This window comes from Haloarcula amylolytica JCM 13557 (assembly GCF_000336615.1).
Lineage (GTDB): Archaea > Halobacteriota > Halobacteria > Halobacteriales > Haloarculaceae > Haloarcula > Haloarcula amylolytica.
Window position 1 is genome coordinate 54,841 of sequence record NZ_AOLW01000018.1, and the last position, 54,737, is coordinate 109,577.

The 54,737-nt window shown below is 64.3% G+C and carries 63 protein-coding genes (2 of these 63 only partly in view); 38 read left to right on the forward strand and 25 right to left on the reverse strand.

What is annotated here, in order from left to right:
- Together priS and C442_RS09890 are read right to left on the reverse strand one after the other, a co-directional pair.
- A protein-coding gene (gene priS / locus C442_RS09885; RefSeq protein ID WP_008310036.1) for a DNA primase small subunit PriS crosses the window boundary here: on the reverse strand, positions 1-618 show its 5' portion. 561 nt of this gene lie to the left of the window's left edge; the window shows 618 of its 1,179 coding nt (coding positions 1-618); its start codon is at positions 616-618; its stop codon lies off the left edge, out of view.
- 39 nt (positions 619-657) lie between these two features.
- Entirely contained in the window at positions 658-1,137 is a 480-nt protein-coding gene (locus C442_RS09890; protein WP_008310038.1) for a GNAT family N-acetyltransferase, read from the reverse strand.
- 112 nt (positions 1,138-1,249) lie between these two features.
- Between C442_RS09890 and C442_RS09895 the strand changes: the two genes are divergently transcribed.
- Positions 1,250-2,344, forward strand: coding sequence for a DoxX family protein (locus C442_RS09895; protein ID WP_008310039.1), 1,095 nt, complete (start codon positions 1,250-1,252; stop codon positions 2,342-2,344).
- 22 nt (positions 2,345-2,366) lie between these two features.
- On the opposite strand, the gene C442_RS09900 is transcribed toward C442_RS09895, so the two are convergent.
- Entirely contained in the window at positions 2,367-2,798 is a 432-nt protein-coding gene (locus C442_RS09900) for a type IV pilin (RefSeq protein WP_008310041.1), read from the reverse strand.
- Positions 2,799-2,888: 90 nt separating this feature from the next.
- On the opposite strand from C442_RS09900, the gene C442_RS09905 reads away from it, so the two are divergent.
- Both C442_RS09905 and C442_RS09910 read left to right on the forward strand, forming a co-directional pair.
- Positions 2,889-3,740 (forward strand): translation initiation factor eIF-2B, encoded by an 852-nt coding sequence (locus tag C442_RS09905; RefSeq protein WP_008310043.1) that lies wholly within the window; start codon positions 2,889-2,891, stop codon positions 3,738-3,740.
- Between the two features lie 175 nt (positions 3,741-3,915).
- Positions 3,916-4,137, forward strand: a complete 222-nt coding sequence (locus C442_RS09910) for a hypothetical protein (protein WP_008310044.1) — start codon at positions 3,916-3,918, stop codon at positions 4,135-4,137.
- A 9-nt stretch (positions 4,138-4,146) separates the two neighbouring features.
- Here C442_RS09910 and C442_RS09915 read toward each other — a convergent pair whose 3' ends face one another.
- Together C442_RS09915 and C442_RS09920 are read right to left on the reverse strand one after the other, a co-directional pair.
- Positions 4,147-4,341 (reverse strand): hypothetical protein, encoded by a 195-nt coding sequence (locus C442_RS09915; protein WP_008310046.1) that lies wholly within the window; start codon positions 4,339-4,341, stop codon positions 4,147-4,149.
- A gap of 125 nt (positions 4,342-4,466) precedes the next feature.
- Positions 4,467-5,201, reverse strand: a complete 735-nt coding sequence (locus C442_RS09920) for a proteasome assembly chaperone family protein (RefSeq protein WP_008310048.1) — start codon at positions 5,199-5,201, stop codon at positions 4,467-4,469.
- Between the two features lie 158 nt (positions 5,202-5,359).
- On the opposite strand from C442_RS09920, the gene C442_RS09925 reads away from it, so the two are divergent.
- A complete protein-coding gene (locus tag C442_RS09925; protein WP_049942927.1) occupies positions 5,360-6,421 on the forward strand; it encodes a mechanosensitive ion channel family protein in 1,062 nt (353 codons plus the stop codon).
- Here C442_RS09925 and C442_RS09930 read toward each other — a convergent pair.
- Both C442_RS09930 and C442_RS09935 read right to left on the reverse strand, forming a co-directional pair.
- The gene (locus C442_RS09930; RefSeq protein ID WP_008310051.1) at positions 6,391-6,837 is read right to left on the reverse strand and encodes a universal stress protein; all 447 of its coding nucleotides are present in this window, start codon (positions 6,835-6,837) and stop codon (positions 6,391-6,393) included. The two genes, C442_RS09925 and C442_RS09930, sit on opposite strands and share 31 nt — an antisense overlap.
- A 32-nt stretch (positions 6,838-6,869) precedes the next feature.
- A complete protein-coding gene (locus tag C442_RS09935) occupies positions 6,870-8,228 on the reverse strand; it encodes a bifunctional metallophosphatase/5'-nucleotidase (RefSeq protein ID WP_008310053.1) in 1,359 nt (452 codons plus the stop codon).
- A 72-nt stretch (positions 8,229-8,300) separates the two neighbouring features.
- Between C442_RS09935 and C442_RS09940 the strand changes: the two genes are divergently transcribed.
- From C442_RS09940 to C442_RS09970, 7 genes are all read left to right on the forward strand, one after another.
- On the forward strand, positions 8,301-8,540 hold the full coding sequence (locus tag C442_RS09940; RefSeq protein ID WP_008310055.1) for a DUF5816 domain-containing protein: 240 nt from the start codon (positions 8,301-8,303) through the stop codon (positions 8,538-8,540).
- A 124-nt stretch (positions 8,541-8,664) separates the two neighbouring features.
- Entirely contained in the window at positions 8,665-8,997 is a 333-nt protein-coding gene (locus tag C442_RS09945; protein WP_008310056.1) for a DUF7116 family protein, read from the forward strand.
- A 24-nt stretch (positions 8,998-9,021) separates the two neighbouring features.
- Positions 9,022-9,555, forward strand: a complete 534-nt coding sequence (locus C442_RS09950) for a mechanosensitive ion channel domain-containing protein (RefSeq protein WP_008310057.1) — start codon at positions 9,022-9,024, stop codon at positions 9,553-9,555.
- 66 nt (positions 9,556-9,621) lie between these two features.
- Entirely contained in the window at positions 9,622-10,536 is a 915-nt protein-coding gene (locus C442_RS09955) for a metal-dependent hydrolase (protein ID WP_008310058.1), read from the forward strand.
- 60 nt (positions 10,537-10,596) lie between these two features.
- The gene (locus tag C442_RS09960) at positions 10,597-11,217 is read left to right on the forward strand and encodes a hypothetical protein (protein ID WP_049942928.1); all 621 of its coding nucleotides are present in this window, start codon (positions 10,597-10,599) and stop codon (positions 11,215-11,217) included.
- Positions 11,214-11,873, forward strand: coding sequence for a hypothetical protein (locus tag C442_RS09965; RefSeq protein ID WP_008310060.1), 660 nt, complete (start codon positions 11,214-11,216; stop codon positions 11,871-11,873). Before C442_RS09960 ends, C442_RS09965 begins: the two co-directional genes overlap by 4 nt.
- A gap of 47 nt (positions 11,874-11,920) precedes the next feature.
- Complete coding sequence (locus C442_RS09970) at positions 11,921-12,121, forward strand: dodecin (RefSeq protein WP_004593332.1); 201 nt, start codon at positions 11,921-11,923, stop codon at positions 12,119-12,121.
- Here C442_RS09970 and C442_RS09975 read toward each other — a convergent pair whose 3' ends face one another.
- Positions 12,122-12,496, reverse strand: a complete 375-nt coding sequence (locus tag C442_RS09975) for a HesB/IscA family protein (protein WP_008310062.1) — start codon at positions 12,494-12,496, stop codon at positions 12,122-12,124.
- Between the two features lie 97 nt (positions 12,497-12,593).
- Positions 12,594-13,865, reverse strand: a complete 1,272-nt coding sequence (gene hisD, locus C442_RS09980) for a histidinol dehydrogenase (protein WP_008310065.1) — start codon at positions 13,863-13,865, stop codon at positions 12,594-12,596.
- Positions 13,866-13,942: 77 nt separating this feature from the next.
- On the opposite strand from hisD, the gene C442_RS09985 reads away from it, so the two are divergent.
- Positions 13,943-14,869 (forward strand): hypothetical protein, encoded by a 927-nt coding sequence (locus tag C442_RS09985; protein WP_008310067.1) that lies wholly within the window; start codon positions 13,943-13,945, stop codon positions 14,867-14,869.
- 38 nt (positions 14,870-14,907) lie between these two features.
- Here the strand turns inward: C442_RS09985 and C442_RS09990 are convergent, their stop codons facing one another.
- The 3 genes from C442_RS09990 to C442_RS10000 are packed head-to-tail and all read right to left on the reverse strand — an operon-like array spanning position 14,908 to position 17,452.
- On the reverse strand, positions 14,908-16,089 hold the full coding sequence (locus tag C442_RS09990) for a redox-regulated ATPase YchF (RefSeq protein ID WP_008310069.1): 1,182 nt from the start codon (positions 16,087-16,089) through the stop codon (positions 14,908-14,910).
- A 47-nt stretch (positions 16,090-16,136) separates the two neighbouring features.
- Positions 16,137-17,246, reverse strand: a complete 1,110-nt coding sequence (locus C442_RS09995) for a Gfo/Idh/MocA family protein (protein ID WP_008310070.1) — start codon at positions 17,244-17,246, stop codon at positions 16,137-16,139.
- The gene (locus C442_RS10000; RefSeq protein WP_008310072.1) at positions 17,243-17,452 is read right to left on the reverse strand and encodes a hypothetical protein; all 210 of its coding nucleotides are present in this window, start codon (positions 17,450-17,452) and stop codon (positions 17,243-17,245) included. The genes C442_RS09995 and C442_RS10000 overlap by 4 nt, the downstream gene beginning before the upstream one ends.
- A 102-nt stretch (positions 17,453-17,554) precedes the next feature.
- On the opposite strand from C442_RS10000, the gene C442_RS10005 reads away from it, so the two are divergent.
- Positions 17,555-17,935 (forward strand): CBS domain-containing protein, encoded by a 381-nt coding sequence (locus C442_RS10005; protein WP_008310074.1) that lies wholly within the window; start codon positions 17,555-17,557, stop codon positions 17,933-17,935.
- 31 nt (positions 17,936-17,966) lie between these two features.
- Here C442_RS10005 and C442_RS10010 read toward each other — a convergent pair whose 3' ends face one another.
- Positions 17,967-18,680 (reverse strand): TIGR00266 family protein, encoded by a 714-nt coding sequence (locus tag C442_RS10010; RefSeq protein WP_008310076.1) that lies wholly within the window; start codon positions 18,678-18,680, stop codon positions 17,967-17,969.
- A gap of 95 nt (positions 18,681-18,775) precedes the next feature.
- Complete coding sequence (locus tag C442_RS10015) at positions 18,776-19,744, reverse strand: sugar phosphate isomerase/epimerase family protein (protein WP_008310077.1); 969 nt, start codon at positions 19,742-19,744, stop codon at positions 18,776-18,778.
- A gap of 144 nt (positions 19,745-19,888) precedes the next feature.
- Between C442_RS10015 and C442_RS10020 the strand changes: the two genes are divergently transcribed.
- The 12 genes from C442_RS10020 (at position 19,889) to C442_RS10075 (ending at position 28,250) form a co-directional block, all read left to right on the forward strand.
- Positions 19,889-20,761 (forward strand): 3-hydroxyacyl-CoA dehydrogenase family protein, encoded by an 873-nt coding sequence (locus C442_RS10020; protein ID WP_049942930.1) that lies wholly within the window; start codon positions 19,889-19,891, stop codon positions 20,759-20,761.
- Complete coding sequence (locus tag C442_RS10025; RefSeq protein ID WP_008310081.1) at positions 20,758-21,357, forward strand: hypothetical protein; 600 nt, start codon at positions 20,758-20,760, stop codon at positions 21,355-21,357. The genes C442_RS10020 and C442_RS10025 overlap by 4 nt, the downstream gene beginning before the upstream one ends.
- A 72-nt stretch (positions 21,358-21,429) precedes the next feature.
- A complete protein-coding gene (locus C442_RS10030; protein ID WP_004516620.1) occupies positions 21,430-21,609 on the forward strand; it encodes an HVO_2753 family zinc finger protein in 180 nt (59 codons plus the stop codon).
- A 2-nt stretch (positions 21,610-21,611) separates the two neighbouring features.
- A complete protein-coding gene (locus tag C442_RS10035) occupies positions 21,612-21,878 on the forward strand; it encodes an elongation factor 1-beta (RefSeq protein WP_004593354.1) in 267 nt (88 codons plus the stop codon).
- Positions 21,879-21,991: 113 nt separating this feature from the next.
- Positions 21,992-22,282: a 50S ribosomal protein L21e gene (locus C442_RS10040; RefSeq protein ID WP_004593356.1), complete on the forward strand. Its 291-nt coding sequence runs from the start codon at positions 21,992-21,994 to the stop codon at positions 22,280-22,282.
- Positions 22,279-22,635, forward strand: a complete 357-nt coding sequence (locus tag C442_RS10045; RefSeq protein ID WP_008310086.1) for an RNA polymerase Rpb4 family protein — start codon at positions 22,279-22,281, stop codon at positions 22,633-22,635. The genes C442_RS10040 and C442_RS10045 overlap by 4 nt, the downstream gene beginning before the upstream one ends.
- Positions 22,636-22,814: 179 nt before the next feature.
- Positions 22,815-23,387, forward strand: coding sequence for a DUF655 domain-containing protein (locus tag C442_RS10050; RefSeq protein WP_008310088.1), 573 nt, complete (start codon positions 22,815-22,817; stop codon positions 23,385-23,387).
- An 81-nt stretch (positions 23,388-23,468) separates the two neighbouring features.
- Positions 23,469-24,326 carry a 16S ribosomal RNA methyltransferase A gene (locus C442_RS10055; protein WP_008310091.1) on the forward strand — a complete coding sequence of 286 codons (858 nt, stop codon included), beginning with the start codon at positions 23,469-23,471 and terminating at the stop codon, positions 24,324-24,326.
- A gap of 1 nt (position 24,327) precedes the next feature.
- The gene (locus C442_RS10060) at positions 24,328-24,957 is read left to right on the forward strand and encodes a HemK2/MTQ2 family protein methyltransferase (protein WP_008310093.1); all 630 of its coding nucleotides are present in this window, start codon (positions 24,328-24,330) and stop codon (positions 24,955-24,957) included.
- Between the two features lie 62 nt (positions 24,958-25,019).
- Positions 25,020-26,018 (forward strand): methionine synthase vitamin-B12 independent, encoded by a 999-nt coding sequence (locus C442_RS10065; RefSeq protein ID WP_008310095.1) that lies wholly within the window; start codon positions 25,020-25,022, stop codon positions 26,016-26,018.
- A 4-nt stretch (positions 26,019-26,022) separates the two neighbouring features.
- Entirely contained in the window at positions 26,023-27,096 is a 1,074-nt protein-coding gene (locus C442_RS10070) for a methionine synthase (protein WP_008310097.1), read from the forward strand.
- 641 nt (positions 27,097-27,737) lie between these two features.
- Entirely contained in the window at positions 27,738-28,250 is a 513-nt protein-coding gene (locus C442_RS10075; protein ID WP_008310099.1) for an HTH domain-containing protein, read from the forward strand.
- On the opposite strand, the gene C442_RS10080 is transcribed toward C442_RS10075, so the two are convergent.
- The 3 genes from C442_RS10080 to C442_RS10090 are packed head-to-tail and all read right to left on the reverse strand — an operon-like array spanning position 28,247 to position 31,543.
- Positions 28,247-29,380 (reverse strand): ABC transporter permease, encoded by a 1,134-nt coding sequence (locus C442_RS10080; protein ID WP_008310101.1) that lies wholly within the window; start codon positions 29,378-29,380, stop codon positions 28,247-28,249. The two genes, C442_RS10075 and C442_RS10080, sit on opposite strands and share 4 nt — an antisense overlap.
- Entirely contained in the window at positions 29,370-30,053 is a 684-nt protein-coding gene (locus C442_RS10085) for an ABC transporter ATP-binding protein (RefSeq protein WP_008310103.1), read from the reverse strand. Before C442_RS10085 ends, C442_RS10080 begins: the two co-directional genes overlap by 11 nt.
- Entirely contained in the window at positions 30,050-31,543 is a 1,494-nt protein-coding gene (locus C442_RS10090; RefSeq protein ID WP_008310104.1) for a COG1361 family protein, read from the reverse strand. The genes C442_RS10085 and C442_RS10090 overlap by 4 nt, the downstream gene beginning before the upstream one ends.
- A 229-nt stretch (positions 31,544-31,772) precedes the next feature.
- On the opposite strand from C442_RS10090, the gene C442_RS10095 reads away from it, so the two are divergent.
- Entirely contained in the window at positions 31,773-32,651 is an 879-nt protein-coding gene (locus C442_RS10095; RefSeq protein ID WP_008310106.1) for a carbohydrate kinase family protein, read from the forward strand.
- On the opposite strand, the gene C442_RS10100 is transcribed toward C442_RS10095, so the two are convergent.
- Both C442_RS10100 and C442_RS10105 read right to left on the reverse strand, forming a co-directional pair.
- Positions 32,648-33,664, reverse strand: coding sequence for a phosphotransferase family protein (locus C442_RS10100; RefSeq protein WP_008310108.1), 1,017 nt, complete (start codon positions 33,662-33,664; stop codon positions 32,648-32,650). The genes C442_RS10095 and C442_RS10100 overlap by 4 nt on opposite strands.
- Positions 33,665-33,784: 120 nt before the next feature.
- On the reverse strand, positions 33,785-34,957 hold the full coding sequence (locus C442_RS10105) for a sensor histidine kinase (RefSeq protein ID WP_008310109.1): 1,173 nt from the start codon (positions 34,955-34,957) through the stop codon (positions 33,785-33,787).
- Positions 34,958-35,095: 138 nt separating this feature from the next.
- Here C442_RS10105 and C442_RS10110 point away from each other — a divergent pair, with 138 nt between their 5' ends.
- A complete protein-coding gene (locus C442_RS10110; RefSeq protein ID WP_008310110.1) occupies positions 35,096-36,253 on the forward strand; it encodes a dihydropteroate synthase in 1,158 nt (385 codons plus the stop codon).
- 20 nt (positions 36,254-36,273) lie between these two features.
- Here C442_RS10110 and C442_RS10115 read toward each other — a convergent pair whose 3' ends face one another.
- Entirely contained in the window at positions 36,274-36,954 is a 681-nt protein-coding gene (locus C442_RS10115) for a haloacid dehalogenase type II (RefSeq protein ID WP_008310111.1), read from the reverse strand.
- A gap of 377 nt (positions 36,955-37,331) precedes the next feature.
- Between C442_RS10115 and C442_RS10120 the strand changes: the two genes are divergently transcribed.
- Entirely contained in the window at positions 37,332-38,330 is a 999-nt protein-coding gene (locus C442_RS10120) for a TIGR04024 family LLM class F420-dependent oxidoreductase (protein WP_008310112.1), read from the forward strand.
- Between the two features lie 15 nt (positions 38,331-38,345).
- Here the strand turns inward: C442_RS10120 and C442_RS10125 are convergent, their stop codons facing one another.
- Positions 38,346-39,038, reverse strand: coding sequence for a 6-hydroxymethylpterin diphosphokinase MptE-like protein (locus C442_RS10125; protein WP_008310113.1), 693 nt, complete (start codon positions 39,036-39,038; stop codon positions 38,346-38,348).
- Positions 39,039-39,367: 329 nt separating this feature from the next.
- Between C442_RS10125 and C442_RS10130 the strand changes: the two genes are divergently transcribed.
- Positions 39,368-40,828, forward strand: a complete 1,461-nt coding sequence (locus tag C442_RS10130) for an alpha,alpha-trehalose-phosphate synthase (UDP-forming) (RefSeq protein ID WP_008310115.1) — start codon at positions 39,368-39,370, stop codon at positions 40,826-40,828.
- Between the two features lie 15 nt (positions 40,829-40,843).
- Here C442_RS10130 and C442_RS10135 read toward each other — a convergent pair whose 3' ends face one another.
- The gene (locus tag C442_RS10135; protein WP_008310116.1) at positions 40,844-41,695 is read right to left on the reverse strand and encodes a DUF7537 family lipoprotein; all 852 of its coding nucleotides are present in this window, start codon (positions 41,693-41,695) and stop codon (positions 40,844-40,846) included.
- A 194-nt stretch (positions 41,696-41,889) separates the two neighbouring features.
- Here C442_RS10135 and C442_RS10140 point away from each other — a divergent pair, with 194 nt between their 5' ends.
- Positions 41,890-42,996, forward strand: a complete 1,107-nt coding sequence (locus C442_RS10140; protein WP_008310119.1) for a polymer-forming cytoskeletal protein — start codon at positions 41,890-41,892, stop codon at positions 42,994-42,996.
- Positions 42,997-43,040: 44 nt separating this feature from the next.
- On the opposite strand, the gene C442_RS10145 is transcribed toward C442_RS10140, so the two are convergent.
- Positions 43,041-44,120: a dipeptide epimerase gene (locus tag C442_RS10145; RefSeq protein ID WP_008310121.1), complete on the reverse strand. Its 1,080-nt coding sequence runs from the start codon at positions 44,118-44,120 to the stop codon at positions 43,041-43,043.
- A complete protein-coding gene (locus C442_RS10150) occupies positions 44,117-45,160 on the reverse strand; it encodes a DUF1611 domain-containing protein (RefSeq protein ID WP_008310123.1) in 1,044 nt (347 codons plus the stop codon). Before C442_RS10150 ends, C442_RS10145 begins: the two co-directional genes overlap by 4 nt.
- Before the next feature lie 138 nt (positions 45,161-45,298).
- Here C442_RS10150 and C442_RS10155 point away from each other — a divergent pair, with 138 nt between their 5' ends.
- Positions 45,299-46,045, forward strand: a complete 747-nt coding sequence (locus tag C442_RS10155) for a helix-turn-helix domain-containing protein (protein WP_008310124.1) — start codon at positions 45,299-45,301, stop codon at positions 46,043-46,045.
- A gap of 133 nt (positions 46,046-46,178) precedes the next feature.
- On the opposite strand, the gene C442_RS10160 is transcribed toward C442_RS10155, so the two are convergent.
- Complete coding sequence (locus C442_RS10160; RefSeq protein ID WP_008310125.1) at positions 46,179-46,931, reverse strand: IclR family transcriptional regulator; 753 nt, start codon at positions 46,929-46,931, stop codon at positions 46,179-46,181.
- Positions 46,932-47,262: 331 nt separating this feature from the next.
- Between C442_RS10160 and C442_RS10165 the strand changes: the two genes are divergently transcribed.
- From C442_RS10165 to C442_RS10195, 7 genes are all read left to right on the forward strand, one after another.
- Positions 47,263-48,816: a Na+/H+ antiporter NhaC family protein gene (locus tag C442_RS10165; RefSeq protein WP_008310127.1), complete on the forward strand. Its 1,554-nt coding sequence runs from the start codon at positions 47,263-47,265 to the stop codon at positions 48,814-48,816.
- On the forward strand, positions 48,813-49,085 hold the full coding sequence (locus tag C442_RS10170; RefSeq protein WP_008310128.1) for a DUF7513 family protein: 273 nt from the start codon (positions 48,813-48,815) through the stop codon (positions 49,083-49,085). Before C442_RS10165 ends, C442_RS10170 begins: the two co-directional genes overlap by 4 nt.
- Positions 49,086-49,164: 79 nt before the next feature.
- Positions 49,165-50,178 carry an alanine dehydrogenase gene (locus C442_RS10175; protein WP_008310130.1) on the forward strand — a complete coding sequence of 338 codons (1,014 nt, stop codon included), beginning with the start codon at positions 49,165-49,167 and terminating at the stop codon, positions 50,176-50,178.
- 123 nt (positions 50,179-50,301) lie between these two features.
- Positions 50,302-51,261: a nucleoside hydrolase gene (locus C442_RS10180; protein ID WP_008310133.1), complete on the forward strand. Its 960-nt coding sequence runs from the start codon at positions 50,302-50,304 to the stop codon at positions 51,259-51,261.
- Between the two features lie 214 nt (positions 51,262-51,475).
- Complete coding sequence (locus C442_RS10185) at positions 51,476-52,558, forward strand: M24 family metallopeptidase (protein WP_008310135.1); 1,083 nt, start codon at positions 51,476-51,478, stop codon at positions 52,556-52,558.
- Positions 52,559-52,654: 96 nt separating this feature from the next.
- Positions 52,655-54,352 (forward strand): glycoside hydrolase family 13 protein, encoded by a 1,698-nt coding sequence (locus C442_RS10190; RefSeq protein ID WP_008310138.1) that lies wholly within the window; start codon positions 52,655-52,657, stop codon positions 54,350-54,352.
- 78 nt (positions 54,353-54,430) lie between these two features.
- Positions 54,431-54,737, forward strand: the beginning of a protein-coding gene (locus tag C442_RS10195) for a creatininase family protein (RefSeq protein ID WP_008310139.1). It continues 464 nt past the right edge of the window; only the first 307 of its 771 coding nucleotides appear in the window; it begins with the start codon at positions 54,431-54,433; its stop codon lies beyond the right edge, outside the window.

Consider the following 54,737-nt stretch of genomic DNA (forward strand, 5'->3'; position numbering starts at 1 on the left):
GAGCGTCCGCTTCTGTGCCGGACTGGACCGGCCGGCCGTGCCGGCGACGGACTCCTCGTCGACGAGTTCGTCGAACTCCAGGCCGATACCGCGGACGTAGTCGACGATTTCCCGGCGGGCGTCCCGTTCGAGGCCGCGGATGCGCTCGTCTCGGACGTGGACGTGGTACCCCCGACCGCCGGAGAAGACGACGGTCAGGTCCTCGAAGCCGAAGTCGTCTTCCAGGAAGTCAAGCAGTCGAAGCAGCGCGTCCTTGCACTTTTCGAGCATCTCGGCGTAGGTGTCCTCGCCAAGCACCACCGAGGGCAGGTGGTCGGCGTCGAGGTCGAACACGAGGTCCGAGGAGCGCCAGCCCTTGTCCGACATCGTCGAAGCGCTCGGTTCGTCGTAGCGGCCCGCGGAGAAGTAGACGTGGCGGGGCTTCCGGCGACCGAGGAAGTCCTCGATCTCGCCGAGGTCCAGCAGCGAGCGATGGCGGACCATCGTCTCGCCGGGGCCGTCGGTCCAGGGAATGAATCCCCATTCACGTTCGTTCGCGGCCGGCGGCGGCGTTACTGACGCCTGTCGGTAGTGATCGCCGAACCGGCCACGGAGGTACGCGCGGGTCCGCTCTTCCATCGGCTACCTCGTTGGGGAGGTCCCTTGAAAAGCGTTCGCTTAGCTACGCAGGAACTTCGACAGTTTGTCAGTGATAGAGTCTTCGCCGAGCTTGAGGTAGTAGGCGTCGCCGCCGTCCTCGTAGTAGTTGTCGATGCGCCGCCGGATCTCGAAGCCGATGTGTTTGTAGAAGCCGATCGCCTCCCGATTCGTCGCCCGGGCGTGGCAGGTCACGCTGCCGTAGTCCTCGGCGACGCGGGCGACGAGTCGCTTGCCGAAGCCGTGGCCCCTGTACTCGTCGTCGACTGCGAGAAAGAGAATGTAGCCGTCGCGTCGAACCGCGGCGAAGCCGATGAGGCGGTCCTTGGACCGGTCGATGTAGAGATAGGTGGTCGACCGTCGGTAGGCGTCGCGAAAGAACCCCCGCCGCTGTCGCAGGACCCCGTCGGATTCGCGGATGTTTTCCTTGAGCCGCCACGCCGCGTCGACGTGTTCGTCGTCCCCGCGTTCGACGATCTGTGTCTCGATGTTGACGCTCACTGCCGTATAAGTAGTGGAGGCGTAGATATAATTCCACCGCCTACAGAGGTGGGCTGTCGAACCGGCAGGGAACGAACGAAGGATTAGGTAGCTAGCCCACGAATTGTCAGGTATGAAGACGCGTATCCCGAGTCTCGCCGGAACTGTCGCGCTCGTTCTCACTCTCTTTTCGCGACCCGCGGCGGCACACGTCGACTACGTGACCGGGGGGCCGGGGGAGGCCCTCGACGCGGTGGCGTTTGCGATATCCGTGCTGTCGAACCCGGTTAACGCGGCCGTTTTCGGCGCCTCGGGGTTCGCCGTGACTGTCGGCCTCGCGGCATATCTCTGGGTCCGACCCACGATTACGGACATCGTCATCCTCCGGGACGTACTCGTCGGCTACGCGGACCTCGTCCCGTGGATGCTCCGACTCAGCGTGGGGCTGCCGCTCGTCGGCGCTGGCTTCCAGGGATACCTGTTCGCTCCCACAGTGACGTTTGACCCGACCACGAACCCGCTCGTCCGTGCCCTGTTTATCGGGCTGGGGTTCACGCTCCTGTTCGGGCTCGCGACCCGTATCGTCACGACTATCGGGCTATTGACTTACGGATGGGCACTGACCGTCGACCCGGGCGTCGTGCTCGCTATGGAGTACGTCCCGGCCTTTCTGGCACTGTTGATTCTGGGCGGTGGTCGCCCGAGCGCCGACCACATGCTCCAGCAGGTCGCCAGCACCGACGGGACTTACTACGGCCGCGTCGACCCGGTCCACTATCTCAAGGGCTTTCTCGACTCGGCGACGGCACCGTACCGCGAGTACGTCCCGGTCATCGTCCGGGTCGGCATGGGTGTGACGTTCATCTACCTCGGACTGTTCCAGAAACTCGCCGACCCCGGCCAGGCGCTGCTGGTCGTCGAAAAGTACGATCTCACCGCCGTCGTGCCCGTCGACCCCGGCATGTGGGTGCTCGGCGCCGGCCTGACCGAGGTGCTGGTCGGTCTGGTGTTGATCTTCGGCTTCATGACCCGCGGGGCCGCGGCCGTCTCCTTTATTCTGTTCACCACGACGCTGTTCGGCCTGCCGGACGACCCGGTGCTCGCGCACATCACGCTGTTCGGAATGGCCTCAGCGGTGTTCACGATGGGTGCCGGGCCGCTCTCCTTCGACGACTGGTTCGGTCGGCCGGCACAGAGCGACCGTGAGACCGTCGCTTCGGCGGACTGACTGGTCTACAGCAGTACCGCCGTCAGTTCGCGCCGTCCCACTGGTCTAGCTGGGTCCGGTTCCCGCTCGTGTTGTGGTATATCGTAATCGTGTCACGGGCGCTCACCCGCCGCTCGTAGGCGTTCCCGCTGCTCAACTGCGCGATGTCGCCCGGACCGATCATCGCGTCGGGCTCCCGGTTCGCCACCTGTGCCCAGGTGACCGTTCTGCTCGGTCCTTCGAATTCGACGTTCCCCGCTTCGAACTCGTCGCCGCGGGCGTGTGTAACGATGAGCAGTTCGTTGTCCTCGACGTAGTCGTAGCTGAAATTCGCCTGCGGGCCGCCGCCGTCGTCGTCCTCGATGACGAGGACGTTCAGCCCGACGATAGCCGTCACGAGTAGCGTCAGTCCGATGAGCACGGCAACGCCGATGCCCTCCGTCATCCCGACGGTCTCAGTCCTGAACTGTCCCATAGCCGTCTATCACCCCTAATGTGAGACGGCGTTAAATGCTGTTCGACGGCGAGGGGAAGACACATATCGGTCCAACTCACAGCCACCGGTATGATAGACGAGACTGTCGAGGAGATCTCGGAGATGCAGACCCACAGTTCCTCCGTGGTCGCAGTCAAAGCCGCCCAGGCGCTCCGGGACCTGACTGACAGGGAGTACCCGACGGTCGAGGACTACCTCCGCTCGCTCGACCGGAACAGCAGCGCACTCCGGCGAGCGAACCCCTCCCACGCCTCCCTCCATACGACCCAGCACCGAATCGTCAACGCCGTTTCGGACGCGGAGCCCGAGGACGTGGCGACCGCCAAGGAACTGACTACCGAGGCTATCGACGACGTGATTGACTCGGTGGAGTCGTCGAAAGACCGCGCCGCTGCGCGCGCCGTGTCGGAGATCGCTGACGACGACGTGCTGTTGACCCACGACTTCTCCTCGACGGTCCTTGCGGCCATCGACGACGCCATCGAGGCCGGCCACAGCTTCGAGGTGTACGTGACGGAGTCGCGACCACGCTTCCTCGGTCGAAAGATGACGCGCCACCTCTCGAAACGGGACGGGGTCGACGTGACGCTCATCGTCGACAGCGCCGCCGGCCACTTCATGTCACAGGTCGACCGCGTGCTCGTCGGCATGGACTGCATCGTCGACGACACGCTGTACAACCGCATCGGCACCTATCCGATTGCGACGGCGGCGGCGGACAACGACGTGCCGGTGACGGTCGTCGGGGCCGCCGCGAAGTACGTCGACGGGGCCTTCGCCTTCGAAAACGAGATCCGGTCACCATCTGAGGTACTCCGGGAACCCGCGGAGGGGTTCGAGGTCGCAAACCCGGCCTACGACGCCACGCCGACGCACCTGCTTGATACGGTCGTCACTGACGACGGAATCCACGAGTACTGATACTGTCGGCTGTACGTCTGTAAAGAATTTCGCCACCCGGGGTGGCGAATATCTTAAAATAGTCACAGCCAACAGTATGAGGCGGACTGCTGTCTTTTCCGCATCCAGCAGGACGGGTCCCGGCGACGGAAAGCGGGGTCGAAGGTTCTTGTTGCTGGCAGTGAAGAAGCCACGTATGGACGACACTGCCCTCCTCCGCCAGACGATCCGTCGGTGTACCGCCGTACTCGTTGCAACGCTTTCCACCCTTGGAGTGAGTCTGCAAAGTCCTGAAGAAGCGAGCTACTTGCTCATGCTGGCCATCGTCTCAATGGTGTATCTCGCCGTCGAGTTCATCAAAGTGAGTCCGCCCGCTGAGAACCCGGGAAATCCCTCGTCTACAGACGGCGAGAAGTAGTTACGCAGTCTATCGCTGTTGGACGACGGTGTCACAGTCCGGACACCGGAGCTGTAGACTGTGTTCCGTTGCTTCGGCGGTCCAGTCGCCCGTCACTGCGCTCTCGTGACCGCAGTGGGGGCAAAACAGCGATGTCTTGGACCGCGTCTGTGGCGGTGGGTCTGAGTCGACCGCGCTGGTCGTGTAGATTTCGGTGGAGGTCATCAAGGAAAGGAACGCGCTGTACGCTGAAAAAGGTGTCGGCGAAATGTTTTATTGTTCACGCACAATGTGGAATTGATATAGTTTTAATCCACGAAAACATGGATGAACATCCCAAATTTTAGCAATTACATATACATTCGGTCATCAGACATTCGGTCGGAATCGGCGGCTTCCATCCGCTCAGCGAGTGCCTGATAGTGGGCTTCGATATTCGCGGCAAAGGCCTCTAGCGGACCGGTGTCGATCTGGATCGCATGGGTCTCTTTCAGTGCGGTGAGCAGTCTGATTGCGGCCGCAGCATCGGGCGCTTGCGGATGTGTCGGCGTTGTGAAAACGCCGGTCGAAAGCGAGCCGTCGATACCCATGGTGACAAGCTCCGCACTCAGTCCGTCGAGGAACCCGCTCCCCATCGGCCTGATGTCGGTATCGTCGAGATACGCTTCCCGATACGCTGGCGTTGCGATGTAAAACGGGGCGTGGTCGTCGGGCCCGTGCGCGATGGGGACGCCGGTGAGCATCGTAATGTTCGAAGCGTCCAGTTTTTCCCCGGCAGTCGTGATTGCCTCGGCAAGCGACTTGGCTTGGGCTGGTGGCACGAACCGTTCGCCGACTAAGACTGCAAACGACGCTGCTTCGTCGACATACAGCCGCGTGTGATGTCTCGGGGTTCCGTTCTCGAATGGGGTAATGAACGGCGGTCCCGGCGTCCGTAGATGACCGACCTCTCGCATCGAATGCTGGTCGGCGAGATAATCGACGGCCGTGAGGCCGGCCAAGCCGTACTCCGAGACGCCGACTGCCAGCGTATCGACCGGTGGTCGGTCGTCCGAGAGGACCACCGAGATGTCATCGGAAGACATGTTTTTTCAGACGGGCCGCAAGGGGTAATACTGTCGGCTGTAAGTCTGTGAAGAATTTCGCCACCTCGGGGTGGCGGATGTCTTGAAATAGTTACAGCCGACAGTATAAGTAGTTCGGGAGGGGAACCCTTTTCTCGGGGCGGTGTCGATTCCATGGCATGCGTTTTGGCCCTGTCTGGCCGTTGCAGACACCCACCCCGACGCCGACCGAAGCCGCGACGGAAGTGGCGACAGAGGTAGCCACTGACATCGGAGGATTTCTCCCCTTCGAAATTCCGATGTGGATTGCCAACATAGGGAAATCCCTGATCGTCATCGGGCTGGCCATCGCGATCTCTCGCATCCTCGTTCGGCTCCTCGGTCGGCGGGTCGCACAGCGATTCCGCCGACCCAGCCTGACCCGGATGGCGCTCCGGGGAATCCGCGTCAGCGTGTACGTGTTCGCGCTGCTGACCATCCTGAACATCTACGGGTTACAGCTCGCCGACATTTCGCTGTTAATTACCGTCTTCTCGGCCGCTGTGGGTTTCGTGCTGGCACCGATCCTCGGGAGCCTGATTTCTGGGGTCTTCTTGCTGGCCGATCAGCCCTACGAGATCGGCGACATGATCGAACTCGCCGACCGGGGGCAGCGCGGCTTTGTCGAGGACATCACGCTGCGGCACACCAAGATGTTCACGCTCGACAACACCTTCCTCGTCATCCCCAACGGGGAGATGCGCCAGCGCGACGTGATCAACTACTCGGCGGAGGACTCCCGGACGCGGCTGTCGCTCGACGTCCTCGTCACCTACGAGAGCGACATCCCGGCCGCGCGGAAGCTGATCGAAGACGCCGCGCGCGAGGTGGACAACGTCATCTCCGGCGGGCCGGACATCCGTGTCGGCGCGGCCCGGTATCCCGCCTCGCCGACTGTGTATATCAACGAGTTCGCCGACCACGGCGTGTTGCTGACGCTCCGGTACTGGGTGACGGAACCGTACAAACTGCTCGCCGCACGCTCGAGGGTCCAGACGAACGTCTGGCGACGGCTCGAAGACGCAAACGTCGAAATCGCCTACCCGCACTCGCACCTGTACTTCGACGACACCAGCGGGGAGATGAACGTCTCACTCAACGACGGACTGAGCGGACTGAACAATGGTGGCCGGAGCCACGCGGCCACCGGTGACTCGCCCGTCCCACCCCGTCAGGACCCCGACGACCTCGCTGACGAGTGACGGCTGGACTGGGCATCCGGCTCGACAGTGACGATTTCGCAGTCGAGTTCCTCGCGGAGGAACTGTTCGACGTCGGGGTCGTCGACCAGCCGCCGGATCATCTGTCGCCAGCGACTCGCCTGTTTACTCCCGATAACGACGATATCGGCGTCCTGTGCGGCGACCTCGTCGAGAATCGTCTCTTCGACGAGCATCCCCGACCGGACGACGTACCGCGTCCGCGGGACGTGGCCGAACGACTGCTCGACGGCCTGTTTGAGTTCCGTCCGGTCGACCCGGTGGCTGTTCTGGTAGAGGTTAACGTGTAAGACGGTGAGGTCCGCGTCCTCCTCGTCGGCGATCTGAATGGCCTCCGCAAGCGTGGCTCTGGAGTTCTCCGAGAGCGGGTATCTGACTGGGACGACGACCTGTGGCATCGGCGAGATGTACCGTGCCGAGGTTTAAATCGCTAGCGACGAGTGAGTCGCCCGTCGACAGTCGGGGCGATATCGGTCTCGCGGACGTAGTCGGCCAGCGCCTCGTACTGTACGTCAGCGACGCTGACCCGATGAGACTCGGTCAAGACAGGAAATTCTCGCTCCGTGTAGTAGAGGTAGTTGCTCGTCGCGAGCGTGTACGTCTCGGTGTCACGGACCGGTCGGCCGTCGATTCGCAGTCGCTCGATAGTCTGCGTGTCGTCGTTCCAGACCAGCTCGACGCCGCTGAGGTGGGCGTGCCACCAGTCCGGTTCTCCGAACTCGACCTGTCGCCCGCTGCCCTGTCGACACAGCGTCCGGAGCTCCGCGCCCGTCAGTTCGGCGACGGTCAGGGGTTCCTCGAAGGGGACGATAGAGACCATATCGGCGACCGTGAGTGCCCCGTCCAGCGGGACCGTGTCGTTCCGGAGGCCACCGCTGTTCTGGAGGCCCACGTCCGCGCCCGTCGCCCACCGGTACGCGTCCGCGACGAGGTTGCCGAGGCGGCACTCACCGCCGTAGGTCGTCGCCCGGCTCCGGTCCAGCGGTTCCTCGACGTGCCCGACGACCTCGTCGAGTCCCGCAGCGGAGAGTCTGTCCTCGATGGCCTCTGCGACGTGGTCGTCGACGGGACCGTCGGCAGTCTCGCGGAACTCCGCAGTCGGTTCCGGCCCGCCGAGGTCGACCTCGACGACGGTCTTGCCGTTGGCTCCCGGTCTGGTGAGCAGTGTGCCGGCGACACGGTCGATGCGGCGCTCGTGGACGTGCCCGCCGAGGATGACGTCCACGTCGCAGGTGCGGGCCAGTTTCTCGTCAGTACGGCCCAGATGGGAGAGCACGACAACAACGTCGGCCCCGTCCGCTCGAAGTGCCGTGGCCGCCTCAGCGACGGCTTCGAGGGGGTCCGTGAACGTCAGCGTCGTCGCCTGTGGATTAGCTGCGGCCGTGTCGGGGTCGGTCACGCCGACGAAGCCGAGCTGTTGCCCGTCGACGGTCCGGCTCGCCCACGGCCGGGTCAGTCGTCGGGCGAACCGCTCGCCGTCCTGTTCGACGTTCGCAGTCAGCCACGTCTGGGGCGACCTGGCGATGATGTCCCGCGTCGCGTCGAGTCCGTGGTCGAAGTCGTGGTTGCCAAGCGTCTCGAACGCGGGTGTCAGCGCAGTGAAGAGGTCCAGCGACTGCTCGCCGTCGGTGACCAGCGACAGCACCCCCGGACCGGTGTTGTCCCCGGTGCCGACCACCAGCGCATCCGGGCCGTCAGCGGCGGTCACTGTCCCCGCAAATCGCCCGATCCGTTCGGGTGTATCGTACGCTTTCTCCACGTCGGAGTACTGGATGATCCGGGGACTCACACCCGCAGTTCAGGGGAACCAGCCATTAATGGTTTCCGCAGTGATTTAGCCGCTGGCCCGTCATGCGTACGTATGGACGCACTCGAAGGTCCCGACGGCGAGACGCTGTACGTCGACAGGAGCGACGGCGACATCGGCACGAAAGGCGCGTTTCATGTCGTCTACCGTGATGACGACCGCGAGCGACGCTGGGGCTACTTCTGTAGCAACTGTGAGACGTTCAACAACGCGATGGACTCGATGGGCCGCATCCGCTGTAACGACTGCTCGAACCTCCGCAAGGCTGAGGAGTGGGACGCGGCCCACGAGTAACAGTCGGGTCCGGGTGACAGACCCGTGCTGTTCTGCGTTTTTCGACGGCTGTGTCGCCGGCCCAACTGTCAGCCACATAGCTAGTGGGAACGTTTATCAGATAGCCGGTGGTACTGACTCTCAGATGGGGGCCGTTACCACATCACTCGACGAGCAGGCCCGGTCGATATTCGACGACCTCGGATACACCGTGTCGCGCACTGGCACCGAACTGCGAGCGGAACGCGACTGGCGCGTCGTCACTGTCTCAGTGCTCGACTCGCAGGACCCGATACCCGAGGGCGGCGATTTGCGCTGTTTCGTCACACGCACGGGCGAGGCAACGCACCTCAGCCGCCGTCTCACTCGACGAGACGTATCCTATGACTGGGCCGTCATCGGTATTACCGAGGACGGTGACTACGAGGTGGTCCGTCACCCCGGCGACACAGCCATATCGGCTGACGCCAACACTTAGGGGGCTCTCCGTCCACCATCCGGCGTGCAAGTCGGTGTCATCAATCGAGCGCTCGAACAGCTAGTCACGAACGTCGTCGACGCGCTCCCGCGCCTCATAACCGCGTTCGTCTTTCTCGCGATAGCTGCGGTCGGTATCAAAGCCATCATGTTCGTCGTCCGGGCGGTTCTGAAGCGGTCGCTGCCCGGCGAGTCGCCCGTGTACCGCCAGTTTCTCGGCGTCATCGTCCTCGTGTTCCTGTGGTTCGGCGTGGCGCTATCCTTCCTCTCTATCATCGGCCTGACCGCCATCGCCACGTCGCTGGGCACGGCGACCGGCTTCCTCGCGCTCGGCGTCTCCTACGCGCTCTCGGAGATGATCAAGGACGCCGTCGCCGGCGTCTACCTCCTCCGCGACCCCGACTTCAACCCCGGCGACACCATCAAAACCGGCGACACCACCGGCGAGGTGGCCGCCATCGAACTCCGGAAGACGCGGTTCCGGGTCGACGGCGATACTGTCGTCAGGGCCAACGCGGCCATCGAAGAACGCTGGACGAAAGTCGATTCCGCGTCCTGAGCGGGCCGAGTCCCGCGCTATCCCGTCACACATGGAGTTTAAGCGTATCGCCGTCGTACTCGGCGTATGTTCGTCGGGCACGCGCTGTTCGCGTTCGCCCTCGGAGGCCTCGCCGCGTGGTGGCTTGGACTCTCCCGCGAGCGGGCGGTCCAGTTGGGCGTCATCGCTGGCCTGTTCGCCGCGGTTCCCGACGTCGACATCGTCTACGCCCCCTTCGGGCTGCTCGTCGGGGCCGCCGAGAATCTGACGGCGGACGGCTTCTGGGAGACCGCGAACGTCGTCCACCGCGGGCCGACGCACTCGCTCCTGCTGGGGGCGGCACTCGCCGCCGCGGCCGGTCTCTGGGCGACCGAATCACGGCCCGCCCGAATTGCATCGCTGGCAATCGGCGTCGCAGCGACTGTTCTCACAGGCGTACTCAGCGGCCCCATCGCAGGGCTCGTGATGCTCGTGTTCGTCCTGGCCGTGCTCGGTGTCGCCACGGTCGCACAGTCCCGCGATATCAGCCCCCGGACGGTGGCCGGGCTGGCCCTACTTGGACTGCTCACCCACCCGTTCGGTGACCTCTTCACCGGCGGCCCGCCCCCGTTCTTCTACCCCTTCGACGTGAGCCTCGTCGCCGAGCGGGTGATACTCCACCCCGACCCGACGACGCACCTCCTGGCGGCGTTCGCTATCGAACTGGCGACGGTCTGGCTCGCCGTGTGGACCTACGTCCACCTCCGTGGATACACGCTGACCGAACTCGTCCGTCCCCGGGCAGCGCTGGGAATCGGCTACGGGGCGGCCGTCCTGTTCTTGCCCGCCCCGACGCTCGAACGGTCGGCGCACTTCGTGTTCAGCGTCCTCGCGCTGGGTGTCGTCGGGGCGCCGACCCGGCCGTTCAGTGACGGCGTCGACTGGCTGGAGACGGTCGTGACGGGGCTGGCGGCGGTGACCATCGCTGCGCTCGCGTATGCCATGGCGTATGGGGCTATCTGAACAGCCCACGCCGCCGGCATCGGTCGATAGGGTTTTTCGAGTCGCGGCTCACCTGACACTATGAGCCGAGACGTAGCGCGGTTGCTCCGGGACAGGCGCGTCAACGCCCTCGCGGCGTGGTGCATCGTCGCCATGCTCGCCGCCGTTTCTGTGACGAGTGCTGTTCAGGCCGACGTGCTGTGGGCCGGGTTCGCGGCTGCCGTCGCGGCACTGGCGCTGTTTCCGCCGGTTCTATTGCGTAACCGGGACGCCATGCTCCCCTGGGAAATCCTCCTGTTGGCGGCGTTGCCCGTCGTCGGCCGCCTGTTTGCGACGCTCTCGATGACCGGTAATCTCGCGACCTACCTCTCGGTCGCCGCCATCGCGCTCATCCTCGCCGTCGAACTCCAGCTCTTTACCCCCGTCCGGATGACGCCCCGGTTCGCCGTCGTCTTCGTCGCCATCACCACGATGGCCACCGCCGGCGTCTGGGCGGTCGTCCGCTGGGTGGCCGACCAGTTCCTCGGGACCACCTTCATCCTCGATCCGACGGTGTCAGAACACGTCATCGAGGAAGCGGTGATGTGGGAGTTCGTCGCGTCGACCATCGCCGGTATCGGCGCTGGCGTGGTGTTCGCGTACTACGTCCGACAGCAGGCCGGGACCAGTCGCGTCCCCGAGGAGGTCCAGCCGGACGTATGAAGGTCCGTGACCGCCTCCGAATCAGTCCGGCGACACAACAACTGCTCTCGCGGGCCCTGTCACTCGCACTCATCGGGCTCCTGGCGGTCGGTATCGAGCGGGGCAACGTCGGCATCATCGTCAATTCGGGTGTCGCCATCCTCGTCACGCAGCTCCCGGCGCTGCTGGAACGTGACTACGGCATCACGCTCGACCCCGCGCTGACGCTGTGGATTACGTCGGCGGCGTTCTTCCACGCGCTCGGAACTGTCGGGTTGCCTGGGTCCGAAGAGAACTTCTACGTCACCATCTGGTGGTGGGACCACTTCACCCACGCCCTCTCGTCGTCGGTCGTCGCCGCAGTCGGGTACACGACGGTTCGCGCACTCGACGAGCACACCGACGAGATCTCGATCCCCTCGCGGTTCATGTTCGTGTTCCTCCTCCTGTTCGTGATGGCCTTCGGCGTGCTCTGGGAGGTCATCGAGTTCTCGATCACGCTCGCCGCATCGGCGACCGGGAACGACACGATTCTGACACAGTTCGGTCTCAGCGACACGATGCTCGACCTCGTGTTCGACGCTATCGGTGCGATTATCGTGGCGATCTGGGGGACGGCACACCTCACCGGCGTGGTCGGTCACGTCGAGTCGTTGCTCGACCGGCAGTCGCAGTGACCTGTCCGTACTTTTATGCCATGTCCGTGTGAACAGGTCTCACGAAAATGGTTTTCAAGAAAATCACGCTGATCGGGACCAGTTCGGAAAGCTTCGACAAAGCCGCCGACGACGCCATCGAACGCGCGGAGGCGACACTTGACAATCTCAAGTGGGTCGAGGTAGAGGAACTCGGCGTCGAGATCGCCGGCGTCGAGGGCCGCGAGTACCAGGCCGAGGTCGTCGTGGCGTTCGAACTCGAAGAGTAGCTACGTCCGGAAGGACTCGCCACAGCCGCATTCGCTGACCACGTTCGGGTTCTTGACGTGGAACCCGGCCCCCTGCAGGCCGCCCTCGTAGTCGAGTACCGACCCCTCGATGTAGTCGATGCTGGCGTCGTCGACGAACACGCGGAGCCCGTTGCGCTCGAACACTTCGTCGTCTTCTTCAGGTGCATGCTCGAACCGCATCCCGTAGGAGAGGCCGGCACAGCCGCCCTGCTGGACGTACAGGCGAAGTCCGGATTCGTCGACGTCCATCCCCTCGCTTTCGAGGAGGTCCAGTGCCTCTCCCGCTGCCTGCTCGGTGACGGCTACGTCCTCGCCCCCGAGGTTCGGATCGCCGTCGTCTGCTGTGCTGCTCATACACAAGTATCCACGCCCGAACGTGTTAACAGTGACGCCGGTGGAACGGTTCGGAGAGATACACCCTGTTACTCTCTAGGAAAGCCCCGGAACCGCGTTACTCCTCGAACCGTTTGCGGACGCTCTCGGCGTGGGCTTCCAGCCCTTCGGCTTCGGCGAGGGTCGTAATCGTATCCGCGATGTCGTCCAGTGAATCCTCGGAGAGCCGCTGGACCGTCGTCGACCGGACGAACGTGTCCACGGAGAGGCCGCCGGTGACCCGCGCGTTGCCGCCAGTCGGCAGGACGTGGTTCGTGCCGGTAGCGTAGTCGCCCGCCGCAACGGGGCTGTACGGGCCGAGGAACACGGACCCGGCGGAGGGAATCCGTTCGAGGAGTGATTCGTCGTCGTCGGCCTGAATCGAGAGGTGCTCGGCGGCGTACTCCTCGGCGAAAAGGACGGCCTCGCTCATCGAGCGAGCGAGGAGAACGCCGGACCCGTCGTTGTCCAGTGCGGCGCGGATAACTGCCTCGCGCTCCCGGCCGTCGGCTTGCTCGTCAACGGCGTCGACGACCTGATCAGCAAGCTCTTCGTCGTCGGTGACGGCGACGACCGAGGCGTTCTCGTCGTGTTCGGCCTGGGCGACGAGGTCTGCCGCGACCAGTTCCGGGTCCGCGTCACCGTCGGCGACGACCATGATTTCGGAGGGGCCGGCGAGGAAGTCGATGGCAACGTCGCCGCGGACCTCGGCCTTCGCCGCCGTGACCCAGCGGTTGCCGGGGCCGACGACGATGTCGGTCGCGCTGACGGTCTCGGTCCCGTAGGCCAGCGCCGCGATGGCCTGTGCGCCGCCGACCTGATAGACGGCGTCGGCACCCGCGACGTGGATGGCGGCCAGCGTAACGGGGTTGACCTCCTCGGCCGGCGGCGTGGCGACAGCGACGTGCTCGACGCCGGCGACCTTCGCCGGGATGACGCCCATCAGCGCGCTGGAGGGGTAGGCCGCCGTGCCGCCGGGCGCGTACACGCCGGCGCTGTCGAGCGGGCGATAGCGGCGGCCGAGTTCCCGCCCCTCGAAGTCGTCGCGCCAGTCTTCGGGGACCTGCCGCTCGTGGAACGCGCGGATGTTCGCCGCGGCGTCCTCGATGGCCTCGCGCACGTCGTCGTCGATTTCCTCGTAGGCTCGCTCGGCGGCGTCCGTGATGTCGATGTTGCCCACCGACACGTCGTCGAACTCCTCGGCGAAGCGCCGGAGCGCAACGTCCCCTTCCTCGTGGACCTGCGAGACGATGTCGCGCACGTCGTCTCTGACGGCGTCGACGCCGGCGTCGCGGTCGAAGAAAGCGGCCCGCTCGTCGGGACCCAGGTCGGCTATCGTCCGTACGTTCATACCCCTGATTCGGGACGGGGCAAAAAACGGGTTTCCCTTCTCGTCAGCGTTTTCCGGCACTCGGGCGTACACCGCCTATGGCTTCAGTCGACGACCACCGTCGCCGGACGACCGACCTCCCTCCGGCGACGACCGAGTATTTCGCGCCCGAATTGGCGACTATTGATAGCTATCTGGAGACCGTCCCACCAACTATCGACACGGCGGCCGGCGACGCCGCAGTCGGCCCGATACACACCCTTCCGTGGTTCTACGTCGCCGACCTGACCGGCTGGCGCGGCAGCACGCTCGCCCGGCTGCTGGCCGCAGAGCGAGACGCCGCCTGCTATGAACTCTCGGCTGGCGCTGCGGACGCGCTTCCGGCCCTGTGGTCTCTCATCGACGAGAGCGGCGACGGTCCCGTTGTGCTCCATCTGGAACTCCAAGGCGAAGGCGGGCGGGTTGTACGCACGCTTCGGGAGGCACTCCGGCGCGGCTACGAACACAGCCCAGACGGCTGGGACGAGCCGGTGCGCGGCGAACCGGCGAACCTCTACGTCGTCTTCACCGATACGAACCCCTCGAAGCGACTGGCTGCGCCACTCCCAGCTGCAACCACGCCCACCACCGGCGCGGTCCTCTCGTATGCGCCCCGCCGGAGTATGCTTCCGGAACGGCCCGACGGGACGACCGTGCTCTCGGACCCGCCGGCGCTTCACGACCGCGAGGCCGAACTGGAGGGGTTCCTGCTGGCCGCGCTCGCCGAATACGGCGATGATGACGCTAGAGACCAGTACGTCGACCACGCCGTCGAAATTCTGTCGATCACCCACTCGCTCATCGGGAAGCGCGACCTGCTGTTCGACGTGTCGCCGCGGCCCGCACTGAAATACGGGGCTCTCTTGGACAGGCTTTCGGTCGGTGCGGCGACGGAGCGACTCGGGCGGGACGTGCTCGGGCAGGTGCCACAGAGTCCCGGGAGCGAGGATATTCGGGCGACGCTGCAGGACTTACTGCCGAAGTAGGTGGCCGAGAAGGCGGTTATAGCGCCGGCCGCACTCGCTCAGTTCGCGTCGCTCACGATTTTGATGACCGAGCCCTCCTCCAGTTCCGTCTCGTCGCTGATACGCCGGTTCTCGCGGGCGTCGACGGCGTGGATGTACCCGTCGCCGATGTCGGAGTGGACGGCGTAGGCGAGGTCTTTGGGCGTCGCGCCCTGGCGCAGCAGGAACGCGTCGGGGAGGACGTTCTCTTGGCCGTCGGTCCAGTGCGTTTCGTTCTGGACGGGGTAGGCCGTCAGGTGATCGAGCAGGTCGTAGACGGCGGTGTCTAGAGCGCCCTGGACGCCGGTGCCACCCCACTCCTCCATGACGCCGCGGATGCGGTTCAGCCCCTCGCGTTGCTGGTCGCTCACGTCGCCGACGATGTCGAAGTCCGGGTCGCCGGGGTCGTAGTCGATGACGCCGGCCTGCGCGGCGTTGCGTAGCGCGAGTTCGCCGTCGGCCGTCGCGGGCACGACCACGTCGGCGGCCTCCTGCAGGGCCTCGATGTTACCTTCCGGGGCGATGTCGGCCTTGTTCGCGACGACGACGAGCGGCTTCGTCCGCTGGCGGATCTCCGTCGCCAGCGCCTCGCGGTGCTCGTCGGTCCAGGCGATGGGGTCCTCGGGGTACTCCAGATCCCGCAGCGTCCGCGCCACGTCGAGTTCGGAGGCCCCGACGCCGGCCAACATGTCCACCAGCGACTCGTCGAGCTTGAAATCCGGCGAGCGGGACTGGCGTTCGATGGACTCCCAGTTGCGGTCGACGATGCTGGCGAGCCACAGGTCCATCTCCTCCTCGATGAAGTGAACGTCCTCGACGGGGTCGTGTTCGCCGACCTCGACAGGTTCACCCTCTGCATCAGTTCCGCCGGAGGCGTCGACGACGTTGAGAATTACGTCGGCGGTCGATAGCTCGTCGAGGAACTGGTTCCCGAGGCCGCGACCCTCGTGGGCCCCGGGGACGAGGCCGGCCACGTCGATGAGTTCCACCGGGACGTAGCGCTTGCCGTCCCGGCAGTTGTCGTCGCCACAGCGCTCCTCCCGGTCGAGACAGGGGCACTCCGTTCGGACGTGGCTGACGCCGCGATTGGCGTCGATGGTGGTAAACGGGTAGTTCCCCACGTCCACGTCGGCCATCGTCGCCGCTTTGTAGAAAGTAGACTTGCCGGCGTTCGGTTTGCCGGCCAGCGCGATAGAGAGCATGGCAGATTCTACCAGTGGCCGCCGAAAGGGGGTTTCGGTTCGTGGCCCTACAGGCTGATCCGCTCGCCGCGCTCGTCGCTCCGTTCGATAGCGTCGAGGACCCGCTGTGCGGCGAGGCCGTCGGCGAAGGACGGCTCCTGTTCGCCGCCGTCGGCGACGGCTGAGAGGAATTCGTAGTTCTCGTGGACGAACGTGTGCTCCCAGCCGATGACGTGGCCGGGTGGCCACCAGTGGTCGACGTAGGGGTCGTCCTCGTCGGTGATAAGCACCTGCTGGAAGCCGCGGTCGCCCTCGGTGAGCACCTGCAGTTCGTTCAGCCGTTCGAGGTCGAACTTGATTGCGCCTTTCGACCCCTCGATTTCGATGGTGTGAGCGTTCTTGTGTCCGTTGGCGACGCGGGAGGCCTCCAGCGTTCCCATGGCGCCGCTGTCGAACGAAACCTGTGCGCTGTAGGCGTCGTCGACGGTCACCGGGTGCGTCTCGTCGCTTCCCTCTACGGGGCGTTCTTCCGTGAACGTCTGCAGGTGGCCGCTCACGTCGGTTATCTCGCCGGCGGCGTCGCCTAGCAGGAACCGGGCGAGGTCGACCGTGTGCGAGCCGAGGTCGCCGAGTGCCCCGCTTCCGGCCATCTCCGCGTCGTTGCGCCAGGACCACGGCGCGTCGGGGTCGACCAGCCAGTCCTGGAGGTACTGCCCGCGGAAGTGATGAATCTCGCCGAGTGTGCCGTCGTCGATGAGCCCCTTCGCGTACTGGATGGCCGGGACGAAGCGGTAGTTGAACGCCGCGCCCGCGGGCACGCCAGCGTCCGCGGCGGCCTCAGCCATTTCCTCCGCCGTATCGAGCGTGGGCGCGAGCGGTTTCTCACAGAAGGTCGGCGTGCCGGCCTCCAGCGCCGCGATTGACGGCTCTGCGTGGACGTGGTTCGGGCCGAGGTTGTAGAACACGTCTACCTCGTCGACGATATCCCGCCAGTCCGTTGCAGTCCGGTCAAAGCCGAACTGGTCGGCTGCGTCGGCCAGTGCGTCCTCGTCGCGGCCGACGAGTACGTCCTTGTTGACCGCCGGCGCTTCGGGGAAGAACATGGGCAGGCGGTCCAGCGCGTTCGCGTGGGCCTTTCCCATGAATCGATAGCCGAGCATGCCGATATCGAGGGTCATGCCATCACCTCAGTTGTACCGCGAGTGAGCGAAGCGAACGAGCGGCCTTTTTCGCCACCGAAAGACTCGCGTCGCTCGTCTTTCGAGCCTTGCTTCACTTCGTTCAGCAAGACCACGTTTTTGCCGCGAGTGGTGGCCGAAGGCCACCCGAGCGGGAAAAAGGTGGCCGTGAATCGATAGCCGAGCATCCCAATGTCCAGTGTCATGCGCGGCTGTTCACTCGGGGCCGAAATAACACTCATGGTGACGGCAGGGCGGCGGGCCGCACCGAGGGAAAAGCCAAAACCGGATGCGTGCGTTGACAGCGCATGGCCACTGAAACGACCGTCCGCATCGAGGACATCATGTCGACGCCGTTAGAGACTATTTCTGCCGACGAAACCGTCAAAGCGGCTGCGACGCAGATGCAAGCGCAGAACATCAACGGCATCTTCGTCCCGGGGGCGCAGGCGGGCATCATCACGACCACGGACATCGTCGACGCCGTCGCGGCCGGGAAGGACCTCTCGTCGGCGACCGTCGGCGACGTGATGACGTCGCCGGTCGAGCGGGTGACGACCTCGCTCGAACTCGGCGAGGCCGCAGCGATGATGACGACCTACGACATCAAGCACCTCCCCGTCATCGACGAGCATCAGGACTACGTCGGCATGGTGTCGTCGACGGATATCACGAAGGCACTCTCCTGAAGACGGGTTTTCCGGCAAACTTCGGCGGGGCTCAGATAAAGTCGTCCAGAGCGGAGCGGTCGCCGTCGTTGTCGCCTGTTCCGGGCAGTGCATCGGCGATAGCCGAGGTGAACGAGCCGAGGCCGCGCGTCTGATACCAGACCGTTCCGGGGCCGGTGAAATCCATCACGATCCCTTCGCCGCTGAGTAGCGTCGATTTCAGGCCGCCGACGCGGTGGGCGTCGAAGTTGACCGACTCCTCCCAGGCGACGACGTGGTCGTTGTCGATGGTGTAGGACTCGCCGGCGTCGAGTTCGACGGTTTCCAGCCCGCCGAAGGCCTCGATGAGGACGTTTCCGGTCCCCTTTAGCGCCAGCGGCGTGATGCTCGCGCCGGCTAGCATCGACTTGATACCACCGAACTCGGAGTCGATGTCGATATCCGGGTCGGCTGCGAGGAACGCCCCGTCGACGGCGTACAACGTCTCGCCAGTGAGTTCGTGGTGGTGGACGTCACCGGGCGTCGGCGGCGCGAGGGTTACGGTCCCGGGGCCGCCCTTAGCAGTGAACTCGTTCGCCAGGAGCGACTCACCGCCGAGCATCGACTTCGCGGAGCTGAGGAGGCCGTCCCGGCTGGTCGTCGTCTCGATTTCGATGGTCGGCGAGTGGCTGACCATCGCACCGGGTTCCGCGAGTATCGATTCGCCGCTGTCGAGGGCAACGCGGACGTGCGTGTACGAGGGCTTGTGTGTGAGTTCGATGTCCATAACGTGTCACTGGATACGGTAATCCAGTCGGAATATCTCCCAGACAGTATATAAGTATGAGTGCCAGAAAAAGACCGCACTACCGCCCGTATCGCTTACTCAGCCCAGTAAGCGTCACCGGGCTGTGTCTCGAAGACGGCGCGGTCAAGCACGTCGACGGCCTTCTCCAGTCCCTCGCGTGCGCTGGTCAGCGAGTCCTCGTGTTCGATGGAGAGCGCGCCGTCGTAGCCGATCATCCGCAGCGTCGACACCACGTCCTTCCAGTGGGATTCGTCGTGCCCATAGCCGATAGAGCGGAACAGCCACGACCGGTCCGCTTCGTCTGTGTACGGTGCGGTGTCCAGCACGCCCTTCTCCCGGGCGTTCGACTCGTACACTTTCGTGTCCTTGGCGTGGAAGTGATGGATGGCGTCGTGTTCGCCGAGCAGGCGGATGGCCTCGGTCACGTCGATGCCCTGCCAGTACAGGTGCGACGGGTCGAAGTTCGCGCCGATGCGGTCGTTCGTCCGCCGGCGCAGTTCCAGCAGGCTGCGGGGCTCGTACACCAGCATGTTCGGGTGCATCTCGATGGCGACGTCCACGTCGTGTGCGCCGGCGTGGGCCGCGAGGTCCGACCAGTACTCGTCGGCGACGCGCCACTGGTACTCGTGGGCGTCGGCGTGTTCGGTTGGCCACGGCGCGGTAATCCAGTTCGGCACCTCGTCGTCGGGGCCACCGGCGGGCAGGCCAGAGAACCCCGTGACGGTGTTCACATCGAGCTGGTCGGCCAGCCGAATCGCTTCCCTGAGTTCCCGGTCGGCCTCGGCGGCCTGCTCGTCGTCAGGATGGAGCGGATTGTTGTGGGTCGCCAGTGCGCTCACCCGAAGGCCGTGCTCGTCCAGGAGTGCCTCGAGTTCGGCCTGCTTCTCCTCGTTGTCGAGATACGCCTGGCGGTCGAGGTGGTCGTCACCGGGGAAGCCGCCACATCCCAGTTCGACCGCATCGATCCCCAGGTCGTCGAGGTACGCCAGCGCCTCGTCGAGCGACTGCCCGCCCAGGGGAACCGTCAGTACACCGATATCCATGGCCGGGGATACAACCGGTGTTGAAAAAAACGTACTGCCGTCACCGCGCCCCATCTGGTCGACCAGCAAGCGGTACGGACCGGAGACAGGACCGTGATAGACTGTGGCGTAAAGGCTTAACCCGGGGCGTACAGTGGTTTACTCATGATTGTGGCCGTACTCGGCACCGGACGACGAGGGCGGGATATCGCACAGCGATGTGTCCGTGCGGGCCACGAGGTGCGTCTTCGGGGGACGGATGCGACGGCTGTGATGGACCGCGTCGACGAGATTCGGCACGCACTCAACGGGGATGTCTCGGCCGGTATCGACGGAACCACCGGACTCGAAAGTGCCGTCAGCGGCAGCGATATCGTCATCGACGCAACCGATGGCGAAACGGACAACCACCGGGAAGTCGTCGCCGAAACTGAGACGATGGTCGAGGATGAGACGCTCATCGCCGTCAGCGACACGTCGCTGTCGGTGACCGCAGTCGCGACTGGCCTGCTGAGTCCGGACCGAGCAGTCGGACTCAACCTCGTCGATCCACCAGATGGCGCTATCGTCGAGGTCGTCATCGCCGAGCAGACGACGGCGGCGACCCGCGACCGAGTCACCGACTTCGTCGAGAGCTTGGACGCGTCGCCGGTCGTCGTCCGCGACACGCCGGGATTTGCCGCGCTACGCCTCGAACTCGCTACCATCGTCGAAGCCGTTCGGATGGTCGAGGACGGCGTCGCCGGGATTCGGGACATCGACCGGACGTTCGAGCGCGGCGATTCGGACCGCGACGGGCCACTCGTCCGGGCCGACCGCCACGGGCTGGAAACAGTGCTAACCGCGCTCGAAGACCTCGCCGACCGGCTCGACGAGCGGTTCGAACCGCCGGCGTTGCTCCGACAGAAAGTCGAGGACGGGCAACGTGGCGCTGTCGCTGGCGAGGGATTCTACGTCTGGGAAGACGGTACCCCGACGGCCGGTGCCGAACCGGACCCGGACGTGCCAACACGAGATAGCGAGTCCGATATCAGATGAGTTCGCAGGAGGACCCACCGGCCGAACTGGACCCAGAAGACGACGAATTCGCGGCCCTGTTCGACGAACTTCAGGAGCTCGAACAGCTCGTCGACTCCGAGGACGAGCGACGGCAGGTCCGGGACGCGATGCGCGCGGCCGCGGACTCTCAGGACCACGAACCCGCGACCTTCGGCCGGGTCGTCTGGGGCTTTGGCCGGTCAGACCTCGCGGAGGCACTGCTGGGTTCGCTGCTGTTCGGGATTCCCATGGCGGTCGAGGGCGGAACTATCGACGCCGGCCGGCATATCGCCCAGCACCCGCTGTATCTCGCCGCGACAGTCGCTATCGCTGTCGGGCTGGTCATCTCCATTCTGTACGTGGCCGAGTTTCAGGACGTTCGGGTGGCGAACCCGATTTTCGGATTCATCCCGCGGCGACTCGTCGGCGTCACCGGGACGGCACTCGTCGTCTCCGTCGCACTGCTTACTGGCTGGGGGCTGGTCGAGTGGTCGACCGACCCCGCGGTCGTCTACGAGTCGGCCTGCATCTGTGCTGTGGCGTTCGTTCCGATGGCAATCGGCGCTGCGCTCGGGGACATCCTGCCCGGGAACTAGGGCCATGCCAGTCACTCGCGGTGGCGGTCGCGTTTGGCAATCGTTAAAAGCCGCGGTCGGATACGGAGTGGTATGAGCGAGAGCCAACAGAAACAGGCGCGCAAGTGCGTCTCGTGTGGCATCAACATCGCCGGCACGAACGCCGCCGCGTTCAAGTGCCCGGACTGTGGCCAGCAGATCTACCGCTGTGCCACCTGCCGGAAGCAGAGCAACCTCTACAAATGCCCGGACTGCGGCTTCATGGGGCCATAACAATGGGGAAAGTAGCAGCCAAGATCAAGGTCATGCCGGAGAGCCCCGAAGTCGACCTCGACGACCTGCAGGAGCGTCTCGAGGGCGTGCTTCCGGAAGGAACGAAGATCAACGGGTTCGAGCGCGAGGACGTCGCCTTTGGCCTCGTCGCGCTGACGCCGACAGTCATCGTCCCTGACGACACCGGTGGGACGGAAGCCGTCGAAGAGGCCTTTGCGAACGTCGATGACGTCGAGTCGGTCTCCGTCGAGAGCACCGGTCGCCTGTAATCGACTCGCCGCTGTAGTTTTCCACTCGGTACCGTAGCAACTGCAAGAGCGTGACCAGTGACGGTCGCGGAACGCACGTTTTATTAGGGCGACCGGATTAGCGAGGAGCAAGAATGCCTAGTTCAAACGGACCTCTCGAAGGAACACGAGACAAGCTCAAGAACAAGCCCCGCGACCGTGGCACCTCGCCACCACAGCGCGCCGTCGAAGAGTTCGACGACGGTGAGAAAGTCCACCTCAAGATCGACCCGTCAGTGCCGAACGGCCGCTTCCACCCGCGGTTCGACGGCCAGACCGGAACCGTCGAGGGGAAGCAGGGTGACGCGTACAAGGTCGACATCGTCGACGGTGGCAAGGCGAAGACCATCATCGTCACCGCTGCGCACCTGCGCCGACAAGAATGACGATATTCAAAGAGAAGGTCAGTGAGGAGTTCCTGACGGTCGCGGAGACCAAGGAGATACTCGAAGACCTCGAGATGGAGCGCGCGGCCGAGGAGGACCGCGAGATGCGCTACGAGCTCAAGCGGGCTATCGAGCACGTCAACCGCTTTGCCGTCCTCGACCCCGAGGAGTCGCTGCAGCTGGTCGAAGACCTCGAAGAACTCGAAAAGGTCGACACGCCGACGGCCTACAAAATCGCGAACCTGCGGCCGCTGGACCGCGACGAGCTCCGCGCCGTGTTCGCCAAGGAGCGATACACGCTCGATGGCGACGAACTCGACGAGATTCTCAACATCGTCAAGCAGTACGCGTAGCGAGGACAATCGTCAGTTCGGCTCTTCGCCGCTCTATCCCTACTTTCACGGACGAGCAGCTACGCGGTCGAGATCTAGTTTTCGCTGCCGCTGGACCGAAGCGAAGATAGCGACGGCGCTCCGTGCCGCGGTTCGGGGCATCCACCGGCATTAAGTGTGCTGTGGTCGTACTGCCTGGCATGACTGAATCGGAGAGCGGCGGCGACTCTATGATGGCGGCTGTCCTCGATGTCCTCCCACACGGGCGGCCCGGAGACGACCGGCCACAGCACCAGAAGGAGCCGCTCGCGTATGCGCTCGACGTCGAGGAGTTCTACATTTACGAGCTCCAGCTCGACGACAAGGACGTCGATATCGCGTTCGGTGACCGCGTTGACCTGACGGAGTTCGGCCGCGTGACGGAAGTCGAGTTCGAAGATATCCCGAGCGGCGCCCGTTCGGAACTCGACTACGCTGTCGAGGAGATCGTCGAAGCGAACGAACAGCGGTTCGTCGACTTCTACAACGACGCCCAGCCGATCACGCTGCGGCTCCACCAGCTGAACCTCCTGCCGGGCATCGGGAAGAAGCTCCGGAACACGCTTCTCGACGAGCGGAAGCGAAAGCCCTTCGAGAGCTTCGAAGACCTCGAAGAGCGCGTCAGCGGCCTCCACAGCCCCAAGGAGACGCTTGTCGAGCGGATACTCGAAGAGCTACAGGACGACGACCTGAAGTACCGGCTGTTCGTCCGGCGCGAGGAGCAGTCCTCGTAACACTGTCGGCTGCAAGCAGCGAAGCTGACAGCCACCAGTATAAGGCGACCCTTTTCTACCGCGACCCGCTACGGCTCGCTAATGACTACGACCGAGACTGGGAGTCGGGATCCTGACGCGCTCGTCCGGCGGGCCGGCAAACGGGCCGATACCCGACAGGACCAGCACTTTCTCGTCGACGACCGGGTACTGGACCGCATTCCGGAGTACGCGATGGACGCGGACGTCGACCTCTCGCACGTACTTGAAATCGGTGCTGGCCCGGGTGCACTGACGGACCGCTTGCTCGCAACGGCTGAGACGGTGACCGCAATCGAACGCGACCCGGACTTCGCGGCCCACCTCCGCGAGGAGTTTACCGAGGAGATAGCAGCGGACCGCCTCGCCGTTGTCGAGGGCGACGCGCTCGAAGTCGACCTGCCGGATTTCACGGCCAGCATCTCGAATCTCCCCTACGGCGCGTCCTCGGAGATCGCCTTCCGACTGCTGCCCGAGCAGCGCCCGCTCCTGTTGATGTTCCAGCGGGAGTTCGCCGAGCGGATGGCCGCCGACCCCGCGACGGACGACTACGGGCGGCTCTCGGTCACAGCAGGCCACTACGCCGACGTGGAGATTGTTGAGACAGTGCCGCCAGAAGCGTTCGACCCGCAACCCCGCGTCACCAGCGCGCTCGTCCGGACGACGCCGAGGCAACCCGACTACACCGTCCCCAGCGACGAGTTCTTCATGGACTTCCTGAAGGCGGTGTTCACCCAGCGCCGGAAGACGATGCGCAACGCCGTCCGGAACACGGCCCACATCTCCGGACTGGGCGACCCCGACGCGGTGGTCGAGGCCGCCGACGAGGACCTCATGAGCGCCCGCGCCGGAAAGCTCACGCCGGCCGACTTCGCTACGCTGGCGACGCTCGCCTACGAAGTCGGCCAGCCGGAGGCCTGAGATGGGTGAGGAGTCCGACGGTCGGGATGCGGCCGACGGAGACAGCGGCACCGGTGACCGTCCCTCGTTGGCTGACCAGCGGGGCGTAGAGTCGGTGTACCAGCCCGCAGAGGACTCGGACCTGCTGGCGCGAACGGCCCGCGAGCGAGTCGATGCGGGCGACACCGTCCTCGACGTGGGGACGGGATCCGGCTACGTCGCCGCGACACTCGCCGACGCCGGAGCGCGGGCGGTCGGCATCGACGTGAGCCCGCTGGCCTGTCGAGAAGCGGCAGACAACGGCGTCCCGGTCGTTCGCGGCGACCTCGTCGAACCGTTCCGGACGAATGCCTTCGACCTCGTAGCGTTCAATCCGCCTTACTTGCCGACGCCGTCCGAACAGGAGTGGGACGACTGGATGGAACACGCGCTGTCGGGCGGGGACGACGGCCGTCGCCTTGTCGACCCGTTTCTCGAAACCGTCGAGCGCGTGCTGGCTCCGGGCGGCGAAGCGCTCATGCTCGTCAGCAGTCTCACGGACCCGGACGCGGTACGAGCGTACGCGAGCGAACACGGGCTGGCGAGCGAGCAGCTTGCGAGTGAGAAACACCCATACGAAGCGCTCGTCGTCCTGCGGTTCTATCGAGATTGATTACTGCTGGGCATTTAATCGAATAGGAAATATTAAAGCCCGTCATTTCCTACTCCACGGCAATGACACAGGTAATCGCCACGACCCCTGGGCTCTTTCCGCTCCCGGACTGGGCCAAGGACGAACTGGCAGATCTGAAAGGCCATCAGAAGACCGACCTCATCTCGGGCGACGAGTCCGGCGAGGTCGTCGCGGCCTACGACCAAGCGCGCGAGGAAGTCATCTCCATCCAGCAGGACGCCGGGCTCGACCGCGTCGTCGAGGGCCAGTTCCGCTGGGACGACATGCTCGCGCACCCGCTCGCGGTCCACGACAACGTGGAGACCAAAGGTATCGTCCGCTACTACGACAACAACAACTTCTACCGAGAGCCGGTCGTGCAGGGCGACCTCGGTGCTGACGGCGGCGACGTCGCCGCAGACCTCGGTGCCGCAGCCGACCACGTCGACGACGGCCTGCAGGCTGTGCTCCCTGGCCCGTACTCGCTTGCGGACCTGGCGACCGACGAGCACTACGGCGACGACGCCGAGTTCCTCGACGCCATCGCCGAGTTCCTCGTCGAGGAAGTGAACGCCTTCCCCGACGTGGAGACGCTGTTCCTGCTCGAACCGTCGCTAGTCGAGAATGCGCCCGAAGACGGTGAGGACGAGCGTGCCGCCGACGCCATCGACGCCGTCGCCTCGGCCGCCGACGCCGAGGTCGTCGCTCACACCTACTGGGGTGCAATCGAGGAGAAGGCCTACGCGCACCTGATGGACGCCGATGTGGATGCCATCGGCTTCGACCTCGTGGCGAACCACGACCAGACAGTCTACAACGTCCAGGAGTACGGCACGAAAGACGACGTGGCGCTGGGCGTCGTCGACGGCCAGAACACGCTGGTCGAGTCCCCGGAGACGATTCGAGACCGCATCGACTGGTTCGAACAGCAGACCAACACCGCCTACGACACCGTCTACGCGACGGCGAACACAGAAACGTTCTATCTCCCGGTGAACAAGTTCGAAGACAAACTCGAAGCGCTCGCAAACGCCGCGGACCTGGAGGCGGCGGAGGCATAAAACGATGACAGGACCACGAGACCAGTTCAAACCGGCGGATCACCCGAACGACCACTTCCTGCTGACGACCGTCGTCGGCTCCTACCCCAAACCCAAGTGGCACGACCGTGCCCGCGAGCTGTTCGAGGACGAGGACGCCGACTTCGGCGAGGACGAGTGGGAGGAATCGAAAGACGACGCCTCGCGACTCATCACCCACGAGCACGAGCGAGCGGGCCTCGACGTCATCTGTGACGGCGAGATGCGCCGCAACGAGATGGTGGAGTACTTCGCTCACCGTATCGACGGCTACGAGTTCAACGGCCGCGTGAAGGTGTGGGGCCACAACTACTTCGACAAGCCCAGCGTCGCCGACGAGGTCGAGTACGGCGAGCAGTGGCTCGTCGAGGAGTTCGAGTTCACCGACGAGGTCGCCGAGCGGCCGGTCAAAGTCCCGATTACGGGCCCGTACACCCTTGCGAACTGGTCGTTCAACGAAGTGTACGACAGCGAGGAACAGCTGGCCTACGAACTGGCTGACCTCGTCAACGAGGAGATCGAGGCGCTGGTCGAGGCCGGCGCTCGCTACATCCAGATCGACGAGCCCGCGCTGGCCACGACGCCGGACGACCACGCCATCGTCGGCGAGTGTCTGGAGCGCATCGTCGACGAGATCCCCGACGACGTGCGTCTCGGCCTGCACGTCTGTTACGGTGACTACTCGCGCATCTACCCCGAGATTCTGGACTACCCGGTCCACGAGTACGACCTGGAACTCGCCAACGGCGACTACGACCAGCTCGACGTGTTCAAAGAGCACGAGTTCACGAAGGACTTCGCGATGGGCGTCCTAGACGCACACACCGCGGAGGTCGAGTCCGTCGAGGAGATCAAGGAGAACATCAAGAAGGGGCTGGAGGTCGTCCCGCCGGAGCGACTCACCGTCTCGCCGGACTGCGGCGTGAAGCTCCTGCCCCGCGAGGTCGCCCGCGGCAAGATGGAGAACATGGTGCAGGCGGCTCGCGAAATCGAAGAAGAGCTGGACGCCGGCGAGCTAGAGGTCGTTGCGAGTGGTGCGGAAGCGCACGCTGACGACTAGCGAGATTCGAGCGGAGCGAGAATCTCGGATAGCGAGCGGGGAGAGCGAGGCGCACTGCGCCTCGAAAATGAACGGCGGAGCCGTGAACGTAGCGACCCGCGAGCAGCGCGGTTGGAGCGGTCAACAGGAGTCCAAATGCAGCGTGGACCCGACTACCCGTATTTTCGACGAAGGTGGGCTGTGATTTCGGCAGCTATCGAATATTCTCGGGCGCACCGGTCACGGAACCGGCAAATGTAGCAGACACGTATGCGACCATCCCCGGTGCGGGATCGAGCAAGACATGTGGAGCCTCTGGCCAGCGTGACCTCGAACAGGTCATCACGGGGATGCTTGAACACCAAAGCCCCGAATAGACAAGTATACGATTGCTTATAAATTTGTGAATTACTCGTCCCAACTGAAAGGAACTGGCCACTAATTTGTTCGACAGATATCGAAATCAACATCGACCTAAGAGGAAAATAATTGTTGACGTACTAATAATATAAGGGGCTTCCGTATTCAGGTAAATACCCCATATTATGAATATAGAGGCACTAATACCGCTGATTCTCCATTCCCAAATTATGTTATATGCTAGCATGTAAGTCTGGGAAAGAGTTTTGAGGGTCTCTGGAGAAGCTAGCGATGTGAAAGCTATGACAGGGGACACACATCTTCGGGCGGAACTGTATCTTCGTGGAGATACCTACGGCACGTTCGACGCCCAACAGCAGGTACTCAATCGGGTCAAGCGACTGGAGGCCAACGGCGTGTTCAGCGAGTCGATGGTCGCCGGTGAGTGGCAGCGGATCAGGACGATGGCGGAGGACAAGCGGTCGGAAGCCATCCAGACCTACGAGGAGTTCACAGACTGGGCAGGCCAGAACGGCCACTCGCTCGAACCGGCCTTCGAACGACGGAATCGGAGCTACGTCGGGATGGACCGCGTCGACGACGTCGTCGTGTTCCCGGTCGTCTCGCTTGCGATCTACGACGGCGACGACCTGGAGGGCGTGTTCCCGTGTTCGGACAACGAACGGACCTACACCGTCGGCGACGCGCTGGAGGCCTTCGAGCGCGGCGACGAAAACTGGCTCGCGCAGTTCGACTCGCTGTCGGTCGACCGGACCGACCCGTTGCTGGAACCGGGCGTCGACGCGACGATCTAACCGCGTAGCGCGTCGACCGGTTCTTCGCTCGCCGCTTTCCAGGCCGGATACAGGCCGCTGACGATGGCCGTCAGCACGCCGAACGTAAACGCCGCGCCGACGTACCAGGCGTTTGGCAGCCTGAAGACGGCCATCGCGTCGCCGACGGCGTAGTGGTTTATCGCCAGCCCGGCACCGACACTCAGAATGACACCAGCGATGCCGCCGAGGAACCCGAGCAGCGTCGCTTCCATCAACATCACCTTGAGGACATCCCGCTTCTGGTAGCCGACCGCTCTGAGGACGCCGATTTCCTCCCGACGTTCGACGGTGGACATCAGCATGACGTTGAGAATCGAGATGCCGGCGACGAGCAGCGAAATCGACGCGATGCCGGCGAGGACGGTGTTGATGATCTGGAACTGCTCCTCGATGGTGTCGACGAGCGAGCCCAGTTCCTGCACGAAGACCCGCTCCTCACGGTCGTTGAGCGCGTCGCGGATCCCCATTGCCGTCTCGTTGGCCCGTGTCCCGGTCGACTCGATAACGTACACTTCCGAGTAGCCACGCTGGCTGAACGACGTCGCCGGCATGATGATTCGGTTGTCGGGGTTCGTCGAGGAGAACGGGTCACCTTCTTCGAGCACGGCCCGGATACGGACACTGGTCCCGTTGACGGTGATCTGGCTCCCGGGATGCAGGTCGTGCTCCTCCGCGACGTTCGACCCGACAAGCGCACCGGACCGGAACGGCGAGACCCGTCCCTCCTTGGCCTCGTACAACGCCGCCGGGTCCTCGACGCCGTATATTTGTTCCCTGACAGCGTCCTCGCGGTTGTACGACACCGGTTCCGTGCGCGTCTTTACCGGCGAGACAGTCGCCGTCGGACTTGCCTCTCTGCGGATCGTCCGGATATCGCGTTCGGTGAGTTCAGTGATGTTTTCGCCGGAGTTCGGGTACACCGTGAGCTGGTTGCCGACGTTGCCGAGGTTCTGGGTGAACGAGTACTGGAGCGCGACGCCGAACATCCCCAGCGAAGCGATGGCAACGACGCCGATGACGATTCCCAGCGACGCCAGCAACGACCGCATCTTCGTCCGCGTGAGGTTGCGCCGCGCCATCAGCGCGGCCGGGAAGAACCTACCTGCCATTCTTCCGTTCCCTCCCGATGGTGCCGTCGACCAGATGGACGGTCCGGTCGACGTATTCGTTGACCAGGTCGTCGTGGGTGACTGCGACGATTGCCACGTCGTCCTCGTCAGCGATGCGGCGGAACTCGTCGAGTATCTGTCGCCCGGTTTCGCTGTCGAGATTGCCCGTCGGTTCGTCGGCGAGAACGACCTTTGGGCTGTTGATGAGCGAGCGCGCGATGGCGACGCGTTGTTTCTGGCCGCCGGAGAGTTCGTCGGGCTTGTGGTCGAGTCGGTCACCGAGCCCAAGCCGCTCAAGGAGCCTTCTGGCCCGTTTCGTGACTTTCGGGTCGCTGTCCAACAGCAAGGGTACTTCGACGTTCTCGACGGCAGTCAGCGTCGGCAGGAGATAGAAGTGCTGGAACACGAACCCGATCGTTCGCTTGCGGAGCGCGGTCCGCTTGCTGTCGCCGAGTCCAGTCACGTCCTGCCCCTCCAGCAAGACGGTCCCTTCCGTCGGCGTATCAAGCAGTCCGAGGATGTTCAGCAGGGTCGTCTTGCCACTGCCGCTGGGCCCCATAATCGAGACGAACTCGCCGGCTTCGAGGGCGAAGTCGATACCCGCCAGCGCGTAGAGGGTCTGGCCGCCGGTACGGTAGCGCTTGACCAGTCCCTGTGCGTCGATGACCGTCATACCTCGATATCGTCGTCACCGCGGCGGTAGCGACGCACGAGGACACCGACGACGACCAGTAGCGCCAGACCACCGGCGACGAACACCGGCAGCATGCTGTTCTGGTCACCGCCCTCGCTGTCGCCGTCCTGCTCCGGCTGCTGTGCCGAACCGCCCATCCGGTCGAGATCGACGTCGAACGTCTGTCGCTTCCGCGTGTCGTCGACGAGGTACGTTACTTCGAGTGGCACCGACGTGACGTTCCCCTCGGTCCGTGCGTACACGTCGAAGGAGACGAAGTCGCTGGCCGGGACCGTGCCGACGAAGTAGTCGCGGTTCGGCGTCGCCGGAGTGACGGTCTCGGTATCGACGACACTGACGAGGACGCTGTCCGCATCCGTCGACCCGACGTTGCTCGCACTCCCAGAAATCTGCAGTCGACCGCCTTGTCGGATTACGTCCAGACCAGTGAGGTCTATCGTTCCCGGGACTGATCGGAGCGTCGTTTCGGTGGTCGTCTGCTCCGCTTCAGTTCCGAGTTCGTAGTTGGCCGTGACGGTGACGTCCGCCCGGGGCTCGTCCATCGTGGCGTTCAGTCGCACCTGCCGGGTCGTACTGGCCGAGATGTTCTCGAGCAACACGCGCTGGAACGACGCGTTCTCGGACGTTGCACTGATCATGACATCCGAGAGCGGAGCGTTGGCCCCGTTAGAGACAGCGACTCGCAGCGCGCGGTCGGTGCCGCTACCGACCGCAGACGTATCGAGTTCCACGCTGTTCCGGAGCGGGTCCGACTCGATGACTGTCGTCCGGGTCGTGTTGCGAGTGGTATCTCCGTCAACGGTGTAGCTGATCGTTGCAGTCAGCGGATGTTCGCCGGCGGATTCAGGTCGGAACCGGAACGGGGCCGTAACCGACCCGTTCTGTGCGACGCTCGACCGGACCGTCCGGCTCTGTGTCATCTCGACGCCCTCGCCCTCGACGACGACTTCGACGTTCGTTATCTGGGTGTCGAGCCCGTTTGCGACAGTGACTTCGCCGGTCGACTCAACGCCGGCGACGGAGTCGTTGGCCGTGATATCTACCTGCGGGTGCCGGTCCTGAACGTTCAGTTTCACCGGATATCTGAGTTCGACGTTCTCGCCCGTCCCGCGGTCACGGCCGTACACGATCACGCGGAGGTCTTTGCTGCCGGACGAATCAAACGATGCAGTCAGGGGTACTTCCAGCGTGCTGCCCGGCGAGATCGAGCCCAGATTCGAGACGCGCTCGTATTCTGTGACTCCTCTTCCGCCCGACTTCCGGATCGCGATGTCGTTGATTTCGAGCGGGGCGTCGCTACTCTCTAGATTTCGGACAGTCGTGTCGAACGTGATGGTTTCGCCCGGTGCTGGCGATGACGGCGACACCTCGACGTTCGATATCGACGCGTTGACGCTCGCGCCGGCGACTGAAAGCGGAAGCGAGCCGACGACGACTAAGCAGGCGAGTACAGCCACACCGTGGCGCATCACGCAGTCACCTCTACCTGCCGTAGTCGTCTGCTGGCCCAACCACTCCTCGGGAGGACGCTATCGGGGACCGTTGCCATGTGCGCCGGTCCGTTCTGGGCAATGTTAAATATGCTGCATATCTCTCGTACGGGCTGGTGTCGCTATGTCCCTCCCGGGAGTGGGAAGGGGCGACACCAGCCCGTATCAGTGGGAAACTGCTATCACAGCGCCACCCCCAGCGGTGGACATGCGCGTCATCTGTGCCGGCCACGTCAACTGGGACGTGACGCTCCACGTCGACCACTTCCCGAAGCCCGACGGCGAGGGGCGCATCACCGACCGGTCACAGTCCAGCGGGGGGAGCGCGTCGAACGCGGCCGTCGCACTCGCCGGACTTGATGCGGACCCGCTGGTCCTCGGGAGCGTCGGCCGGGACGACCACGGCACCAAGGCTCGGGGCGAACTGGCGGCGGCTGGCGTCGAGACGCTACTGGTCGAGTCGGACGAACCGACGGCGGTGAAATACCTCATCGTGGACGAGAACGGCGACGTCGCGGTGCTTGGAAACGACGGGGCCAACGAGGCGTTCTGCGCGTCGGACCTCCCGGCCGAGACCCTGGCCGAGGCGGACCACCTCCACCTGACCGGTCAGGACCCCGCAACCGCTGCGACACTCGCTCGCGACGCCGCGGCCGCGGATGTCCCGGTGAGCTTCGATCCCGGCCGCCGGCTCCCGTTCCGGGATTACTCGGCGGTGCTCTCACACGCGGATATCCTGTTTTGCAACGACCGGGAGGCCGACCACGCCGAGGACAGCGGCCTTTTCGACACAGTGCCGACGGTCGTCGTCAAACACGGGGACTGCGGCGCGACAGCCTATATCGACGACCGGACAGTCACGAACGCCGGGTATCCCATAGAATCTGTGGACACCGCAGGCGCGGGGGACGCGTTCGCCGCCGGGTATCTTCTCGCCAACGCACAGGCGACCGACCCGGAGCGGGTTCTCGCGGTCGCCAACGCCTGTGGCGCGCTCGCAGCGCAGTCACCCGGCGCACAGACGACACTCGACTGGGAGTCTGTGTGGGACCTGGTCGACAGCGGGCAATCACCCGAAACGGCCTAATCCGCCTGTATCTCCTCGACGAGCCGCTCGAACTGCTGGCGGTACTGGGCTTCGGCGCGAGCGGCGGCGAGACCGGACTCGTCGGCGAAGACGGCCTCGAAGCCGGCCATCCGCCACAGGAGCGTCGAGAGCTGATAGAGGGGGCGTCGCTGCTCGTAGCCCTCGTCGAACGCCATCGGGCGCATCTCCTGATAGCCCTCGTGGAACACCGTCCGGAGCGAATCGCGCAGCTCCGGGTCCTGAAACGACGAGTCGATGAAGAGGAATTCGGTCTGTGCGAGGTTGTACTCCGGCAGCGCCGCGAGCACGTCCTGCCAGTCGAGGACGGCCGTAATCGGCGCATCCGCCGTCTGCTCGAACATCAGGTTCGCCGGCCTGAAATCGTCGTGTACCAGCCGCGGAACGCCGTCCTCGGGCACCATACTCAGGGCCGGTTCGATACAGTCCCACGCCCGGTCTGTCATGTCCTCGAAAGGCGTCCCATCGAGATGAGAGAGGTGGGATCTGGTGAGGCTCTCGAAGTACTCCCGCCAGTTACCCATCCAGTCACTCACGATGATCCGGTCGTCGTGGAGCGTGAGTCGGCCGAACGCTTCGAATCCGATTTCGGAGTGCATGTCCCCGAGAATCCGCCCTGACTGGGCGAGCACCCGCCGTCGGTCCTCGGTCGAAAGCCCGGCGAACTCTTCGGCCAAGTTCTCGCCGTGGATGCGTTCAGTGACGAAATACGGCGGCACGTCGGCGTCGGGGTCGTCCTCGTAGACGAGGATGCGTGGAACAGGGACGTCGGTCCGGGCGGCGACGAAGTCGTGGAGACAGGGTTCGACGGCGAACGGGACATCGCCCTGTGGCTTGAATTTCACGACCACCTCGTACGCCTCGCCCTTGTGGCGTAGCGTCACCATGTAGACATCGCTCTGGTGGCCCCCACCCGGTGTCTCGAACTGAAACCCCTCGTAATCCGGGCCTGACTCTGTCAGCACGGCTTCGATGTCCTGTTCCGGAGTCTGCACTGGCGTACCATATAGCGGGCGAGCAAATAAATCTGTCAATCCCGTCGCCGACAGCACTGATACCCGATTCAGGCGTTGTCGGTCGACCCGGTTCGGACGCTGTAAGTCGCCGTCTCCGCGCTACCAGGAGTGGAACGGTGAAACCGGTTTCGTCCCGTCGGTCACTTCGAATCGTGCGCCGCCGGCCCTGCTCTCTGTCACCGAGATGTCCCAGCCGTGGGCGTCGATTATCTGCGTTACGATAGACAGGCCAAGGCCGGTGTCACTCCCTGAAAAGCTGTCTACTGAGAGAAGGGAGTCTAGTTCATCGGAGGGGATGCCGGGCCCGTCATCAGCGACGTAGAAGCCGGTCACGCGGCCCTCGGTTCGCTCGTCTGCAGTGTCTATCTCGGTTGTCCCGTCGTCGAGAATCGGACCGACCCAGACGGTCACGTCGTCGCCCGCGTGGTCCGCCGCGTTCCGAAAGAGGTTCTCGAACACCGGTTTGAGGCGGTTCTGGTCACCGAACACCGGGGCGGACCCTTCGACCCGCAGCGTTGCGTCAGCCGTTCTGGCCATCTCCCAGGTCTGTTCGACAATGGTATCGAGCGAAATGGCGGTTCGGTCTTCGACCGCATACCCCTTCTTTGCGAGGGTCAGCAGGTCGTCGATGAGCGCTTCCATGCGAGCCACACCTTCCTCCGCATCTTCGAGATGGGACAGGTCGCCGGTCTCTCGCACGAGTTCGAGTCGCCCCTCGACGACGTGGAGGGGATTTCTGAGGTCGTGGGAGACGACGCCGATGAACTGTTCCATCCGGTCGCGCTGGACGCGGAGGTCGTGCTCGCGCTCGGCTTTTTGCAGTGCCGCCTGGACGTGCGTCGCGTACATCCGGGCGAGTCGAAGCGTTTCGCCGTCAAACGTAACGGGGGCGAGGGACCCGATGTTGATAACGCCGTACTCGGCAAGCGGCAGGATTATCTCGCTGCTGACGGGCGAGTTCTCGTTGTACTGGCGCTGCTCGTCGTCGAGTTCGGAGTACGTCCGAACTTCGTCCTGCTCGAACGCCTCCCACGAGAGACTGTTGCCGGGCCGGTAGGTGACCGGCCAGTCGAATACCTCGTCCGCCCGCTCCGTCGACGCCGCCAACTGCAGTTCCGACGCGTCGCTGTCATACAGCCACAGCGCTCCGAGTGGCAATTCGAACACAGACGAAATCCCCGACATTGCGATCTCGCATATCTCACGCTCGGACTCCGCAGCCATCAACTGCTGTGTTACGGCCTCGAACGAATCGAGATCGAATGCGACCATTAACTCCCCACCCATCCCGTATAATTCATGCAACTGTATATATAAAACGCGGTGATCTCGTGTCAGTGATACGTACCATAGCGTCGTCGGTCCGCCGATGTCGCGGGACCTTTGTATCCACAGTCCTCAGGGAGCGGTATGCGAACGGTCGAAATCGACGGCCTCCCGGTGGGTGATGGGCACCCGACACGCGTCATGAGCGTGTTGAACATGAGTTCGAACTCCGGGTACAAGCCGAGCGTGTATCTGGACCCCGCGGAAGCCGCCGAGGCTATCGAGGAGAACCTCGTCCCCGCCGGCGCGGACATCATTGATGTCGGCCTCCAGTCGGCCAACCCCAAGTACGAGTCCAAGCCGGTCGAGATGGAGAAAGACCGGCTCGAAGAGGTCGCGCCGCTCGTCGACGAACTCGACGCCGACGTGCCGCTGTCGCTCGAAACTCGGTACGCAGAAGTCGCCGAGGAAGCCATCGGCCACGGCTTCGACCTCATCAACGACGTGTGTGGCTTCGCCGACCCGGACATGAAAGGCGTCGTCGAAGACCACGACATGCCGGTCGTCAAGATGGCCAGTCCGCCGGACCTGGCCCGGCCCGGCGCGCTGAAGAGCATCGACGACATCTTCGAGGCGCTCCAGCGGGACGGGTTCACGGACAAGACCATCATCGACCCCGCTTTCGGCGGCTGGTACGACGGCAAGGAGTTCGAGGACAACTGGGAGATGTTCCGCCGTCTCCGGGAGTTCCGCGCCTTCGACAGACCGATGCTCACCGCGACCAACCGCGAGGACTTCCTCGGTGACCTGGCCGACCAGCCCGAGACGGAGAACCAACTCGCCGTGTCACTGGCCGCGGCGACGATGGAAGTCGAACGCGGGGCGCACATCATCCGCACGCACGACACACGCGAGACCCACGACGTGGTCAAGGTGGCCGACGCGCTCGGCGACGAGCGGACGACGCGAGCGGAAACCGAACCCGGCCCCACCGTGGCGGAACTGACTGACGTGACACTACGGGAGGTGGCTCGCCATCAGGCACTCGGTGAGACGGTCGCCGGCGGCACCGACGACGGCGCGACGCTGACGTTCCTGCTCGGCGACCTGACCGACGCCGCACGAGCAAGCCTCCGGGCCGTCGCCGAGGTGACCGACGTAGTGGTCGTCGAGAAAGACGGCGACAGTCTCTACGTCGGCGGTGCCGCGGCCGCGCTGAAAGTCGTCACCGACAGCCTCGCGGAGGACGGCCATCGGGAACTCGCTGGCGAACTGCGAGCGTCGCTGTCGCGGCGCGTGTAGGTCGGTTCCGGGGCCGACTTTTACACTAGATCGTCGTGGAGGTCGTGGAACGACCCGATAGTGAGGTCCGGCTCTCCGGCGAAGGCGTCCCACGGGCCGTCGTCGCGGTTGACCCAGACGCCCTGCATCCCGGCGTGCATCGCGCCGTAGACGTCGAAGTAGCCCGCGGTGACGTGGGCGATTTCCTCGATATCAGTCTCCGTTCGCTCCGCTGCGTGGCGGTACAGTTCGGCCGCCGGCTTGAACGTCTGGATCTCGTCGGCGCTGACGGTGTCTTCGAGCAGGCCACCGATGCCGGCGAAGTCGACCATCGATTCGAGCATCTCGGGGTTGCCGTTCGAGACGACATAGAGGTCGTAGCCGGCGTCGTAGAGCCTGTTCATGCCGTCCCGCACGTCGTCGAACACGTCGAGTTCGTGGTAGACCGCGAGAATCTCGTCGCGCTCCTCCGTCGTGATGTCGACGCCGTGGGCGTCCAGCGCATACTGGAGCGCGTCGCGGTTCATCTCGTAGAACGGCTTGTAGGCGTCGATCTGGTTGGCGAGGAACGTGTACGCCAGCGAGCGGGAGCGCCAGAGCCGGGACACCGGCTGGGGGTCGTCCACCCGGTCGGCGAGGGCTTTCTGGGCTGCCTCGACATCGACGATAGTGCTGTACGAGTCAAAGGTAATCGTCGTCACGCGGTCCGGGTCGAACGGCATAGGTACCCGTAGAAGCGGGTGCCTCATATAGCCGGTCGCCGAGTCGAGCGTCCAACCGTCCGGTACGGGCACACTCTCAGCGTCATGTGTGACGTGACTGCCCCCTGCTCAGTGGGCAGACATCTCAGACAGGACGCTGACACAGTACACGTCGACGATGATCCGAAGGATGCCGACGGCACCGGGATTAGCTCCTCTAGAGACGCTAGCGACCCGGCCACCGCGCTGTGAATAAACCGCGGACAACGGGCGACACTCCCCCTCTCATGTGGCTTTATCTCCCGTGCGGCCGCACTGCGAGCCATGTCTCAGGTACGTACGTTCCAGTCGCTGACAGGCGTCCAGCCAGTCGTCGCTCGACGCGTGGAGGGCGGCAGATGACAGCGCGGGATGTCTATCTCCCGGTCGCGGCACAGCCGTCGGTCGACACGCTTGTCGAGATGAGTCAGCAGGCCGAGGACAGTGGCTACGACCGGGTCTGGCTCCCGGAGACGTGGGGGCGGGACGCGGTGACGACGCTGACTAGCATCGCCGAGCACACGTCGACGGTCGGCCTCGGGTCCTCAATTCTGAACGTGTACTCGCGGTCGCCGGCGCTGCTCGGCCAGACCGCGGCGACGCTGCAGGAAGTCTCGGACGGCCGCTTCCGCGCCGGTGTCGGCCCGTCGGGCCCTATCGTCATCGAAGGCTGGCACGGCCGTGAGTTCGAGAATCCGCTCAAGTACACGCGGGAGACCGTCGACATCATGAAACTGGTGCTCTCCGGGGAAACCGTCGACTACGACGGGGACATCTTTTCGCTGTCCGGGTTCCGACTGCGCTGTGAGCCGCCCGAACCCGCGCCGCCCGTAGACGCCGGCGGCCTCGGCCCGAAGTCGGTCGAACTCGCCGGTCGCTTCGCCGACGGCTGGCACGCGCTGATGCTGACCGCCGACGGCCTCCGAGATCGACTGGAAGACTTCGAGCGCGGAGCGGATCTCGGCGACCGCGACCGGTCAGACCAGCGGGTGACGCTGTCGCTGACGTGCTGTGCGATGGACGACCGGGAGCAGGCCCGCGAACTGGCCCGTCAGCACGTCGCGTTCTACATCGGCGGTATGGGGACGTTCTACCGCGACGCGCTGGCCCGCCAGGGGTACGAGGACACCGCCTACGAGATCGCCGAGCAGTGGGGATCGGGCGACAAAGCGGCTGCCGTCGACGCGATCAGCGACGAGCTACTGGACAGCATCGCCGTCGCCGGTACGCCCGAGGATTGTCGCGACCACATCACACAGTTCGAAGACATCGATGGCGTGGACGCAATCAACATCTCGTTCCCCCGCGCTGCCGAACCGGACACTATCGACACGACCATCGACGTGTTAGCGCCCTGAGTCGGGGACTCGGCGTCAGTCGGTAGCGACTGGCTCGATGTCGTCACGTCGGCCGTCGAGCACGTCGAAGCGCTCGCCGCGGCGCTGTTCCAGCCAGTGGAGCAGGCGCTCGGCCCAGCGGAGTTTCTGTCGCTTTTCCGCAGTCACGGACGGGTCGTCGAAGTCCCAGCCGGGGAACACCAGCGAGGCCGCGCCGAAGTGGTCCGCGAGGAACGCGGCGCGGTCGCCGTCGGTGAAGCCGCCGTAGTTGTGGACCGGCGGGGCGGGGGCCGCCTGTGTCGTCGGCACGACGAACTCGCTGTCGTAGGCCGGAATATGTGTCTCCAGTGCCGGGATGTTGTCGCCGTGGGCGTGGGCGACGACCGGCGTCCCGTCGGCGGTCAGTTCCCGTCCGGTATCGGCGTTCTTGTCCAGGTCCGTGATCATGCAGTCGATGGCCACACCTTCCGTCTTGAGGCGGTCGGCGGCCGTGGAGGCCGCGAAGACCACGTCAGCATCGACTGCCCGGTCGGCCTCGGCTTCGAGTGATGGGCCGGCCCCGGCGACGGCAACCGTTGCACCGTCGAGTCCGAGTCGCGCCGGGTCGTACGTGCTGTCGTCGCCGAGCAGGTCACCGAATCGGTCGCGGGCACGCTCGTCGCCATCGCGAGGATAGCCGAAATCATCGAGGATATCCTCGTACACTGGTTCCCAGGTGTGAAATTCCATCTGTTGTCAGACACCACGGAGTGAACGTGCTTCTGTCTTGTTCACCTAGCCAGTCATACCGCTTTCACACTACCAACGCCCCACAGCGTAGCTGTCGCTATCGAATTCGTGTCCAGATAAACCGAGTTGAGCCGAAATGGCACGTCCGTGTACCCCTACCCGGGTGCCCTTTCGGCTTTCACCCCTTTCTTTCGAGGCCTCCGGTATAAGTTTTCTCTTACCGTCAGACATGGAGGACAGGCGTCACAAGCCCGAGGACTTGTTACGTTGGGAACACGATTCAGTAGTCCACGACAGTCTCAAGGCAGGGCAGCACTTACCGCAGGCAAATGGTCTCGGAACTGTCAGTAAACGCGCAAGACGGTGCAGTTCCGGACTCGCTGGTGGTCGTTTCGAACCGTGAACCGTATAGCCACGAGCGGGACGACGACGGCGAGATACGGGTCCAGTCCGCGGCGGGTGGGCTGACGAGCGCACTCGACCCGGTGATGCAGTCACGGGGCGGCACCTGGGTCGCCTGGGGCAGCGGCGACGCCGATATGGCCGTTGCCGAGGAGGGCATCGTCGAAGTGCCGCCGTCTGCCCCCACATACGACCTGAAGCGCGTCCCCCTTTCCGACGCGGCGGTGCAGGGCTACTACTACGGCTACGCCAACCAGGTGCTCTGGCCCCTCTGTCACGAGGACACGGGCCGAATGTGGGCCGAACCCGCCTACTGGGAGCAGTACCGCGCCGTCAACGAGCAGTTCGCCGAGGCCGTCGATGCGGTCGCCGACGCGGGCCAGCCGGTCTGGTTCCAGGACTACCACCTGGCGCTGGCACCCAGACTGGTCCGACAGCGGCGACCGGATACGACGCTGTTGCAGTTCTGGCACATCCCCTGGCCTGCACCGTCGGTGTTCCGGCACTGCCCCCACAGCGACGCGCTCCTCGACGGGTTGCTGGCCTGTGACGTCATCGGCTTCCACACGGCGGCCTACGCCGAGCAGTTCCTGCAGTGTGTCGACAGCGCGTTCCCCGGGGCGAGCGTTGACACGGACAGCGGGACGGTCACCCGCGGTGGCGACAGGACACGAGCCGTCGCGAACCCGCTGGGTATCGACGTCGAGGCGGTTCGGGACCGGGCACAGGACGCGGACGTGACCAGTATCCGAGATACCGTGCTTGGCGGCAGTCGCTCGGACACGTCGATCAGCCTCGCGCTCGGCGTCGAACGGCTCGACTATTCGAAGGGCATCCCCGAACGGATCGAGGCGCTGGCACACCTCTGGGACCGGCGACCGGACCTGCGAAGCGAATTCACGTACGTCCAGAAGGCGAGCCGAACCCGGGAGGGGATCGCCGCCTATCGCCGGTACCGCGCGGACGTGGTCGATGCCGTCGAGCGCGTCAACGACCGCTTCGGGACCGACGACTGGCAGCCCATCGTCTACACCGAGGCCAAACTCGACAACGAGACGCTCGCCGGGCTGTACCGGGCCGCCGAGGTCGCGGTGGTCACGCCACACCGCGACGGGATGAACCTCGTCGCCCACGAGTACCCGGCGGCCTGTGTCGACGGCGACGGCGCGCTCGTGTTGAGCGAACTGGCCGGCGCGGCGACCCATCTCGACGGCGCGCTGACGGTCAATCCGCACGACATCGAGGCGATTGCGGACGCCATCGAGCGGGCGCTTGAACTGGACGAAGCGGAAACAAGGGACCGGCTGTCGCGTCTTCAGCACGGCGTCGAGGCGCTCGACAGTTCACAGTGGGTCGCCAGGCAGTTCAGCGCCGTGCAGTCGCCGTAGTTTTCCCGTCGTTCGTCAATTCGCTGCGTTTGACAGCCAGTCCGGTTCCGCGACGGTGGTGTCGTCGACCTTCGAGACGGAGAGCGACAGCGTCACCGTCACCGGCCGGCCGTCCCGCTCGGTCGTCACGCGGTACTGGAACGACCGGACGACGCCGTCCTCGTCGACGAGGACAGTCGCACTGGCCGAGTCCGTCGTCCCGTTGGCCGAGACGTTCGTCGAGACAGCGTCGTCAGCCGCGAAGCCGGTGACGTCGCTCCCGGTCGCTTCGAACCGCGAGACGCTGTCACCGTCGACCGTCTCGGTTCCGGCGTAGGTCCAGTTGATGTCCGACCCGAGCGACTGCAGCAGCGAACGGTCGATGACGCTGCTTTCGTTGACGGGCTGGACCTGGCCGTCGTACGGCGGTGTCGCGGAGCGGTAGTCCGTCATCGTGTCGTCACCGCGGGTGAGAACTCGACGCTCGGCGGTGGTCCCGTCGGCCGTGTAGGTCGTCGTCGCCAGCGTGTCGCCGCTGGCCTGGACCAGTTCGCCCGTCGACAGCGACCGGTCGCTGTCGCGGTCGATAGCGACGGTCCGGTTGATGAACACCGACCGGTTCTCGCCGTCGCGGACCGTCGAGAGCTGGAACGACAGCGAAGTGGTGAACGACGAGTTCGACAGCGTCTCGAAGTGCCCGCGTTCGATGGCCGCCGCGTCGAACCCGGACGACCCGGGTGCAGGGCCGTTGGCATCAATCTGCGTCGCCGTTACTTCGGTGTCCGTACCGTCTGTGCCCGGATCAGTACCCAACAGCCCGCTACAGCCGGCGGACACTGTCAGTAGCACTACGAGTGCAAGCGAGAGGTGGCGGCGTTCGAGTAACATACCGGAGCCACTGTATCGGTGAACTACTTCGTTATGGCCGTTCAGCTGTCACGTTCTGGCTGTCAACGGGTTACGCACAGGCCTACCTGAGGGCACGGCTACCGGTGCGAATCCATGATTCGTGCCGGCCACGTCGGACCAGCGTCAGACGCGCGTCATGCGCGTCATGAGGGTTTAAGACCGACGAAACCGCTATGTATACCGTGCCTCTCGGCTCCGACCCGCTGTCCGAACTCGACATTCCCGACGGGACGACTGTCGAGGAACACGACCTGGTGACCGACGGTGACGTCATCGTCGGCGGCCAGTCGACCGTGGAGTTCGGCGTGCGCGGGCGGACGGTCATCGCCGACGAGCGGGTCCGCTTTGGCGGCCACATCGAAGCCGAAGGTGACTGTCGGCTGGACATGTGGTGTGATGTCGCGGACAACGTCCTCGTCGGTGAGGACGCCTACATCGGCGAACGGGTACACATCGGCGGCGAACTCCGTGTCGCGGGCGACCTGGATATCGGCGACGACGTGGACATCGAGAACGGGTTCGAGGCGAACGGCTGGATCGTCATCCGCAATCCGATGCCGACCATCGTCTTCCTGTTCGTCTACCTCTCGCAACTCCTCCGCATCGGCGAGGAAGACGCGGCCGAGGAAGTAATCGACGAGATGCTAGACGACGGCGGTGACGAGCACGACCCGGTTCTGATTCCACGCGGTGCGAGCGTCTCGGACGACGCCTGGCGCGTCTCGACGCCGGCGACGGTCGGCGACGACTGTCGGCTCCACGGCAACATCCGCGCGAAGTCCCTCGAAGTCGGCCGTGACACGGTCGTCTTCGGGAGCCTCCGCGCGAAAGACGATATCGTGGTCGGCCGGGGCACGGAGATCAAAGGGGACGTAACGACCCGCAGCGGCACCGTCCGCGTCGGCCCGGGCGCGAAGATCTGGGGCGACATCTCGGGGACGACCGTCGAACTCCACGAGAACGCGACGGTCGACGGGACAATCCGCACCAGCGAGGAGATGCGGATGCACACCGAGGCAGTGCTAGACCGCCCGGACGAATCCGCTGCGGCGATGGCCGAGATGGCCGAATCGCTCGAAGCTGACACTGACACTACGGAGCCAGCCGACGAACGAAGCGATTCAGACAACAGCGAGTCGGCGGCCGATGCAGCAGCCGACGACCCCGCCACTGCGGACAGTGCGGCAACCGACGGTGGGGATGCAGACGGAGTGACAACCGGCAGCGATGCTTCCGAGGACGGTCCCGACGTCGAAGAGGCGGCGGAGTCGGCAGAGTAACCGCTCGGACGCTATTTTGCGTGGCGAACGCTCGCTACACAGCGTCAGCGTTCAGTCGCGTCACTCACGGCCGTCGGCGGTGAAACCCCGTGTCCCGGTCCGTCGATATCGATATCCGGGCCGAACGACATCGACGGCGGGCACTCGTCAAACAGCAGGTGGCCGTCCAGATCGACGTAATCGAAGGCACCAAGCCCAGCGGCGAGGTGGGCGCTCGTCGCGATCCCGGTCGCGCCTTCGAGCATGCAGCCGAGCATACAGTCGAGGGAGGCGGCCTCGGCGATGTTCACAATCGCCGCTGCCCCGAGGAGCCCCGATTTCCCGAGTTTGACGTTGATCACGTCGGCAGCCCCGTCGCGAACCACGGCCGTTGCGTCTGCCGGCGTGAACACGGCCTCGTCCGCGGCGACGGGAACCGGGAGTCTGTCGCGTGCCCTCGCAAGACCGCGAATGTCGTCTTTCGGTGTCGGCTGTTCGACCAGGGCGAGGTCGACCCCGGCCGCGGTCACCTCGTCGACAAACGTCGCTGCGGCCTTCGGCGTCCAGCCCTGATTCGCGTCCACCGTGATCGTCGCGTCGGGCGCTGCATCCGCGACCGCAACTGTTCGGGCCACGTCGGCGTCGATTTCGCCGCCGGTTTTGACCTTGATGTGGTCGAAGCCGGCAGCTGCGGCGCGTGTGGCTCGTTCGGCTGCCGCGTCGGGCGAGACTATCGGAACGGTGATATCAGTCGTAACTGTGGTCGGCGCGCCGCCGAACAGTTCCGAGAGCGGGATACCACGGTCACGACAGTACGCGTCCAGCAGTGCCGTCTCGACGGCGAACAGCGCCGAAACCGCTCCGGGCACTGCTGCCCGCAGGTCACTGACAAGTTCGCGGTAGTCGGCGAGGGCCGCCCCCTCAAGCAGCGACGTAACCGACCGGGCAGTCGCCACGGCGGCCGCCTGCGTCTCGCCGGTCACCGGCGGCAGCGGGGACCCCTCTCCGTAGCCGACTACACCTGAGTCCGTCTCTACTGCGACGACCAGGTTCCGCGCTTTCTCTCGGGTTCCGAGCGAAATTTCGAACGGTTCGTGGAGTTCGTGGTCGAGCGCCTCGACGGAGACGCCGTCGATACGGGTCATAGTTCCTCCAGAACGGCCGCGAGGAGTGTCTCCGGGCCGTCGTCGTCGTAGATGTTCGCCGCCCGGAGGCCTGTCCGAGCTGTTTCTTCCTCCGGGTCGCCCCAGGTAGAGAGGGCGGCGACTGTCGTCTCTGTGAGGTCGGTAATCGCACGGCGTTCGGCCTCGACACCGGCCACAGTGAGGTCATCGAAATGTGACCGGGCCTCCCGGGAGGGGTCGTCGGCCAGCACGACTGCATCGGGGGCCGCCCCGTGAAGCAGCCCGAGCGTCACCCCGCCGTAGGCGGTGTGCGTGAGCGCGGCCTGCCCTTCGACGAACACGATATCGTGGTCCGCTGCGACGTCGAGCACCATGTCCTCGACGACGCCCGAAACGAAGTCGGCCGGAACCCGGTCGATGACGACACCGCGGTCCGCGCCGACGAGGATACCGGTCTGTCCCGTCGCGACCCAGCCGGCGTCGAGTCCGGCATCGGTCGCCGCCCGGTACAGTTCGAAGGTCGTCGTCCGCTTCCCGACCGCACAGTCGGTCCCCATCGTCAGGACGACATCCGCGTCGGCTTCGCTCCCGCGGCCGTCACCGAGCGTCAGGTCGGCGACGGACGGCGGTTTCCGGACGTCGACGAGGTCGACACCGTGTTGCTGGGCGCGCTCGGTCCAGGCTGGGCGCTCGCTCAAGAAGACGTGCAGGCCGGAGACGACGTCACAGCCCCGTTCCATCGCACGCTGGATAGCCTCGACCCAGGCCGCCGGGAGGTCACCGCCGGCGGGCGCGACGCCGATGACGAGGACGGCCGCGTCCGGGGCTCGGTTCAGCGCTTCGGTGACGGTTTCGACGACCGGCACGTCGTCGGCCGCCGGCCAATCGAGGGCCGCGCCGGCGTTGGGGCTCGGACACGTCGAGTCCACGACGGCCTGCGCGTCGAACAGCTCTCCGTGCATGACGATCCCGTTGGCCGTCTTGCCTTCCGGTTGTCCGAACTCCCCCTCTGCGAGCACAACGGCGGGCGTGCCTTCGTCGTATTTTCGACGCAAGTCCATACTGATGTAGATCGCCGACGTGACTGACAAACCAGAGCCTTACATGTGTGGCACCCGGTGAGACCACTGGAGGACGATTCCCCGTGGTGAAAGCAAACACAGCCAAGCACGGTCACGCCGCAGAACCCGGAGAGAACGATGGGAGTTGACAGCTCCGATGCGACCGCTAACTCGGCCAGCGGTGGTCTCCAGCTGACACTCGAACTGGAGCATCCCGACTGCTGGATGCGGGAAGTGACGGCGGCCACCTCGGCCAGACTGCTGGTCAACGCGGCGTATCTAGTGGGCGAGCAGGTCAAGGCCCACGTCGTCGCATACGCGGAGTCGGCGGACGCAGTCGACGCGCTCGTTGCGGCGACTCGGGCGTCCGATCACACATATGCGGTTACAGAGATGGACACCCGTCGCAGCTTCGGCGGGATATCGGCACCGGTAAACAAAGCGACGAGCACGCTGCTCGTCGAGTACGGCCCCGAGGAGAGCATCCACGACGCGCTGGTCTCACACGGGTTCATGAATCAGGAGCCGATCCGAATCCGCGACGGGACCGAGTACTGGACGGTCGCCATCGACGAATCGCGGGCGACGATACAGGAGAAACTCGACGCCGTGTGTGCACAGAAGGACGCGTCGATCACCGTCACACAGATTACGTCCGCGACCACCGGGAGCAGGGAGCGCGACGGGCTGGCTATCCGGCAGCTTTCGGACAAGCAGCGGGAAGTGTTCGAACTGGCCCGCAAACGCGGCTATTACGACTACCCGAGAGCGGTAAGCGGGAGCGAGTTGGCCGACGAACTCGGTATCGCGAAGACGACGTTCCACGAACACCTCCGGAAAGTCGAGGCCACGCTGCTCGGCCCGAGAGACGCTGACCGGTACTGACGACGGGACGGCGTCGACCCGTGCTTCGCCTTGCCGGGTCCGGACTGTCAGAGCCAGCGTCCCGGTCCCTGTTCCGTATTTGTGACCCCAAGCACAACTGAACGCCTACTGGACCGCGAGCGCGACTGAACGCCTATTGCACTCCGAGTTCCGACTCCAGTTCCTCGACGACGTCCTGTAACATCGACGCGAGTTCCTCGTTCGGCGGCAGCCGATACAGCGGGCCGGAGATGTCCAGTGCGCCGAGGACGCCGCCGTGTGGAGCGGTGACCGGCACGCCGACCGAGCGAAGCCCCTCGACCGCTTCCTGATCGTTCACCGAATAGCCGCGCTCGTTCGTGCGTTCGATATCTTCCATGAGGGTTTCGCGGTCGGTGATTGTATACTCTGTCTCGGCGGGCAGCCCCCACCGGTCGAGAATCTCGTTGACTCGGGTCTCCGGCAACGCGGCGAGAATCGCCTTGCCGACTGCCGAGTTGTGCAGGTAGTAGTACCGGCCCACCTGGAACCCTTTCGAGGGGACGTTTGCGACGACGTTGAACAGGGTTATCGCACGCCCGTACTCTTCGACGGCGAACGTGACTTCCTCGCCACAGCTATCGGCGAGTTCGTGTGTTTTGCGACGGGCGACCTCGTACCACTCGTTTCGGGTCCGAGCGCCCTCTCCGAGGTGGAACAGCTTCATACCGAGTCGGTACTGCTCGCCTCGTTTGACCAGATACTCCTGATCTAGGAGTGTCTTGAGGTGAACGTGAATGGTACTCGTCGAGAGGTCCAGCCGGTCCGCAAGCTCACTCATTCGAGCCTCCCCCAGCTCGTTTACCGCATCGATGATCGCGAGGGAGGTTTCGGTCGTCTGGAGACGACGACCGCTAGAGCTGTCCATACCACTGTGGACTTGGTAGTAGTATAAAAAGGTCCGGACATAGTGGAACCGGTTCTGTGGATATTATGTGTAGATGTGATAGCTACTGAGAGGGGAAATTACCTAAGGTTATATTTTATAATCTCACGCCCGAAATTAGTCCGTCTCCCCGGATTTTGTGCGATATATAAGGTTAGGACGCTGTCCGAAATCCAATAGAAGTGGACTTTTATATAGCCACAGCGGCCGGGACGAGACAAGACTTCACCAGAGGCGGCACCTGTGATTTGTTACCGGAGAGATAGTTATTATCATGATCTTTTGCGTGTGTATCTGACGAGGCACAGAATGCATGTCAGACACGGATAGTGGCGATGGGACAGAGATCGAGGAGATCTCTGGTCCGGACGTCGAAGCAATCGAGTTCTACGGCGGACGGTGGATGAGCGTCATTCCCATAGGGTTGTTTATCCTGTGGGCAATTGTCCAGAGTGGCCTGTTCGGTATCGGGGACACGACTGGACTCGTCGCGGGGATGCTCGTGGCGCTCATCGTCGGGATGTTCTTCGCCAAGGGAGACTGGAAGAACTACGCGAACACCATCTTCGATGGGATGACGAAGCGGGTCGCCGCGACGGCAGTCGTCGCGTGGCTCTGGGCAGGAATGTTCTCGAACACGCTGCAGGCAGGTGGCTTCGTCGGCGGACTCGTCTGGGCAGCGAACGCGGCCGAAGTCGGGGGCGCGCTGTTCCCCGCCGCCACCTTCATCCTCGCTGCGCTTTTCACGACCGGTATCGGTACCGGGTACGGCGCGGCAGTCGCCTTCTCGGCGCTGTTCTTCCCGGCCGGCATCCTGCTCGGTGCGAATCCGGTGTTGTTGTTCGGAGCAATTCTCTCAGGGGCTGTCTTCGGCGATAACCTGGCACCAGTCAGTGATACGACAATCGTGAGTGCGGTGACGCAGGACGCCGACATCGGCGGCGTCGTCGCCTCGCGGTTCAAGTACGCCATCATCGCTGCGGTGCTGGCGCTCGCGGCGTACGTTTTCGCCGGGAACGCGATGCCCGGGCTGGACATCTCCCAACAGGCGCAGGACCTGTTCGTCCAGAACAGCGAGCCGGCGGGACTGTTGCACCTCATCTCCATGCTCGTCGTCATTGTGACGGCAGTCATGGGCCGACACATTGTTGAGGCGATCTCGTGGGGACTCATCGTTGCTGTTGCCTTCAACATCGTCTTCGGTCTCGCACCGCTGAGTGCCGTGTTGCTGTTCAAGGTCCCGGAAACGTCAGCAGCCGCGAGCTGGGCCGGCTCGCTTCCCATCGCGGAAGTGGTCGCGCCGCAAAACGCCGGCGTCACCGGGTCGATCTACAACGGTGCAGCCGGGTTCTTCCCGCTGATCGTGCTCGTGTTGCTCATCGTCGCCGGGTCAGAGATCATGATCCGTGGCGGTGGCTTCGAGGCGATCCAGGAGTGGCTCCTCGAAAACGTCGCAACGGGCGTTCGCAAGGCCGAAACGACGATGGTGGTCGGCACTGCCCTCGTCAACTCGATGATCACGATCAACACGGCCGCAGAGATCGCGATCGCGCCGTACATCGCCCGCATCGGCCAGCGGTACAACATCAACAGCTACCGTCGAGCGAATATCCTCGACGCGAACACCTCGGCGCTCGGGTACATCTTCCCGTGGGGTGGCGGCGTTCTCATCGGCTTTGCGACGCTGCAGGGCCTCCCGAACCAGTACGAGTGGTTCACCAGTGCGATGGTTGTCAACCCCATTGATGTCTGGCCGTACGTCTTCCACGGCTGGTTCCTGTTCGGTGTGTTCCTGCTCTCCGCACTGACCGGCTTCGGGCTCGAATACACCACTGACCGCAAATCCAAGGATGTGACCCGTCTATGAGCATATTCAGTAAGTTCCTCACCGGAATGTCCTTCAGGACGACCACGCCGACGTTCGAGGCGGGCGAAGAGATAGAGGTGTACGTCACGGAACTCGACGAGGAATCCGGCGAGTTGGTCGCACTGGTCGGCGAGACCCGCCTCTACTTCGAGAACGGTGAGGCAGACATCGTCGGCTGTCGCGTCCTCGCGAAGGTCGAATCGTTCGACGACGCGGAGCACCGCGGCCGTCTCACCCACCTCAAGACGCTGTCTCGGGGGTCGTTCTAGGATTGCCAACGAGCGCCGAGACGGATATTGAATCAGTATAGCGCGATCGAATAAACCGATATCACAGATTCGAACCACTATGAGCAACTCACTATATTCGACAGCACGACAGGACAATCAGACGACTATCGTCCCCAGTACGGACATCGAGGCGGCCGTCGAGATGGCCGACCTCGTGCCGGCCATCGAGGCCGCGTTCGCCGCATACGAAAACGACACGGCGCAGATGCCGCCGAAGTCCTACATCGACCTGCCACAGCACAACGGGGACTTCCGGTCGATGCCGGCCTATCTCGAAACGGACGACTGGGAGGCGTCGGGCATCAAGTGGGTGAACGTTCACCCGGACAACCCCGACGAGTTCGACCTGCCGACCGTGATGGGGACGCTCGTGTACACGGACCCCGAGAGCGGCTTCCCGCTTGCCGTGATGGACGCCACGACGCTGACGATGAAGCGAACCGGGGCGGCCGCCGCCGTGGCGACGGACCACCTCGCCGTCGAGGACGCGTCCTCGCTGGGCATCATCGGTGCCGGCGTCCAGTCGTACACGCAACTGGAGGCCATCTCGCAGGTGCGACCGATTGAATCCGTCGTCGTCAGCGACCTCGACGACGACCGCGTCCAGCGGTTCATCGACACCTTCGGCGACGAGTTCGACGTGCGAGCTGGGACCATCTCCGAGGCGGCCCAGTGTGACGTCCTGTCGACGGTCACGCCGGTCGAGGACCCCATCGTCACGCTCGACGACCTCGGAGAGCACACTCACGTCAACGCCATGGGTGCCGACGCCGAAGGAAAGCAGGAACTCCACACGGAGGTCATCCGCGAGGCGACCCTCGTCATCGACGACTTCGAGCAGACGACCCACTCCGGCGAGATAAACGTCCCCTGGAGCACGGGCGAAATCGACGAGTCTGATATCGACGCCGAACTCGGCGAGATCGTCGTCGGGAACGCGCCGGGCCGCGAGGACCTGTCCGGGATTACCGTCTTCGACTCGACCGGGCTCGCGATTCAGGACATCGCTGCCGCACGCATCGTGTACGAATCGCTCGGTGACGATAGCGGCTACCGCCTCGAAATGGTGTAACTCCGGCGGTCTGCAGTATCGTATCAGCTGGCCGTTCACCCACTGCTATCGAGTGACGCACAGACAACTGTGGCACGCAGTTGTGGCCCGGAACGATTTATATGTGCCATACGACGAGGGCGTATGCGACGCGTCATCATCGACACGGACACCGCGGGCGACGACACACAGGCAATTTTGCTGTCCTGCCTCAGTGATCGAGTTACCGTCGAGGCAGTCACAATCGTCGCCGGCAACGTGCCCTTCGACAGAGAGGTCGAGAACGCGAAATACACGCTCGATCTCGCCGATTCTCTCGACGTACCCGTCTACGAAGGGGCGAGACAGCCGCTTCTCAAGGAGTTCGAACACGCGACGTACATTCACGGCGAGGACGGCCTCGGCGGGGACGTGTTCCCCGACACCGGTATCGAGTCGGCGGCAGGGTTTGGCCCCGACGAGATCGTCGACCGCTGTCGAGCGGCCCCGGGTGAAATCACACTGCTCTGTATCGGACCGCTGACCAATCTGGCGCTGGCGTACGCCCGTGAGCCCGAGCTTCCAGACCTCGTCGACGAAGTGTGGGTGATGGGCGGGAACGTCAACTGTGAGGGGAACATTACTCCCGCCGCGGAGTTCAATCTGTGGGTCGACCCCGATGCTGCCAAACGCGTGTTCGACGACTTCGAGGTGACGCTCGTCGACTGGGGCGTGTGTCTTCGGGATGCGGTGTTCGGCACTCCCGAGTTCGAGGCGGTCTCGGCGTTCGACACGGAACTGGCGTCGTTCTTCGAGTCGGTGACCGAGAAGGCCCGGGCGTTCAACAGCGAGGGTCCCGACGACCCCGGATGGACGGCACTCCCGGACAGCGTCACCGCCGCATTGCTTGCGTACCCGGAACTCCGCGAGGAGGTGTCGACGTACCACGTCGCGGTGGACGACCGCGAGGGGCTCACCCGCGGGTACACCAGCGTCGACGTCAACGGCGTGACCGACGGCGAGCCGAACACCCACGTCGTGGAGTCCGTCGACAACGACGCCTTCCAGTCGGTCATGTACTCGCTGCTCCAGTCCCGGGACCCTGACAGCGGCATCGCCGAGTGAGTCATACTGCCGGCTGTACGTCTGTGAAGAATATCGCCACTTCGGGGTGGCGAATCTCTTGAAATAGTTACAGCCAGCAGTATCAGGAGCGGCGTCGGGAGCGATAGTAGCGAACGGTGTGTGTCGTCGTTGCCGCTGTGCGAGACCTGTGGCGACGGTCCTGTCGCCGCGTGTTGTCCCTGGTTTTTACTGGGGGCCGGAGGGATGTCAGGGTATGACGCTTACAGACCGTCTCGACCAGTACCGCCGGACAGCGGGGCTCGAAGCCGTCTGGTTCGCCCGACCGAACTCCTTCGCGTGGCTAACCGGAGGTGGAGACAACGTCGTCGACCGGGAGGGCGACGTCGGCGTCGCCGCCGCTGGCTACGACGGTGACGAGGTCCGGGTCGTCACCGACAACATCGAAGCGCCGCGGCTACGTGACGAGGAACTCGGCAGCGATGTGGCCGTCGAAACGTTCGACTGGCACGCACAATCGCTGGCCGAGGCTGTCGCCAAAGCGAGCCCGACGCCGGCGGCGGCGGACTTCGACGTCCCCGGTTTCGAGTCAGTCGACGCCACACAGCTCCGACAGCCGCTGACCGAGACCCAGATCGAGCAGTGTCGTGACCTCGCGCGAGACACGGCTGAAGCAGTCGAAGCAGTCGCGCGGAACGTCGAGCCGTCCCACACCGAACTCGATGTGACCGCCGTGCTCCGACAGAAGCTCGAAGGCCGAGGCATCGCTACGCCCGTCGTACTCGTCGGTAGCGCCGAGCGGGCACAATCCTACCGCCATTACACCTCGACCGAAACTGAACTCGGCGACTATGCGCTCATGTCGGTGACCGTCCAGCGGAACGGGCTCCACGTCAGCACCACCCGAGCGGTCGCGTTCGACCCGCCGGAGTGGCTGGTGGAGCGAACCCGCAAAGCCGCCTGCGTCGAGACCACTGCACTGGCCGCGACACAGGCAGCCGGCCAGAATGGTGGCACAGCGGGCGACGTGTTCGACGCTATCCAGAACGCCTACGCCGAGGTCGGCTGGGAAGGCGAGTGGCAGAACCATCACCAGGGGGGTGCGACGGGCTTCGCCGGCCGGGAATGGATCGCCACGCCCGGAAGCGGGGTCGAGGTCGCGTTGCCACATGGGTACGCGTGGAACCCGACTATCGACGGCGCGAAGAGTGAGGACACCTATCTCGTCTCGGCCGACGACATCGAACTCCTGTCCGCGACCGGCGACTGGCCGACCGAGACGGTCTCGGCAGTCGGCTACGACCTCGAACTGCCGCGACACACGGTGCTGGAACTGTAGCGGTACTGCAGCCATCTCTAGCCGGCGAGTTAAGAGTTTACAACGGGTGTTGTATGAACCCGTGGATTTAAGCAACGCGTCAGGCTACCCCTCTGTATGACCGCAGAGCGCGCCTGGTGGAAGGAAGCAGTCGTCTACCAGATCTATCCCCGAAGTTTCAACGACAGCGACGGCGATGGCGTCGGCGACTTGCAGGGCATCATCGACCGCCTGGACTACGTCGCCGACCTCGGCGTCGACGTCATCTGGCTCAATCCGGTGTACGACTCCCCGCAGAAGGACAACGGTTACGACATCAGCGATTATCAGGCCATCTACGACGAGTTCGGGACGATGGCCGACTGGGAAGCGCTACTCGAAGCGGTCCACGACCGGGATATGCGGCTCGTCATGGACCTCGTCGTCAATCACACGTCGGACCAGCACGAGTGGTTCCGGAAGTCCCGCCAGCGCGACCCGGAATACGAGGACTACTACATCTGGCGCGAGGGCAGAACAGACGAGGACGGCGAGCCCACGCCACCGAACAACTGGGAGTCCTTCTTCGGGGGCTCCGCCTGGGAGTACGACGAGGAGCGCGGCGAGTACTTCCTCCACCTGTACGACACCTCACAGCCGGACCTGGACTGGCGCAACGACGCCGTCCGACAGGACGTCTTCGACACTATCGAGTGGTGGCTGGAGAAGGGCATCGACGGCTTCCGGATGGACGTCATCAATCTCCTGTCGAAAGTCGAGGGGCTGCCCGACGGCGATCCGGACAGCGAGTGGGTCGGGTCCGAACAGTTCATCGACGGGCCGGAGATGCTGTCGTATCTCGACGCAATGGACGACGAGGTGCTGTCGAACTACGACGTGATGACCGTCGGGGAGATGCCACAGCTCACCGTCGAGTCGGCCCGCGAGTACGCCGGCGCGGACGGCCCGCTGGACATGGCGTTTCACTTCCAGCACACGAAACTCGACTACGCTGACGGTGAGCGGTGGTCGGTCGGCGACTGGAGCCTGCCGGAGCTGAAGCGTATCGTCGACCGCTGGCAGGACGGGCTGGCGGCGGACGGCTGGAACACGCTGTACTGGGAGAACCACGACCAGCCGCGGAGCGTCTCACGCTACGGCGACACCGAGAACTACCGCCGGGAATCCGCGAAGCTGCTCGGGACGTTCATCCTCACGCTCCGTGGCACGCCCTACATCTACCAGGGCCAGGAACTCGGGATGACTAACGCCGACTGGGACACGATGGACGACCTCCGCGACGTGGACGCCATCAACCACGCGCGGGAGCTACTCGACCGGGAGGGCGTCGAGGGCTACGAGGACGTGAAAGACGTCGTCGGCTACCGGACCCGCGACAACGCCCGAACGCCGATGCAGTGGGACGACTCGCAAAACGCCGGGTTCACCGACGGCGACCCCTGGATTCAGGTCAATTCGAACTACAGGGAGATCAACGCCGCCGACCAGCAAGCCGATGCGGATTCCGTCTACAACTACTACCGGCGACTCATCCAGTTGCGCTCCGACAGGGACGTGCTGGTGTACGGGGACTACACCGACCTGCTCCCCGAGCACGAAACCGTCTTCGCCTTCACGCGGTCGCTGTCGACGGACTCGGGAACCGAGAAAGTCCTCGTCGTCCTGCACTTCGACGACGCGACGGAAACCTTCGACCTCCCGGTCGAGTACGCCGATGCGACGCTGCTAGCGTGCAATTACGACCACGACGACCCGGACCCGGAAACGGTGACGCTCGCGCCGTACGAGGCTCGCGTCTACGAGCTGTTCGATTGAGTCCTTCGTACTACCTGAATCCCGCCGCGGGGCCGTGGCGAAGCACAGATTCAAGGCGCGTCCGTCACCAGCAGTGGTATGTACCTTGCCGACGAGAACTGGCCGGACCTCGGCGACTATTTCGAGACGGAGTCGCTGGCGCTCGTCCCGCTCGGATCGACCGAGCAACACGGGCCACATCTCCCGCTGGCGACGGACCACCTCATCGGGGAAGCCTTCGCCCGGGAAGCCGCCGACAGGACTGGCTACCTCTGTACCCCGACGATCAATGTCGGCGTGAGTCCCCATCACAGACAGTTCAACGGGACAATGTGGGTCGACGCACCGGTGTTTCGTGACTACGTCGAGTCGTTCACCCGGAATCTGGCGTACCACGGCATCGACC

Bases quoted from the DNA above. Each gene is read 5' to 3' on its own strand.
- C442_RS09895 (WP_008310039.1), top strand. From the start codon at position 1,250: ATGAAGACGCGTATCCCGAGTCTCGCCGGAACTGTCGCGCTCGTTCTC.
- C442_RS09900 (WP_008310041.1), bottom strand. From the start codon at position 2,798: ATGGGACAGTTCAGGACTGAGACCGTCGGGATGACGGAGGGCATCGGC.
- C442_RS09905 (WP_008310043.1), top strand. From the start codon at position 2,889: ATGATAGACGAGACTGTCGAGGAGATCTCGGAGATGCAGACCCACAGT.
- C442_RS09910 (WP_008310044.1), top strand. From the start codon at position 3,916: ATGGACGACACTGCCCTCCTCCGCCAGACGATCCGTCGGTGTACCGCC.
- C442_RS09915 (WP_008310046.1), bottom strand. From the start codon at position 4,341: ATGACCTCCACCGAAATCTACACGACCAGCGCGGTCGACTCAGACCCA.
- C442_RS09920 (WP_008310048.1), bottom strand. From the start codon at position 5,201: ATGTCTTCCGATGACATCTCGGTGGTCCTCTCGGACGACCGACCACCG.
- C442_RS09925 (WP_049942927.1), top strand. From the start codon at position 5,360: ATGCGTTTTGGCCCTGTCTGGCCGTTGCAGACACCCACCCCGACGCCG.
- C442_RS09930 (WP_008310051.1), bottom strand. From the start codon at position 6,837: ATGCCACAGGTCGTCGTCCCAGTCAGATACCCGCTCTCGGAGAACTCC.
- C442_RS09940 (WP_008310055.1), top strand. From the start codon at position 8,301: ATGGACGCACTCGAAGGTCCCGACGGCGAGACGCTGTACGTCGACAGG.
- C442_RS09945 (WP_008310056.1), top strand. From the start codon at position 8,665: ATGGGGGCCGTTACCACATCACTCGACGAGCAGGCCCGGTCGATATTC.
- C442_RS09955 (WP_008310058.1), top strand. From the start codon at position 9,622: ATGTTCGTCGGGCACGCGCTGTTCGCGTTCGCCCTCGGAGGCCTCGCC.
- C442_RS09960 (WP_049942928.1), top strand. From the start codon at position 10,597: ATGAGCCGAGACGTAGCGCGGTTGCTCCGGGACAGGCGCGTCAACGCC.
- C442_RS09965 (WP_008310060.1), top strand. From the start codon at position 11,214: ATGAAGGTCCGTGACCGCCTCCGAATCAGTCCGGCGACACAACAACTG.
- C442_RS09970 (WP_004593332.1), top strand. From the start codon at position 11,921: ATGGTTTTCAAGAAAATCACGCTGATCGGGACCAGTTCGGAAAGCTTC.
- C442_RS09975 (WP_008310062.1), bottom strand. From the start codon at position 12,496: ATGAGCAGCACAGCAGACGACGGCGATCCGAACCTCGGGGGCGAGGAC.
- hisD (WP_008310065.1), bottom strand. From the start codon at position 13,865: ATGAACGTACGGACGATAGCCGACCTGGGTCCCGACGAGCGGGCCGCT.
- C442_RS09985 (WP_008310067.1), top strand. From the start codon at position 13,943: ATGGCTTCAGTCGACGACCACCGTCGCCGGACGACCGACCTCCCTCCG.
- C442_RS09990 (WP_008310069.1), bottom strand. From the start codon at position 16,089: ATGCTCTCTATCGCGCTGGCCGGCAAACCGAACGCCGGCAAGTCTACT.
- C442_RS09995 (WP_008310070.1), bottom strand. From the start codon at position 17,246: ATGACCCTCGATATCGGCATGCTCGGCTATCGATTCATGGGAAAGGCC.
- C442_RS10000 (WP_008310072.1), bottom strand. From the start codon at position 17,452: ATGACACTGGACATTGGGATGCTCGGCTATCGATTCACGGCCACCTTT.
- C442_RS10005 (WP_008310074.1), top strand. From the start codon at position 17,555: ATGGCCACTGAAACGACCGTCCGCATCGAGGACATCATGTCGACGCCG.
- C442_RS10010 (WP_008310076.1), bottom strand. From the start codon at position 18,680: ATGGACATCGAACTCACACACAAGCCCTCGTACACGCACGTCCGCGTT.
- C442_RS10015 (WP_008310077.1), bottom strand. From the start codon at position 19,744: ATGGATATCGGTGTACTGACGGTTCCCCTGGGCGGGCAGTCGCTCGAC.
- C442_RS10020 (WP_049942930.1), top strand. From the start codon at position 19,889: ATGATTGTGGCCGTACTCGGCACCGGACGACGAGGGCGGGATATCGCA.
- C442_RS10025 (WP_008310081.1), top strand. From the start codon at position 20,758: ATGAGTTCGCAGGAGGACCCACCGGCCGAACTGGACCCAGAAGACGAC.
- C442_RS10030 (WP_004516620.1), top strand. From the start codon at position 21,430: ATGAGCGAGAGCCAACAGAAACAGGCGCGCAAGTGCGTCTCGTGTGGC.
- C442_RS10035 (WP_004593354.1), top strand. From the start codon at position 21,612: ATGGGGAAAGTAGCAGCCAAGATCAAGGTCATGCCGGAGAGCCCCGAA.
- C442_RS10040 (WP_004593356.1), top strand. From the start codon at position 21,992: ATGCCTAGTTCAAACGGACCTCTCGAAGGAACACGAGACAAGCTCAAG.
- C442_RS10045 (WP_008310086.1), top strand. From the start codon at position 22,279: ATGACGATATTCAAAGAGAAGGTCAGTGAGGAGTTCCTGACGGTCGCG.
- C442_RS10050 (WP_008310088.1), top strand. From the start codon at position 22,815: ATGACTGAATCGGAGAGCGGCGGCGACTCTATGATGGCGGCTGTCCTC.
- C442_RS10055 (WP_008310091.1), top strand. From the start codon at position 23,469: ATGACTACGACCGAGACTGGGAGTCGGGATCCTGACGCGCTCGTCCGG.
- C442_RS10060 (WP_008310093.1), top strand. From the start codon at position 24,328: ATGGGTGAGGAGTCCGACGGTCGGGATGCGGCCGACGGAGACAGCGGC.
- C442_RS10065 (WP_008310095.1), top strand. From the start codon at position 25,020: ATGACACAGGTAATCGCCACGACCCCTGGGCTCTTTCCGCTCCCGGAC.
- C442_RS10070 (WP_008310097.1), top strand. From the start codon at position 26,023: ATGACAGGACCACGAGACCAGTTCAAACCGGCGGATCACCCGAACGAC.
- C442_RS10075 (WP_008310099.1), top strand. From the start codon at position 27,738: ATGACAGGGGACACACATCTTCGGGCGGAACTGTATCTTCGTGGAGAT.
- C442_RS10080 (WP_008310101.1), bottom strand. From the start codon at position 29,380: ATGGCAGGTAGGTTCTTCCCGGCCGCGCTGATGGCGCGGCGCAACCTC.
- C442_RS10085 (WP_008310103.1), bottom strand. From the start codon at position 30,053: ATGACGGTCATCGACGCACAGGGACTGGTCAAGCGCTACCGTACCGGC.
- C442_RS10090 (WP_008310104.1), bottom strand. From the start codon at position 31,543: ATGCGCCACGGTGTGGCTGTACTCGCCTGCTTAGTCGTCGTCGGCTCG.
- C442_RS10095 (WP_008310106.1), top strand. From the start codon at position 31,773: ATGCGCGTCATCTGTGCCGGCCACGTCAACTGGGACGTGACGCTCCAC.
- C442_RS10105 (WP_008310109.1), bottom strand. From the start codon at position 34,957: ATGGTCGCATTCGATCTCGATTCGTTCGAGGCCGTAACACAGCAGTTG.
- C442_RS10110 (WP_008310110.1), top strand. From the start codon at position 35,096: ATGCGAACGGTCGAAATCGACGGCCTCCCGGTGGGTGATGGGCACCCG.
- C442_RS10115 (WP_008310111.1), bottom strand. From the start codon at position 36,954: ATGCCGTTCGACCCGGACCGCGTGACGACGATTACCTTTGACTCGTAC.
- C442_RS10120 (WP_008310112.1), top strand. From the start codon at position 37,332: ATGACAGCGCGGGATGTCTATCTCCCGGTCGCGGCACAGCCGTCGGTC.
- C442_RS10125 (WP_008310113.1), bottom strand. From the start codon at position 39,038: ATGGAATTTCACACCTGGGAACCAGTGTACGAGGATATCCTCGATGAT.
- C442_RS10130 (WP_008310115.1), top strand. From the start codon at position 39,368: ATGGTCTCGGAACTGTCAGTAAACGCGCAAGACGGTGCAGTTCCGGAC.
- C442_RS10135 (WP_008310116.1), bottom strand. From the start codon at position 41,695: ATGTTACTCGAACGCCGCCACCTCTCGCTTGCACTCGTAGTGCTACTG.
- C442_RS10140 (WP_008310119.1), top strand. From the start codon at position 41,890: ATGTATACCGTGCCTCTCGGCTCCGACCCGCTGTCCGAACTCGACATT.
- C442_RS10145 (WP_008310121.1), bottom strand. From the start codon at position 44,120: ATGACCCGTATCGACGGCGTCTCCGTCGAGGCGCTCGACCACGAACTC.
- C442_RS10150 (WP_008310123.1), bottom strand. From the start codon at position 45,160: ATGGACTTGCGTCGAAAATACGACGAAGGCACGCCCGCCGTTGTGCTC.
- C442_RS10155 (WP_008310124.1), top strand. From the start codon at position 45,299: ATGGGAGTTGACAGCTCCGATGCGACCGCTAACTCGGCCAGCGGTGGT.
- C442_RS10160 (WP_008310125.1), bottom strand. From the start codon at position 46,931: ATGGACAGCTCTAGCGGTCGTCGTCTCCAGACGACCGAAACCTCCCTC.
- C442_RS10165 (WP_008310127.1), top strand. From the start codon at position 47,263: ATGTCAGACACGGATAGTGGCGATGGGACAGAGATCGAGGAGATCTCT.
- C442_RS10170 (WP_008310128.1), top strand. From the start codon at position 48,813: ATGAGCATATTCAGTAAGTTCCTCACCGGAATGTCCTTCAGGACGACC.
- C442_RS10175 (WP_008310130.1), top strand. From the start codon at position 49,165: ATGAGCAACTCACTATATTCGACAGCACGACAGGACAATCAGACGACT.
- C442_RS10180 (WP_008310133.1), top strand. From the start codon at position 50,302: ATGCGACGCGTCATCATCGACACGGACACCGCGGGCGACGACACACAG.
- C442_RS10185 (WP_008310135.1), top strand. From the start codon at position 51,476: ATGACGCTTACAGACCGTCTCGACCAGTACCGCCGGACAGCGGGGCTC.
- C442_RS10190 (WP_008310138.1), top strand. From the start codon at position 52,655: ATGACCGCAGAGCGCGCCTGGTGGAAGGAAGCAGTCGTCTACCAGATC.